Source organism: Acidobacteriota bacterium, assembly GCA_016703965.1.
GTDB lineage: Bacteria > Acidobacteriota > Blastocatellia > Pyrinomonadales > Pyrinomonadaceae > OLB17.
This window is the reverse complement of record JADJBB010000021.1, coordinates 1,211,103-1,268,773: the sequence shown is the minus strand read 5'-3', so window position 1 is coordinate 1,268,773 and position 57,671 is coordinate 1,211,103. Positions and strand designations below refer to the sequence as shown.

40 protein-coding genes (2 of these 40 cut by a window edge) are annotated in these 57,671 nt (G+C 53.6%); 4 read left to right on the top strand and 36 right to left on the bottom strand.

The annotated features are described in order from the left end of the window. The 6 genes from IPG22_12950 to IPG22_12925 form a co-directional block, all read right to left on the bottom strand. On the bottom strand, positions 1-2,447 hold the 5' portion of the coding sequence (locus IPG22_12950) for a glucosidase (protein ID MBK6589194.1). The gene continues 274 nt to the left of window position 1, outside the view; 2,447 of the gene's 2,721 nt are visible here — the first part of the coding sequence; it begins with the start codon at positions 2,445-2,447; the stop codon falls past the left edge of the window. A 96-nt stretch (positions 2,448-2,543) separates the two neighbouring features. Beyond that, positions 2,544-3,569 carry a glycosyltransferase family 2 protein gene (locus IPG22_12945; protein ID MBK6589193.1) on the bottom strand — a complete coding sequence of 342 codons (1,026 nt, stop codon included), beginning with the start codon at positions 3,567-3,569 and terminating at the stop codon, positions 2,544-2,546. A 30-nt stretch (positions 3,570-3,599) separates the two neighbouring features. Beyond that, entirely contained in the window at positions 3,600-4,649 is a 1,050-nt protein-coding gene (locus IPG22_12940) for a glycosyltransferase family 2 protein (GenBank protein MBK6589192.1), read from the bottom strand. Positions 4,650-4,756: 107 nt separating this feature from the next. Next, positions 4,757-6,310, bottom strand: a complete 1,554-nt coding sequence (locus IPG22_12935) for a hypothetical protein (GenBank protein ID MBK6589191.1) — start codon at positions 6,308-6,310, stop codon at positions 4,757-4,759. Between the two features lie 19 nt (positions 6,311-6,329). Then, complete coding sequence (locus IPG22_12930; protein MBK6589190.1) at positions 6,330-7,082, bottom strand: class I SAM-dependent methyltransferase; 753 nt, start codon at positions 7,080-7,082, stop codon at positions 6,330-6,332. 86 nt (positions 7,083-7,168) lie between these two features. Beyond that, positions 7,169-8,317, bottom strand: a complete 1,149-nt coding sequence (locus IPG22_12925; GenBank protein ID MBK6589189.1) for a hypothetical protein — start codon at positions 8,315-8,317, stop codon at positions 7,169-7,171. A gap of 508 nt (positions 8,318-8,825) precedes the next feature. On the opposite strand from IPG22_12925, the gene IPG22_12920 reads away from it, so the two are divergent. Beyond that, on the top strand, positions 8,826-9,149 hold the full coding sequence (locus IPG22_12920; GenBank protein ID MBK6589188.1) for a hypothetical protein: 324 nt from the start codon (positions 8,826-8,828) through the stop codon (positions 9,147-9,149). Positions 9,150-9,224: 75 nt separating this feature from the next. Here IPG22_12920 and IPG22_12915 read toward each other — a convergent pair whose 3' ends face one another. Next, complete coding sequence (locus IPG22_12915) at positions 9,225-14,441, bottom strand: hypothetical protein (protein MBK6589187.1); 5,217 nt, start codon at positions 14,439-14,441, stop codon at positions 9,225-9,227. A gap of 432 nt (positions 14,442-14,873) precedes the next feature. On the opposite strand from IPG22_12915, the gene IPG22_12910 reads away from it, so the two are divergent. Then, positions 14,874-15,260, top strand: a complete 387-nt coding sequence (locus tag IPG22_12910; GenBank protein ID MBK6589186.1) for a hypothetical protein — start codon at positions 14,874-14,876, stop codon at positions 15,258-15,260. Between the two features lie 310 nt (positions 15,261-15,570). Here the strand turns inward: IPG22_12910 and IPG22_12905 are convergent, their stop codons facing one another. The 24 genes from IPG22_12905 to IPG22_12790 all read right to left on the bottom strand — a co-directional run bounded on the left by IPG22_12905 (position 15,571) and on the right by IPG22_12790 (position 47,671). Beyond that, positions 15,571-17,400: a long-chain fatty acid--CoA ligase gene (locus tag IPG22_12905; protein ID MBK6589185.1), complete on the bottom strand. Its 1,830-nt coding sequence runs from the start codon at positions 17,398-17,400 to the stop codon at positions 15,571-15,573. Between the two features lie 149 nt (positions 17,401-17,549). Continuing rightward, entirely contained in the window at positions 17,550-18,791 is a 1,242-nt protein-coding gene (locus tag IPG22_12900) for an MFS transporter (GenBank protein ID MBK6589184.1), read from the bottom strand. A 4-nt stretch (positions 18,792-18,795) separates the two neighbouring features. Next, positions 18,796-19,188 carry a MaoC family dehydratase gene (locus IPG22_12895; protein MBK6589183.1) on the bottom strand — a complete coding sequence of 131 codons (393 nt, stop codon included), beginning with the start codon at positions 19,186-19,188 and terminating at the stop codon, positions 18,796-18,798. Between the two features lie 33 nt (positions 19,189-19,221). Beyond that, positions 19,222-20,091: an alpha/beta fold hydrolase gene (locus IPG22_12890; protein ID MBK6589182.1), complete on the bottom strand. Its 870-nt coding sequence runs from the start codon at positions 20,089-20,091 to the stop codon at positions 19,222-19,224. Then, complete coding sequence (locus IPG22_12885; protein MBK6589181.1) at positions 20,084-21,706, bottom strand: long-chain fatty acid--CoA ligase; 1,623 nt, start codon at positions 21,704-21,706, stop codon at positions 20,084-20,086. Before IPG22_12885 ends, IPG22_12890 begins: the two co-directional genes overlap by 8 nt. Before the next feature lie 6 nt (positions 21,707-21,712). Then, positions 21,713-22,702: a ketoacyl-ACP synthase III gene (locus tag IPG22_12880; GenBank protein MBK6589180.1), complete on the bottom strand. Its 990-nt coding sequence runs from the start codon at positions 22,700-22,702 to the stop codon at positions 21,713-21,715. A gap of 7 nt (positions 22,703-22,709) precedes the next feature. Beyond that, the gene (locus IPG22_12875; GenBank protein ID MBK6589179.1) at positions 22,710-23,519 is read right to left on the bottom strand and encodes an alpha/beta hydrolase; all 810 of its coding nucleotides are present in this window, start codon (positions 23,517-23,519) and stop codon (positions 22,710-22,712) included. A gap of 92 nt (positions 23,520-23,611) precedes the next feature. After that, positions 23,612-25,039, bottom strand: coding sequence for a hypothetical protein (locus IPG22_12870; GenBank protein ID MBK6589178.1), 1,428 nt, complete (start codon positions 25,037-25,039; stop codon positions 23,612-23,614). After that, positions 24,927-26,975, bottom strand: coding sequence for a TonB-dependent receptor (locus tag IPG22_12865; GenBank protein MBK6589177.1), 2,049 nt, complete (start codon positions 26,973-26,975; stop codon positions 24,927-24,929). Before IPG22_12865 ends, IPG22_12870 begins: the two co-directional genes overlap by 113 nt. Positions 26,976-27,051: 76 nt before the next feature. Continuing rightward, positions 27,052-27,720, bottom strand: a complete 669-nt coding sequence (locus IPG22_12860) for a TetR/AcrR family transcriptional regulator (protein ID MBK6589176.1) — start codon at positions 27,718-27,720, stop codon at positions 27,052-27,054. Between the two features lie 74 nt (positions 27,721-27,794). After that, entirely contained in the window at positions 27,795-29,309 is a 1,515-nt protein-coding gene (gene xylB, locus IPG22_12855) for a xylulokinase (protein ID MBK6589175.1), read from the bottom strand. An 8-nt stretch (positions 29,310-29,317) separates the two neighbouring features. Continuing rightward, the gene (locus tag IPG22_12850) at positions 29,318-30,325 is read right to left on the bottom strand and encodes a LacI family DNA-binding transcriptional regulator (GenBank protein ID MBK6589174.1); all 1,008 of its coding nucleotides are present in this window, start codon (positions 30,323-30,325) and stop codon (positions 29,318-29,320) included. A 61-nt stretch (positions 30,326-30,386) separates the two neighbouring features. Further along, positions 30,387-32,480, bottom strand: coding sequence for a substrate-binding domain-containing protein (locus IPG22_12845; protein MBK6589173.1), 2,094 nt, complete (start codon positions 32,478-32,480; stop codon positions 30,387-30,389). Next, positions 32,446-33,414: an ABC transporter permease gene (locus IPG22_12840; protein MBK6589172.1), complete on the bottom strand. Its 969-nt coding sequence runs from the start codon at positions 33,412-33,414 to the stop codon at positions 32,446-32,448. Before IPG22_12840 ends, IPG22_12845 begins: the two co-directional genes overlap by 35 nt. A 144-nt stretch (positions 33,415-33,558) precedes the next feature. After that, positions 33,559-35,040, bottom strand: a complete 1,482-nt coding sequence (locus IPG22_12835) for a sugar ABC transporter ATP-binding protein (protein ID MBK6589171.1) — start codon at positions 35,038-35,040, stop codon at positions 33,559-33,561. A gap of 1 nt (position 35,041) precedes the next feature. Beyond that, positions 35,042-35,713, bottom strand: coding sequence for a lactate utilization protein (locus IPG22_12830; protein ID MBK6589170.1), 672 nt, complete (start codon positions 35,711-35,713; stop codon positions 35,042-35,044). Between the two features lie 210 nt (positions 35,714-35,923). Continuing rightward, entirely contained in the window at positions 35,924-37,393 is a 1,470-nt protein-coding gene (locus IPG22_12825) for an iron-sulfur cluster-binding protein (protein ID MBK6589169.1), read from the bottom strand. Positions 37,394-37,439: 46 nt separating this feature from the next. After that, a complete protein-coding gene (locus IPG22_12820; protein MBK6589168.1) occupies positions 37,440-38,174 on the bottom strand; it encodes a (Fe-S)-binding protein in 735 nt (244 codons plus the stop codon). A gap of 104 nt (positions 38,175-38,278) precedes the next feature. Further along, positions 38,279-39,772, bottom strand: coding sequence for a rhamnulokinase (locus tag IPG22_12815; GenBank protein MBK6589167.1), 1,494 nt, complete (start codon positions 39,770-39,772; stop codon positions 38,279-38,281). A 122-nt stretch (positions 39,773-39,894) separates the two neighbouring features. Next, positions 39,895-41,193, bottom strand: coding sequence for an L-rhamnose catabolism isomerase (gene rhaI / locus IPG22_12810; protein ID MBK6589166.1), 1,299 nt, complete (start codon positions 41,191-41,193; stop codon positions 39,895-39,897). Positions 41,194-41,283: 90 nt separating this feature from the next. After that, positions 41,284-43,485 (bottom strand): bifunctional rhamnulose-1-phosphate aldolase/short-chain dehydrogenase, encoded by a 2,202-nt coding sequence (locus tag IPG22_12805; protein MBK6589165.1) that lies wholly within the window; start codon positions 43,483-43,485, stop codon positions 41,284-41,286. Between the two features lie 288 nt (positions 43,486-43,773). Beyond that, a complete protein-coding gene (locus IPG22_12800) occupies positions 43,774-44,913 on the bottom strand; it encodes a galactokinase (GenBank protein MBK6589164.1) in 1,140 nt (379 codons plus the stop codon). A gap of 99 nt (positions 44,914-45,012) precedes the next feature. Then, positions 45,013-46,047 carry a UDP-glucose--hexose-1-phosphate uridylyltransferase gene (locus tag IPG22_12795; GenBank protein MBK6589163.1) on the bottom strand — a complete coding sequence of 345 codons (1,035 nt, stop codon included), beginning with the start codon at positions 46,045-46,047 and terminating at the stop codon, positions 45,013-45,015. An 82-nt stretch (positions 46,048-46,129) separates the two neighbouring features. Beyond that, the gene (locus tag IPG22_12790; protein MBK6589162.1) at positions 46,130-47,671 is read right to left on the bottom strand and encodes a sialate O-acetylesterase; all 1,542 of its coding nucleotides are present in this window, start codon (positions 47,669-47,671) and stop codon (positions 46,130-46,132) included. Between the two features lie 106 nt (positions 47,672-47,777). On the opposite strand from IPG22_12790, the gene IPG22_12785 reads away from it, so the two are divergent. Beyond that, complete coding sequence (locus IPG22_12785) at positions 47,778-48,812, top strand: family 43 glycosylhydrolase (protein ID MBK6589161.1); 1,035 nt, start codon at positions 47,778-47,780, stop codon at positions 48,810-48,812. Between the two features lie 8 nt (positions 48,813-48,820). On the opposite strand, the gene IPG22_12780 is transcribed toward IPG22_12785, so the two are convergent. The 5 genes from IPG22_12780 to IPG22_12760 are packed head-to-tail and all read right to left on the bottom strand — an operon-like array spanning position 48,821 to position 57,023. Further along, positions 48,821-50,230 (bottom strand): hypothetical protein, encoded by a 1,410-nt coding sequence (locus IPG22_12780; GenBank protein ID MBK6589160.1) that lies wholly within the window; start codon positions 50,228-50,230, stop codon positions 48,821-48,823. 45 nt (positions 50,231-50,275) lie between these two features. Next, on the bottom strand, positions 50,276-52,654 hold the full coding sequence (locus IPG22_12775; GenBank protein ID MBK6589159.1) for a DUF4982 domain-containing protein: 2,379 nt from the start codon (positions 52,652-52,654) through the stop codon (positions 50,276-50,278). Between the two features lie 41 nt (positions 52,655-52,695). Beyond that, a complete protein-coding gene (locus tag IPG22_12770) occupies positions 52,696-54,330 on the bottom strand; it encodes a glycoside hydrolase family 28 protein (GenBank protein MBK6589158.1) in 1,635 nt (544 codons plus the stop codon). Between the two features lie 50 nt (positions 54,331-54,380). Beyond that, a complete protein-coding gene (locus tag IPG22_12765) occupies positions 54,381-55,898 on the bottom strand; it encodes a right-handed parallel beta-helix repeat-containing protein (GenBank protein ID MBK6589157.1) in 1,518 nt (505 codons plus the stop codon). Between the two features lie 30 nt (positions 55,899-55,928). After that, positions 55,929-57,023 (bottom strand): galactose mutarotase, encoded by a 1,095-nt coding sequence (locus tag IPG22_12760; GenBank protein ID MBK6589156.1) that lies wholly within the window; start codon positions 57,021-57,023, stop codon positions 55,929-55,931. A gap of 436 nt (positions 57,024-57,459) precedes the next feature. Here IPG22_12760 and IPG22_12755 point away from each other — a divergent pair, with 436 nt between their 5' ends. Beyond that, positions 57,460-57,671, top strand: partial view of a sugar-binding protein gene (locus IPG22_12755; GenBank protein MBK6589155.1) — the beginning only. 793 nt of this gene lie beyond the right edge of the window; only the first 212 of its 1,005 coding nucleotides appear in the window; its start codon is at positions 57,460-57,462; the stop codon falls past the right edge of the window.

The window sequence follows — 57,671 nt, the reverse complement described above, 5'->3', positions numbered from 1 at the left end:
TGGAAGGCGTCCCCGTAATAGTGATGAAATCTCTGGAGCGATTCGATCAGAAGATAATTTACCGGAAACCACACGGGTCCTCGCCAGTTCGAGTTTCCGCCAAAAAGGCCGCTGGTCGATTCCGCGGGTTCGTAATCGACCCGATGCTCGCGGCCGTCAACTTCGAGAAAAAATGGACAATCCTTATGAAAACGCGACAGAGCCCTGATACCGTGCGGAGAGAGGAATTCATCCTCGTCAAGCATAATTTTAAGTACGCGTTCCAGGCGTTCGCGATAAGCAACGGCGAGCAGCAGACGCTCACCTTGTCCTGGTGTACGTGCACAGTTGATCTGGTCGGTCAGTTCCGGCCGGTTGTCGATGAACCAGCGCATTCGCCGTTGGAAATCAGGCAGAGCACGCAAAACATCCGGCTCGATCGTAGCGACAGCAAACAACGGGATCAGGCCGACCATCGAACGTATCTTGAGCGGCAAGCTGTGGCCAATATTCGGCAGATGAAGAACATCGTAATAGAAACCGTCATCCTCGTCCCAGAGTGAAATGTTATCTTCGCCGAGATCATTCATGGCATCAGCGATGTAAACAAAATGCTCCCAGAATTTACTAGCCACATCCTCATAGGCATCGTCCTCGATGGAAAGTTCCAGAGCGATGGCGAGCATATTCAGACAGTACATTGCCATCCAGCTCGTGCAGTCCGATTGATCTAGCCGTCCGCCCGTAGGCAGCGGCTGCGAACGGTCGAAGACACCGATATTGTCGAGCCCCAGAAAGCCGCCTTCGAATACATTGCGCCCGTCGGCATCCTTGCGGTTGACCCACCAGGTGAAATTTATCAGGAGCTTTTGAAAGATGCGTGAAAGGAATTTTCGATCACCAACGCCCTTCGCCTTTTTCTCGATCTGATAAACGCGAAGCGCCGCCCACGCGTGAACCGGCGGATTGACATCGCCGAACGCCCATTCGTACGCCGGTATCTGGCCGTTCGGGTGCATGTACCACTCGCGGAGCATAAGGATCAGCTGCTCCTTGGCAAATTCCGCGTCGATCATCGCGAATGGAATGCAGTGGAATGCAAGATCCCACGCCGCGTACCAGGGATATTCCCATTTATCCGGCATCGAGATGATATCGGAGTTAAAGAGATGCCGCCATGATTTGTTGCGCCCATTTAGCCGCTCGAGCGGCGGCTTTGGCATCGCCTCATCGCCGTCGAGCCACTCCTCGATCACATAATGATAGAACTGCTTCGACCAAAGGAGTCCGGCGAACGCCTGTCGCTGAACACTCTTTGCGTCGTCCGAAAGGCCATCGGCAAACTGCTCGTAGAATTCATTCGCCTCGGCAATACGCTGGGCGAAGATGTCGTCAAAGTCAGAACCGCCGCTATTGTCAGAACCGCCTGCGTAAGCGGGCCGATCGACGCCCGATCCACGCTCATCCGGAGCCGGATCAAAAACTGAGCCTCTTCCTCCAGGTGACGCCGAGGGTTCTGACTCGGAGAGCCGCATCCTAAGTATTATTTCGCCTCCTGCCGGAATCGTGAGGCTGTAATTTGCGGCTGCCTTGGTTCCTCTTCGCTCCGGATTTACGGCGTGGACGGTTCCGTTTACTACGAACTCGTTTATGCCGTCTTTAACAAATGCAGTATTGTTCTTCGCACCAAACAGACGCTCGTTGTTCGTCTCGTTCTCGGTAAAAAGTAATTCCGGTTCGCCATCGAAAACGAGCGTGCGTTCACCCAATGTGCCGAGCGAAACACCGATGGTATTCAGGTCGAGAGCGGAAAGTTGGTCAGTCGGTTCCTGGCGCTTCCAGACCCACTCGTTGCGAAACCAGAGTGTCGGAAGCACATTTATCTTCGCCTCATCCGGGCCGCGGTTGATCACGGTTATCCTGATGAATATGTCCTCGACGTCAGCTTTGGCATACTCGACAAACACATCAAAATATCGGTCATCGTCGAAAATGCCGGTATCGATGAGTTCAAATTCCGGATCTTGCCGGGTTCGCCTGCGATTTTCCGTGATCAAGCGTTCGTATGGATATTCGGCCTGCGGGTACTTGTACAGGTATTTCATGTACGAGTGGGTCGGCGTCGAATCGAGGTAGTAATAGAGTTCTTTTACATCCTCTCCGTGATTCCCTTCGTTGCCCGTCAGGCCGAAAAGGCGCTCTTTCAAGATCGGGTCGCGGCCGTTCCAGAGAGCGACGGCAAAGCAAAGATTCTGTCGTCTGTTGCTGATCCCGGCGATGCCATCCTCGTTCCAGCGATAGGCACGCGAACGGGCATGGTCATGGGGAAAATACTCCCATGCCGAACCGTCAGCCGAGTAATCCTCGCGCACTGTTCCCCAGGCACGCTCGGCCAAATACGGCCCCCAGCGTTTCCAGTTCTTCGACCGGTCGTCCGATTCTACAAGGCGTTTTGCTTCGGCGTTCATAAGATCTGTACTTTTTGCTATTAGAACAGAAAAGTACAAACCTGACGAGGACTTTTCGTCGGCTTCAGCTCTTAGGTGAATTCCTGACAAAGAGGATCAAATGCGGGGAGTCGTGTATACCGAGCCGGCGGGGTGATTTGCCGCTGAAAATCTCATCGCAGTTTTTGGAGCAACGCGGGCAAGCCACGTCATGGCAGTCAGTTTCAAAGAGTGTTGGTGGCGGTTTGCAACGCGGAATGCCATGACCGCTTCGGTGTAATCGCCGCTCCTCAGGAATGAATGCCCTTGTTCGACGGCGATCTCAGCTTCTAGTTCGGCAATTCGACGGCGGACGATCTTCGTTTCTTCCTCGTTCAGTTCTATCGTGCGGCGAATATTTTCGAACACGTTCCTTTCGCACTCAAGGCGGGAAAGTGCATCCGGCTCCGCGCCGTCCCTCTCCGTCCGAAGTTTGACGAGCTGTTTGTTCTGATATCCGATCCGGGCTCCTGCCTTAGCCATTCTGAGCCACAGGTGAAGTGCCGGTCTATTAGCGTTTTCGTAAGCGAACATTCCGGCAGCAGCGATATGGCTTTTGCGTACCACAGTTCCCGACATCAGCACGTTGCAGCGGCGTTCGAGCAGGCTTAGGCTGTTGACCTCGCCAGCGGACGGAAATCTGTCCATGAAGTTGCGTCTATAAGCCGAATTCGTCCCGAAGATGGCCGCATCGCAATAGACCAGGTCGAGGCCGTTACGTTCGAGATAAACATTCTGCGAGGCAAGAAGATCGGGCTGCCATAGATCACCGGCATTCAGGAATGCAATGATGCTGCCGCGGGCATTTTCGATCCCGGTGTTGCGCGCCGCTCCTTCGCCGGCATGGCGTTGACGAATGTAGATGATGTCCTCCATCCGCATTTTCAGTTCGCGCTCAAGATAGTCGGTATCATCGGAACCGTCATTGACGACAATGATCTCGTGTTCGCGATATTTCTGGGCGAGAACCGAATCGACCGTTTCCTTGATGTATCGCGCCTTATTGTAAGCCGTGATAATGACAGATACGCGCGGCGGAGCGTCGAAGACATTCCGGCCTACGCGTTTGCGTATCTGTCTGGGTTTTTGAGTCGATTCCGGCATTGTCAGAAACTTGACGATCGTCGATCGAAACTATCGGGTTCCGCGGATCGGGTCCCATCTGGTGTAGATCTCGCCGCGCAGGAATTTATAAAAGGCGACGGCCGAAGCGAGATTGGCGAGCAAAAAATACAGCGGCATGGCGAGCACGCCCAGACGACGGCCAGCGCGCTCGAGCAGCCAGCCGATGGCTCCGAGGAGATAAAATGCCGTCTGTCCGGCAAATATAAGCGAATAGATGACCGACTCCGCAGCCAGAGCAAAACACGCAAAATAAGCCACAAGCAGGATCAGCGGCACGGCATATCGCATAACCTTATGCGAGATCAGTTCGATCGCAAAAAAACCGCTCTTGAACGGATTGAGCATATCGCGATTTCGCCAGAGGTCGGTAAATGTTTGCGAAATTACGCGGACACGCATCTTCATTTCATGATCCGCGTCACGGTTCGTTTCCTCTGTGCAAACGGCTTCGGGCTCAAAGACGCTTCGCAGCCCCTTGCGATATATGCTCGTGCAGATCAAGAAGTCCGAACAAGCCTCCGGATAGAGCGGCTCGTAGGCGGATTTGCGGACAGCATAGAGGCAGCCGGACGCACCGATCAGGGAGCAGGTCTGGCTTTCGGCGATCTTCATGAAGGTCTCATAGCCCCAGTAGCTCTGGGCTCCTTTGCCGACGTTGCTGCTCATTTCGTCGACATAAACTAACCGCCCGGCTACGCAGCCGACGCTCTCATCGGCAAAATTCGGCAGCAACGTCCTAAATACATCTGAACGATAGGCGGTCGTCGCGTCAGAAAAGAGAATTATCTCACCGCTAGCCAGTTCGACGGCTGCATTCTGCGTCGCCGTCTTGCCAACGCGGCCTTCCTTTCTGAAGAGTTTTACACCTCGATCCCCGAATTCTTTTACGATCTCATCGGTGCGGTCCGTTGAACCATCGGACGCAACGAGGATCTCGATCTTGTCTCTTGGATATTCGATCCTGAGAGTGTTTTCGATCTTTTCACGGATCGCATCTTCCTCGTTAAAAGCGGTGATAAGAACGGTCACGGTTGGCTCTATTTCACCCTTTTTAACCATCTTTGGCGAAATAATGCTCGCCAAATAGACGAGCACGGGGTACCCAATGTACACGTAGCCCAACAGGCCGACGCAAATCCAAAATACTATTTGCTCTAGAGAAAAGATCATGTACTCGGAACCGCCTGCCTATCCCAAAAAGGCGTCGCATTTATGTCCTCGGCCAGGCCGTTTTCTAAACTATAAATTCTCCTGAAGGCCACCGCATACGCGATCAGGTAGTAGATGAACCAATTGTACGCGACGGATGCAAAGAAACTCGTGATCATATAACCCACGATGCTTGCCTGCAGCCCGATCGCAACGTAATAGAACCAATTCAGATCGTTCGCCTTATAGAGCGTCCGCTCGATCGCTCCGAGTTTACGGAACGGGCTCACTATAAACACAAGATACGCAATAAGACCTAAAATCCCGAGTTCTGAAGAAACTTGTGTATAAGCATTGTGTGTCTGCAAATTTCGGGCTCCGAAGACCGGCGAGTTTCCGATACCGATGCCCCACGGATTGCGGGCTGTAACGATCAGAGAGGTGATCAAACCCTCACGTCTCGCTCCTGCCGATCCGACCGGATCGAGTGAGGGAAAGAAAATAGACAGCAGCCGGATCCCATAATTTCCCGGCGCGATCGCCAGAATGAGCACGCCCAAAACCAGCGATACGACAGATACATTCAACCGGCTCTTGCGGCCGAGTTTCCAGACCAGCACGCACGTGACACCGATCAGACCGAGAAATCCGCCGCGGGACTGCGTAAATAGATTTGCCGCAAGAAAAAGCCCCGCACTCGTAAAATACACAAGCCGCAGAAGCTTGTTCTTAGTAGCTATTCCCAGCGTTATGGCGATCGGGATCATCATTATGAAATGCATCGCCATTTCATTCGGATTACCGAAAATGCCCCTTACTTCCGTGATCGCTACACGATAGCCTTCAATAGAGAATTCCCCGGCCATGTACCTGCGGATCGTCTCGATCGCGAGATAAACGCCGATTCCCAATGATATCGTGATCAATCCCATCAGCCGTTTACGCGTTCGCACCACATTTACGATAACGATAAAGATCGCGACGGCCTTAATGTAAGTATCCGAAAATGTGTCCCACGCCATCGCGTGGTCCTTGGAGATCGGCATCGTTATCAAAGCGATCGCCGTCATCGCAAGTATCGCCTTGACCTCGGTCGAGAGCATCGTCAGATTGCTCTCCGTAATAATCTGGCTCGGAATATAGATCGCTATCGTCGTGAGAGCAAAATATATCGTCGTCGAAGCAAGGAACTGCGTGCCCGGAATGATCTCGTAAGGCCGCACGAGCGTCATAAAGGTAAACAAATAAAGGCCGATGTAGGTCATGAAATGCCCGTTGCGGACAAGCCAGTTATCCTGCTTCAGCAATTTGATGTCTTTCGCGTGCCGTTTTTCGTTAATGTCGTTAACCGGCGGCGGGGCAGCTTCGAAACGCGGTTCGGGCTGCGGCACGGCCGTCTCGGCAACAGGTTCGAACGCGGTCTCAGATCTCAGGTTCGGCTCGTTCACAGGTTCGGGCGCACGTTCCGAACGCGGCCCGGACATGGTCGAATAGCCGCCGCCGCCCGAAATTGTTTTCCCGGGCGGCCGCAGCGGATTGTAATCGAGGCTTGTAGATTTTCCTGATGGCATCGTAATAGCCGTCTTTTACCTAAGCTGTCTCCTTCTTTCTAAGGGTCACGATCAAGTTGGTTCTAAAACGCCGCAGCGATCGCCGCATGAGCAGCTTTATCCAAATAAGTTCCGCAACAGCGATCGGCGGTATCACCGCACAAACTGCATCAGAGCTGACAAACTTTATTTTCTCGATCTCGAAATTCGTCTTTTCCGCCAGAGCCAATATCTTGTCCTCGCGATTTGCCTTGTACTGGATCTCAAAAACATCGTCTTCGATCCTGCCATCCATCAGCGACGCGAGCTTTTTGACGATCTTTTCCGGAACCATTCGACGCAAAACAGCGAAATAGCCGGTCTCATTCGGCGTGTGAAAGATGAACTTTGCACCTGGCTTTAAAACACGATTGATCTCCGCAAACTGAACCTGCGGGTCATCGAGATGCTCAACGACCATATTTGCCGTCGCGGCATCGAAGAAATCATTCCTGAACGGCAGCCGGTCCGCCACGCCGCAGACCTTGCTCGAAACTGTCTTATGCTTTAGCAGCGACGGAAAATCGACGTCGATCCCCACGACCATTCCGGCTTTTCCAAAAAGTTCTTTTTCCTGCTCGAACCGCCACGGCGGCAGCAGATGATGCCCGCAGCCGACGTCCAGCCAGGTCGCCTGCTTTGGAATATCGGAAACAAGTACATCCTCGTAAACCGCTTGTGAATAACGCAATTTCGGAACGATCTTTCGTTTAAGGAATCCGTAGGTATTTTGAAGACGCTCTCTGATGCTCATAACTGCTGACAAGTGTTACCGAAACTTTCCGTGCACTCTTTAATACACCGAAATCGACTGAAATTTCAGATCACCAGCAGCGGGCTCTAGATCGCGAGTTCTTTTTCTACGGTTATCATTTCCCGTACTTTCTGCTTAAGGGCTTTCTCGAACTGCCGTGCTTCATTAACTCCGCTGAATGAAAGCTGCTGCAGGTTCGCTTCGATGCGTTTGCGATAGTCTGAGACAAGCGAATCCGAAACTCCCAACATCTCGGCAACCTCGAGCTGCGTGCCGCTGTCCGAGATAAGATAGCAGTGCCATAGTACGTTGATCATGCGGTCGTACTGTTTCGCCTTGCCGCGGACGGATTTGTTGAGCGTTTTTAAGAATCCGTCAACAAAATTAGCGGCTGCGGTCTCGGCTTCGTTTCTTAGCAGGTCTTGCTCCGGCGTTTCGCGGGTATCCGTAAATTCGAACGGCATCCGGTCGTCGTCATCGCTGTCGGTTCCACTGCCGACGGGCACGAGATGAATATCCATGATCGGCAGACGCGACATTACAAATGAGCGAAGCGACCGAACATCAACCGGCGAATCGATCGCCTTAAATACTCTGATAATGAGCTTCTCAAGTTCCGGATTGCTGATGACGATCTGTGCATCGCCTGTGCAGCCGACCATTCTCGTATCGCGGCCGTAGAAAGAGACTGCTTTCACGCGTTCGTCCATTTCCTGCACGTCGCGGCGGGTCTTCTTATATGTCCAGTCCGATAGTCCGTAGAGACGGTCGGCAAGCCGACGGTGAGCTTCCGGATGATCCAGATTGTCGAACCGCTTGAACGCATCGCTCGTCTGGATCAGGGTCGACACGCGTCTCGCAAGGCGGTAGCTTTCCGGGTATCGCTTACGCAGCTCGGCCGTAAGCATGTTGGTCAGCTCGATCTGGCTGATCTCGGCTTCGATCTCGGCATCCGACATTTCCGTGTCGATGTAGTGCTGAAATCGGTCTTTGCTCAGCAGGGCGACAAACAGCTCCTGCGTGAGATCGGTGTAGGCATTCTGCTTGCCCTCCTCGACGAGAAAGCCGGCACGTTTCGAAGCCCGCACCAGCGGGTGTGACGAAACTATGCGGTGTAACTCGATCCAGATCTGGTTAACGTCCGACGTCTTGAGACTGTCGTTCCATTTACCTACTTTGATCTGTCTGAGATGAGCGGGGCGTGGTTGCCGTTCCTTTGTTTTCACTTCATTCATAATCAGCCTGTCCGATCCAGTGTCCGGTTGCCGCGTTCAAAAAAATATCTTCCGCAAAAGGACCGTCGAGCAAACGATCCGGTTTTCGATGCGCACCCTGCCCATCCGGTTGCGGGTCTTTTCTGTCTGCGTGCGTTTTTTGGGTAGAAAGTTTGGCGAGAGCGGTTTCCGAGCTTTTGGAACCGTTCCGTAATTGGGGGTTTGTGAGATGTGATGCCCTCTCACTACCTACAGTTAAGATAGTAGCAATTATCTGTACTTAGTACAACCATTTTTTGTTATGTTGTATATTGTTTATACACTTTCGGTAAATGTTGTAATAATTAGACTTATGAACGCATTTTGCGGGATTTAAGTCGCAATTGAGCAATTTTCGTCATTTTTATCCGACAAGTTTTGGAAGCAATCGGCCATTACAGATTTACTTTTGATGTAACAATGAAAGGCTCACGCACAGCGGCTTGCTGGGAGTGCGTGTAATGATCCTAGCAGGTTTCGCACCTAATCTATGCACAACGGAAAGAATACAGGTTTTTGCAAGAACGAAGATTGCCCCACGTCGATCGAATTGCTCGAGTTCCAAAACGGCGATCTGGCACGATCTCGCAGCACCGAGATCAATAGACACCTTGCGTCATGCGAATTCTGCTCTGCCGAGGTAGAGTTCTATTCCCATTACCCGCAGGCCGAAGGGCCCGTCGAAGCAACCGCGATCCCGGCACCGCTCTACGAACTGGCTGAAGCTCTGCTCAAGAATCGACACTCCGATTCTCACTCGCTCAACGCTCTTCTGAAGGAAAATGAAGAATTGATCGTGGACGGCATTCGCTAGGCATTTAAGACACGTCTGATGAAAAAAGGCAGCCCGTCGAAGGCTGCCTTTTTTGCGCTTGCGATGAACCGGATATCACTCCAGCCCGATAAAGTTAACGTCGTCGAGCGAATCGGTCACGTTTACAACCCGCGAGCTAAATCGATAGCGACTTGAGCGGACGCCGATGACATAGCTCTGGCCGCCGATTACGTCCTCGAAGCGATAAACGCCGAATGAGCCCGTGACAAACGTCCTTCTGTTTCCGTTCGGATCGGTCATCGTCACCGTTGCTCCTCGCACGCCCTGGCCGGATGCGTTCAGGACGCGGCCCGAGACCGCCACACCGGCAGCGGTGGTTCCGATGACGACGTTCCCGCTTTGGTAGGTCGTAGCGAGCAAAGCTCCCTGGGCGTTCGAAACGCTCTGAGCGGTCGGCGTTGACGAGAAGGTGACCGGATAAGTCCCGGCCGCAGCGTTGGCAGGAACTGCGAACGTCACGGTGATCATCTGCCTTGCTCCTGCCGCGTACGTATTTGTCGAATCGACCAGCACGCCGAGGCGTCCGGCTGCCGTCTGGCTGGTGTTGGTTCCGAGATTCGAACCTGCCGGAACACCGCCTCCCAGAGCCGAACTGACATAGGTCAGGACCGAAGCCGGGTAGTTCACCGTGTAGCTTGCGGATGCCTCGTTACCGAGCGAATCAAGCATGAACGAAACCGTCACTTGCTGGCCGGCGATAGCCGAAGCATTCACCGCACGAATCACACGTCCGCCCGTGCCCTCGGCCGTCTCGCCGCGGGCCGCCGCCGGAGCGGTCGGGCCGCAGACCGGTTTGGTGGTGATCGGAACGCCGTTGAGCACTCCGAGGTTGTAGCCGCGGATGACGGTCACGTCGCCGGCCTCGATCTGAGCGTTGCCGCAGGCTCCCGGAACGTCGAGATTGACGTCCGCTGCCTGGAACTGAACGCCTGCCGGGATCGGCGGCAGGTTGCCGAGCACGACCTGGCGGATGTACGAAACGTCGTTCGACAGGACCTGATTATCGCCCAGCGGGCCGCCGCTGCCGTCGACCACGTCGCCTTCCGGCCGCGTTGGAAGCGGTGTCGGTGTCGGCGTCGGTGTTCCGGCCGGCGTTGGCGTCGGGGTCGGCCCGATCACGCCGTCGTCGTTGAGGATCGTTCCGGTTCCGGTCGCTCTGCCGATGACGCCGTTCGAAACGGTCGTCATGTCGACGAGGAACGTTTCATTCGGCTCGACCGCGGTGTCGCCGTTAACCAGAACGGTGACCGTCTTCGACGTCTCGGTCGGTAAGAATGTGACCGTGCCGTTCGAAACCGCGGTGTAATCGCCCGGTGCCACTGCGGTTCCGTTCGCCGTCGAATAGGTCACGAGCGAACTGAACGAAGTCGGGTTACCCGAACGCGTGATCGTGAACGTGAACGCTGTCGTTCCCGCATTACCTTCATTAGCCGAAACATCATTGATCGAGAACGAAGGCTCAACGTCGTCGTTAAAGATCGTTCCGATACCATCTGCTTCCTGAATGTTGGCGTTTACCGGGTTCGACAAACGAAGGAAGAACACCTCATTGGCTTCGAACGTTATGTCGCCGTTGACGGTGACGGTGACGATCTGAAGCGTCGGTGAATTCGGGCCGAAGGTTATCGTACCGGACGTCGGCAGATAGTCATTATTTGCGACGGTCGCGGATCCGTCGACCGTTGTGTAATTGACCGTCCTCGCAGCACCTCCCGGAGGCGGCAATTGCGAGATCGTTATCTCGAACGCGAAGTTCGTCGTACCGGCATTAGTCTCATTACGAGTAACCGAATTGACCCTTATCTGAGGCCCGACCGGTATCGGCGTAGGCGTCGGCGTAGGCGTCGGCGTTGGCGTCGGCGTTGGCGTCGGCGTTGGCGTCGGCGTAGGCGTCGGAGTAGGCGTCGCCGTTGGCGTCGGCGTCGGCGTCGGCGTAGGCGTCGGCGTTGGTGTCGGCGTAGGCGTCGGCGTCGGCGTAGGCGTTGGCGTTGGCGTAGGCGTTGGCGTTGGCGTCGGCGTTGGCGTCGGCGTTGGCGTTGGCGTTGGTGTCGGTGTCGGCGTCGGCGTCGGTGTTGGCGTCGGCGTTGGTGTTGGCGTCGGCGTTGGTGTCGGCGTCGGTGTTGGCGTCGGCGTCGGCGTCGGCGTTGGCGTCGGCGTCGGCGTAGGCGTAGGCGTAGGCGTAGGCGTCGGCGTCGGCGTCGGCGTCGGCGTCGGCGTCGGCGTCGGCGTCGGCGTCGGCGTTGGCGTTGGCGTCGGCGTCGGCGTCGGCGTTGGCGTCGGCGTTGGCGTCGGTGTCGGCGTCGGAGTCGGCGTTGGCGTCGGCGTTGGCGTCGGTGTCGGCGTCGGAGTCGGCGTTGGCGTCGGGGTAGGCGTCGGCGTTGGCGTTGGCGTTGGTGTTGGTGTTGGCGTCGGAGCACCCGTAACTATCGTGCGATATGCGCTCCGTCCGTGTGTGAATGCGAAAAGACTCGTTTGCGGACCAACTGTGTTTAAGGCCAGTGACTCGGTTGCTACATTTGGGAATCCGCTCTCTTTCAGCCAATTCGTTCCGCCGTCAATTGATACAAAAACGCCGAGATCGGTCGCGAGGAATAGTCTGGCGGTATTAGCCGGATCTATAACTATCGCATGAACCGGGATATCCGGGATAGTGTTTGGGCCGGTACCGTCGATATTGGTCCAGGTCGAACCGGAATCGACGGATTTGAAGACATGGCCAACGTTTGCACCATTATTAAAAGTTGAAACCGTAGCGTAAACCGTGGTCGGACTGACCGGATCTGCAGCCAGCCATGATACGACATTATCGTCAGCCCTAGGCTTGCTGCTGGTCCAGGTGGTCACCGCGGTTGATGTCGTGCCGATCCCGGTTGTAAATACCGAGCCGTTTATCCCTCCACCACCGGTACCGGTTCCTGCATAGACCCTATCGCTATTGACGGGCGAGATCGCCCATGCAGTGATCCGCGAGCCAAAAAAGGCTCCGGCCTGCGTCCAGTTGCCGGGGACACCAGCGGTGGCGTTTGAATGGCGCCAAGGAGTTGCTCCACCGATCCACATTCGGTTTGCATTCGACGGGTCCTGAGCAAATGGAGTTATGAATTCGAAGTTATTGGAGGTTTCCGTAATGCCGCCGGTAAAAGCAGAAAAACTTGCTCCGCCGTTAACAGAGCGTTGGATGGAAAGGCGAGTAAATTCGGTCCATATCTGGCTGGTATTACCCGGATTGACCGCGACATAGCCGCCGTCACCGCCGCTAACCGAGGCCCAGGCATTTGCTCCACCGCCGTCTGTCCCTCGATTTGTACCGTTGTCCTGAAAACCGCCAAAATACGTTATGCCGTCAGGATACGGAAGTCCGTGATAGAACTGCGAAACCTGATAACCATTATTAAGCTCGGTCCATGCCACAACTCCAGCTGCGGTGTTGCCGCAGATTGGTGAGGTGCCGGAGATCGGAGTCGGGGAAAACGATACCGGGGCTCGCGCGTCGGTCGTCTTAAAAAGACCGCCGTCGCTGCCGTTGAACATTATTTTGTTTGAGGTACCGTTGTATTGCGGGTGGAATACTATGGCGTGATTATCCGCATGAGCATATTCAGGATCGGCCCCCCTTGCAAACCACCAATGGGAGGCTTGTCCCCAATTCTGGCCGCCGTCGTTAGATCGGAAAAGGTCAATGCCGCCCGACCATACAATGTCGGGATCTAAGGGGTCAACTGCCAGCACATTATCATACCAACCTTGACCGAGAACAGTGTTGCTGCCTCCAAAGCCGCACGTGGCTTGAACTGCAATTACTGGATTCGATAAAAGCAGCCCGTTGAGTGTTCCACTCGGTGCCGCGGTATTTACCCGGGCTGTCCAGTTGTCTCCGCCATCGGTCGAACGATATACCTGAAGCAATGCACCAGTGCTAAGATGGGCAGACATTGCGTACATGGTCCCCTGGCTGGATGGGGCTATCGCGAGCGACGTTCGGCCCATATTTGCGGGCGCGAATTCGTCCGTCCACGTTCCCGCTCCGCCAGCATCAGTATTTCGCCAGATGTGAGCCTGAACGAAAGTTCCCAGAGTTGCCACGACCCAATCGGTCGCCTGATCATTACGGATCACCAGATCCATCGCCCCGTTATTACCGTTTGCAGCATTTGACGCGAGAACCAGGCTCCAGGTCGTACCGCTATCAAGGCTGCGGTGCACGCCGGTTCTTGTCGCCGCGTATATGTGCGTCGAATTTGCCGGACTTACGACCACTTTATTTACAAAGAAAAAATCTGCGGTATTGGTGGCAGCGAGACGAGTCCACGTCGTTCCGCCGTTGGTTGTCTTAAAGATACCGGCACCGCGGACGCCATCCGCATTGAAAAACCCTTCGCCGGTACCCGCATATAGGATCTGACTGTTAGTCGGGTCCATAGAGATCGATGTCACGGCAAGGTTTGCCATAAAATCATCAAGCGGAGTCCAGTTGGTACCGGCATTAGTTGTTTTCCAGATGCCTCCGGCGACTCCGGCCGCAAACATCACGTTTGCATCGGTCGGATCGATCACTAACGCTCGTGTTCGGCCGCCGACATTGCCGGGCCCGATATTCGACCAGGTAAAATCAGGAGCGTTTGGAGAATCTGCTGACCCAATACCGCGCTCCTCGTCTGACGGCAGGACTTTTCCTTCCGCAGTCGAGTACTGGCCCATCTGGCGTATCTTTTCCCGAGCCTCGAAGTAACGTTCGACCGGCAACTGCGTCTCACCCGCCGGAAGCCGTTGCTGCAGGTAGTACTCCATCGCCTCATCCGGCTTATCAAAGCGTTCGCCGATCTCGTTTTTTATGCGATATTCTTTCCCTTTCCGGGTAACGACCAGATCACTCTCCTCATCCTCGTCCCCCTTCGCACCGTCCTCTTTTTCACCGAGCTCTTCTGTTCGCCTGTTGCTGGTCTCATTTTCGATCCGGCTTGTTCTGGCGTTTTCCGAAAGTCGTCTCGGTTGTATGGGCAGTCCGTTATACGCATTTTCACTGAGAAAAATATTCCCGTTAGGATCGATCGCCGGCGGCACGATAGGCTCGCTCGGCTGAGCAACTGCCGAATTAAGCGAACCGGGCAATACCTCGGGCTGTTCGGTAGCTACGCGGGCAGTCTGGTCGCCGGGCGTTCCGATCTTCGCCTGCCAGATCAGAAGGCCGACCAATGAGAAAACGCCGATCGAAGCGAAAGCGAGCAATAAGTTACGATGAGAAGACGCGAAGAATGGAAAGAGCTTTTTCATAGACTACCCCTGGGCACTGTTGCCCGATCATGCATGAAGAAAAGGACCTCGGAAATTTAAAAAGCGAAATGCGCTCAGGTAATAGAGAAGGTCGTCGCAAGGCCTTTGCTGACATGAGGAGGCCTCTGAAACGAAAACTAACTCTGCGTGCTACTATTTAGAATCGTTGCTAGGATACACCGAGTTAGCTAAAAAACAAACCCTTTTTTTTGACAAGTTCATAATTAATAAGCCGTTCCTAAAACGCCTGACAACGGCATCGCATCCGGCTTTCATCCTAATATTGGTATGGTTCGTTCGATCACAAACAAATTCAGCCTGATGCCATTGATTGCCTTATTCTCCATGATGCTGATATCCTCGTGTGCGTTTTCGCAGCCTTCTCTGCCAGTTGAGAACGCTAATTATCGAGTCGAAGCCCCATCTAACTCTATGGAAAATACGCCCGAAGCTCCGAAATATTTGGCACTGGGAATTTGGGGGGCGACGGGAATAGTCTTAACCGTCCATGAAAGTTCAGTAAGCATCGATCTGCCGTGTGCAAATGCGAATTTCACGGGCCGTCCGAAACTGAACAAGAAAGGAGAGTTCGACGCTGCCGGCCGATACAATCCCGAAGGCCCGGGAGCTCTCGCGATCGAGCCCGGTAAACCGGAACCCAGTCCCCGCAAAGATGCCCGGGCAAGCCAAAACGCCCGGTTTCACGGCAAAGTCACAGGCAAAAAGCTTGAACTCACCATAACGCTCGTAGAATCGAACGAAAAGCTGGTATTTTCGCTCGAACACGGCAGAGCCGGCCGAATCTTTAAGTGCATGTAGTGTTGGCAACGAGAAGAATGGTCCGTGGCTGGAATCCGGATCGCGCACTATCGGTTCGGCAAAGTGAAAAAGCTGCCCGACGCGGAGTGATCGAAGCCGTATCGAGGCGGAATATTAGCCGTTTTTAAGTTTGACCAATCTGGCAAAGTCCTTTGACCAATCTTAGGTTTTCGTGTGACCAAATTGGCAAACTACTTCGACCAATCCCAATAAAAATGGGCGTTTTGCTCAGATCGGCGGCTTTTTTGAAAAATCTGCCGTCGAAAAGTTTTTTCACAAAATTCCGACGCCAGATCTTCGGTTTTTAGTGCTAGCTTCCGCAGATCTCGTCGATCGCCTCGGAGTACTTTTCGTCGATGACCGAGCGCTTGATCTTGAGGGTCGGGGTCATTTCACCCTTGTCGATGGAGAACTCCCGAGGGAGCAGATAGACGCGTTTCACACGCTCGTAATCTGAGAGTTCGCGGGTCAGGTCAACGGCGTCTTTTTGGATGCGCTTTACGAAATGCGGATCCTCGCAAAGCTCCTCGCGGGAACGCTTAACATCATACCCTTCGGCTGCCATTTCTTCCTTCAGGGCATCCCAATCAGGCACCACTAGAGCACCTACCTGCTTGCGCCCGGAGCCCACCACCAGGGGCTGCGAGATGAGCGGGCTCTGCTTTAACAGGCTCTCAACCTGCAGTGGAGCGACGTATTTGCCGTTCGACAATTTGAACAGATCCTTCAATCGGTCAGTGATGTAAAAATGCCCGTCATGGTCAACGTAACCTACATCCCCAGTATGGTAAAAGCCTTCCTCATCGATCGCAGCGACCGTCGCTTCTTCGTTTTGATAGTAGCCCTTCATCACGTTTTTACCGCGGATCAGGACCTCACCATCTTTCTCGGCGATCTTCATCTCGACGCCTTCAAATGGAGTTCCGATCGAGCCGACTTTGCTGTCCTCAGGCCGATTGGCACAGGTCACGCAGGCCTCTGTCATACCATAGCCTTGAAGGATCGGAATGCCCGCGGCCCAAAACGCGTAGCTCAATTTCTTGGAGAGCGGTGCCCCACCGGAAACGAAAAACCGCAGACTGCCGCCAACGCCGTCACGCCATTTAGAGAAGACCAGACGGTCCGCCAGAGCATGCCGTGCAGCCAGTATCGGCGAGACCGATCTGTGCATATCTTTGGCTTCCCAATACTCCTGACCGACCACCAAAGCCCAGTTAAAAAGCTTGGTTTTCCACCCGCCAGCCGCCTTACCCTTCTTAACGATCTTATGGTAAACCTGCTCAAAAAGCCGCGGCACGGCGGTCATGATCGTCGGTTTCACTTCCTGTAAATGCGAGGCGAGTTGATCGAAAGCGGCACAGTAATGGATAGAAACGCCGTTCGAGCAAAGGACGTAGAAGACGGTTCGTTCGAAAATATGCGAGAGCGGAAGAACCGCAAGACTCCGATCGGTTGACTTGATCGGCAAGCCCTTCGAAATAGCGACGATGTTCGAGACAAAATTCTCGTGCGTCAGCATCACGCCCTTCGGTTCGCCGGTCGTTCCGGAAGTGTAGATTATGGTCGCAAGGTCCGATGCCCGGATCTCGGCGAGGGAATTCTCGACCGCATCGGAGTCGATCTTCGCATGCTCGACTCCTCGGTTCTCCAGTTCACTAAGCGAGGTCGCCCGGCTGTTCCCTTCCGGCATTCCGTCAGCGTCGAAAAAGACCAGTTTTTCAAGCTGCTCAACACTCTGGATCGCGTTTTCGGCATGCTTCCATAGCTTCTTGCCCGAGATGAAAAGCATCTTGGCGCCCGAGTTTTCAAGGATATAGCGGATCTGCTCGACCGCCTGAGTCGTATATATCGGAACGTTTACCGCACGCAGGCTCAAGATGGCGAGATCGACGAAAGACCACTCAGGCCGATTTTCGGAGATGATCGCAACACGATCGCCAGCCTTCACGCCAAGAGCAGCCAAACCCATCGCGATCCGTTTTACGCGCTCGACCACCTCGTTACCGTTGAGATATGTCCAGACGTCATTGACCTTGAACGCGAGAGCATCGCGCTTATTGTGGCGGGCGAACGATTCAAAGCAATAATGCGGAATCGTCTGCGGAATATTTTCGAACCCGATGAGGTTTTCAGCGATCATTTGGCGCATCTCAGCGAGCCGGTCCAAACCATTTTCTCGCGTAATTTTACATTCTTGCAAATACGCGATTGCAAGTCCAATAGTTACGGTGCTTCGCCGTAGTTGGGATGTCGACGGAAGGGCTAGAATTGAGATGCATGAACAGGAGTCTACTGTGAGATTCTGGTTTTACGGGTCGCGACCCAGAGGCAAACGGCTCCGGCGAGGCAAGCGGCCGGACAGGCAAGCAATGCATAACGCATCATTGCCGGATCCACGGTCGAGCCGAAACGATCGCTTAGGATCCCGATAAGGTTAGAACCGATTAGGTATGAAGCAATGTTGACGGTGAAGAAGAATATCGCGATACCAAGCCCCCGAAGGTTGATCCCAGCGATCTCGGTAACATCCGCCGCTGCCGCTCCAACCCAGCCAAGGGCGGTTGCAAGCAGCAAAAATCCGGCAGGTATTATCAGCGAAAAACTATCCGAAAAGAGTACGACCAGCCACAAAGGAACCGAAACGAGACAAAGAATGATGCCAAACATCATTCTTCCATACCCTTTTGTTTTGAACCAATCGGCCGTAGCTCCGGCAAACAATGTCGCAGGGATTCCCGCTGCCAGCGTCATCACCCCTGCCCAGAATCCGTAGGTCGGGATATCAACCGTATGAACGCGGGATATAAAAACAGCTCCCCAGATCGACATGCTGTTCGTCGCAAGGCCAAAGAGCGAGTAGCCAACACAGAGCAAAATAAAGACGGGATTGGTTAGCAGCCGTTTCCAGTCCGTGCTCGAGTAATTGACGTCATTTGACCCAACCGGAGAGCTTCGAGCGGGCTCACGAAGAAACAACGCCAAGACGCCAAAGATCGCTCCGGGAAATCCGACCAGCATGAATGCAGTACGCCAACCAAATTGGCTCAAACTGCCCCCAAGAAGGGCCGCCGAGCCCGCTCCGATCGCGATACCCATTGAATAAATGCTGGTAACTGTCGCTCGGCGGGCGGGCGGAAAATAGTCAGCGAGCAGCGAGATCGCCGCCGGGCCAAGCGTCGCCTCTCCGACACCCACCATAACGCGGCAAGCAAAAAGCGTCCAGAAATCGTTGGCAAACGCTGTCAATCCCGAGAAAACGCTCCAAATTATGACGCCGATCGCGATGATCTTGCTCCGCGAACCGCGATCAGCAAATCGCCCGAACGGAATCCCAAGGATCGTGTAAAAGATCACGAATGACGTTGTTCCCAGCAGAGCAAGCTGCGTATCACTAAACGCCATTTCTTTCTTTATCAGAGGAAAGAGAATGTAAATTATCGTTCGGTCGAGGAAGTTGAGAACATAGATAACCATTAGCAACGCCAGGGCGTACCAGGAGTAGAGCGGTGTTTTCTCGGTCTTCTCGTCCATTTATTTAGTTTAGGATCATGATCTTGGACTCGCCCTGGACAAGCGTTTCGCCGTTTTGATTAGTGCAGATGTTCTCAAGCGTGACGATATTTTTATCCTCACGAATATTCGTGACAGTGGACGTCGTCGTGACCATATCGCCGATAAAGACAGGCGCTGTGAATTTCAGCGTCTGTGACAGATAGATCACCGTGCTTCCCGCGTATTCGTTGCCGAGGATCGCTGAAATGAAGGCCCCGCTCAGCATCCCGTGAGCGATCCGCTTGCCAAATCGCGTCTTTGACGCAAACTCCTCATCAAGGTGAATAGGATTGTAATCACCCGAAACATCAGCAAATTTTTCTATCAATTCAGCAGTGACCTCGCGGGAGTTTGATAGACTGTCTCCGATTTTCATTTCCATATGCATTTCCTGGTTCAGCCTCGGCAGCTATTTCTTTCCTAAAAATTCAAGCACCGCTTTGTTAAAATCTGCCGCTTTTTCGAATTGCGGTGCGTGTCCGCAAGCGTCAAAGATCAAGATCTCAGAACCCGCGATCCCTTTATTAAAGGTGTAGGCGTCCGCAACGGGTAGCAAACCATCCTGTTTACCCCAGATGATCAGTGTTGGTTTTCTGATCTCGCCAAGCCGGCCGTTGAGGAAATCTTCTTTTCGTTTAATTGATTCGATGATGCTGTTGATCGTGCCGCCGTCATTTGAAGTGACGCGAGCGGTCATAAATTGATCCACCAAAGCCTCGTTATTCTGCAGTGCAGGGTTCGCGAAGATCAGCTTCATATTCGCCCGGATCTCATCACGGGTCGAGTTATTCAGTTGGTAGACCTGAGACTCGCCAAAGTTTGGCGGCACGATGCCGGCTGCGTCAGCGAGGACTATTTTATTGACGCGATTTGGGTACTTTATCGCTGTCAGCGCCGCTACCCAGCCGCCCATCGAGTTACCGACTAGCGAAGCACTCTCGATCTTCAACTCGGACATGAATTTATCGAGAAAATCTACGTAAGTCCCAACCCGGTATTTCAGAAACGGTTTGTCCGATTTTCCGAAGCCAACCTGATCAAGCGCGATCACGTGATAATTCTGTGAAAGGGCCGCGACGTTCATCGACCAGTTCGCCGTGGAGCCCCCAAGGCCGTGCAGCAGAATTACGGTTGGTTTCGCCGGGTCACCGGCCTCGAGATAATTGATCTTGGCTCCGAAAACAGTTGCTGTTTTTTCGGGCGTTTGCGCGAAAACAGCTGCCGATAGCAAAACGATAAACAGGGCTAATATATTTATCCGACCGATCTTCCTATTCATACAAATTCTCCAAAATAGCCTTATAGTTGCGGGCGACGACAGCTCGTTTGAGCTTCATCGTCGGAGTTATCTCATCACGTTCAGCAGAAAAATCATGGTCCAGGACGACGTAATTCTTGATCCGCTCAGAACTCGATACACGTGCGTTTGCTCTGGCCACAGCTTCTTCAATTGACACATTAAGATCAGTGGCGAAAGCTGCTTCCGCCAGATTAACCGTAATCAGTGCCACGCAATAACTTCGCCCGTCGCCGTAGAGAAAACAGTGGCTGATCAGGTGCGATTCCTTGACGTAGTTTTCGACGAGTGCAGGCGCAACATTCTTTCCGCTCGACAGTACTATGATCTCTTTTTTGCGTCCGGTTATCTGCAGAAAACCGTCTTCGTCTACGCCCCCTAAGTCTCCGGTTCTTAGCCATCTATTAGCGTCGAACATCTCGGACGTTCGTTCGGGCTCTTTATAATACCCCGAAAACATCATCTCGCTTTTCACCAGTATCTCGCGGTCTGCTGCGATCTTAACCTCGCACATCGGCATCGGCCGGCCCACAGTGCCAAATTTATTGGCATCGACCGTGTTGAATGCGACGCAGATATTTTCGGTAAGTCCATACGCCTGCAGGATCGGAAGCCCGCGGCTGCGGTAAAATTCCGCGATCTCGGGCGGCAGCGGAGCCCCGCCGGACGTAAGCAACCGCACGCGTCCGCCGAAGGCATCCTTCAGATCCTGTTCACTGACGTCCGCCTCACCCTTCTTCGCAATAACACTAGCGTGAATTTTCTCGAAAAACCTCGGCAGCGAAGCAAAAACCGTCGGCTTCACATCGAGCATTTGCTCGTAGAGCTTACTCAGATCGTTGATAAAATACGCCGGAGTTCCGTTATACAAACGATTGTAGATGCCAGAAATTCTCTCAGCCACGTGGCAGCCGGGAAGGTATGAAAGCGCGATATCGGTCTCAAATATCGGAACCGCACGCCGAAGCGATTCGACGCTGTTCAGAATATATTTATGCGAAAGCATCGCACCTTTGGGCTTGCCCGTCGTTCCAGACGTATAGACCATTATCGCCGTCTCGTCCGCGTCGGCATTTCCGCCGATCTCTTTAATCTGCGGCAGAAATTCCCGTCGCCGAGCGCTACCAAAAGCTAGAGCATCGGAAAACGCCGAAACACGACCGGTAGGGAGTGTGCCCTCTAAACCTGCAGCATTTACAACAAATATCTCGCGAACCGTCGGCAATTCGAGGCCTGCAAGCTTCTTAAGTTGCTCAGCCGAATCGACCACAACAAATTCCGCGTCGGAATGATCGATCACATATTCACACTGTTCAGCCGAACTTGTCGGATAGATCCCAACGCCAACTCCACCCGCCGCAATCGTTGCAATATCGCAGATCGTCCACTCAGGAATATTCCCCGCGAGAATCGCAACGCTTGCACCTTTTGTCAACTCTTTCGCGAGTAAAGCACAGGCGAGATCGTGAACTTTATCCTCAAATTCTTCCCAGGTCTGCGATTCCCAGCCTTTTTCAACGTGCGTGAAAAACACGGGTCTATCACCGTATTTTGCGGTTTGTGCACGGAATAGGCTGTAGATATTCTTAAAATCCATGAGCCGCTAGTATCGCATTGCCAAACAGGCCATATTCAGCCCACCGCCTGAGGCACAAAGAACGACAGTGTCGCCGCGTTTTATATTACCTGCCGCGAGAGCGTCGTTAAAGACCATAGGAATGCAGGCCGAGCCCGTGTAGCCCCATTTGTCCATGATCGTGTGCGTTTTTTCCCAGGGGATATTCATCTCGTCCATGACAAGCTTGATCGTGGAAAGATTGACCTGAGTCCAAAGAAAAACATCAACCTCGTCACGCTTTAGGCTGGCTTTGGCGAGAACCTCATCAACGATCTTTGGCCATCCTATAATGTTGACCTCGGGCGGATATTTTTTAGCGAAGCGGAGACGGTTAAAGTTATTTTCGGCGAGAACCCCCTCGGTAATGGGCTCCTTTGTCCCGCCAGCAAAGATTCCCATAAAGTTGTGATAGCTACCGTCGGCGACAAGTTTTGATGCGAGAAAATGCTGCTCGCCGTCGACCGCTTTCAAAACAAAAGCTCCCGCCCCATCGGCAAAAAGCGTTGAGGTTTTCTTATCCTTCCAGTCGATGAATTTGCTCATCGCATAGCAGCCGATCACGAGAATATTTTTGTAGGTCGCATCGGCAATGATGTACTTAAACGCTGCATCGAGTGTGGTTACAAATCCCGCACACGCACAGTTAATGTCGAATGTCCCTGCGTTTACAGCTCCGATGCGTTCTTGCACGACAACCGAGGTCGCCGGCGAAATATACTCCGGTGTATCTGTCGCAAGTAATATTAGATCGACATCAGCAGCCAAGATGCCCGCGTCCTGCAGTGCGGCTTCAGCGGCCATGGTCGCGAGATCGGCCGCACTCTCATCGTCCGCTGCAATATGCCGCTCGCGAATGCCGACGACGTTCGTTACAAACTCATCGATATCAACACCGAGATTCAAACTCAGATCGGCGTTGGTCAATATTCTCTCGGGAACGTATATCCCAGTTCCGATTATTCGAGCGTCGCGCATAGATCAGTTATAGGTTGTCAGTCGTCACCAAAAAATCGACGACTAGTTTGTTGAATTCCATGGCATTTTCGACAAAGATCATGTGGCTTCCGTCTTTAATGACTCTCAACGTCGCATTCGGCAATTTTGCAGCCAGATTCTGGGAGTTCTGCATCGGGACCAGATTATCGCGGTCACCCGTTATCACAAGTGCCTCGTGATTTATATGACCGAGCTGTGCGGAGACATCGAACGCAAACGCAGTGCGAAGCTGAGCGACGTAGGTTTCTTCGTCTACCTCATTCTCCTCGCGAAGGCGGCATACCTTTTCAACGATCTCGGCTTGTTCCCTATTGAATTCCTCGGTAAATGCAGGGCGAAAAAATCGCCTGATCTGCTCACCGACAGTGTATTCCGGATTTCGTGTGAACGACCGTAGGATCTCGATATCCGGGCTCACATGCTCGCGCCCGCCCGCCGTGGTGCAGGCGAGGATCAGCTTATCGACGCGCTCGGGAAACCGCAATGCGAAAGCCAAAGCAACAAAACCACCGAAGCTTGTACCCAGAACACTTGCCTTTTCGATCGCCAGTTCGTCTAAAATATGCAGAACATCGCCAGCAAAGGAATCAAGAGAAAGATCCGGTGCGTTTTTTTCCGATCTTGACCTCCCGATACCGCGTGGATCGTAACTAATTACCTGTAGATCTTTTTCGAGATCTTTCTGCCCGAACCAACTCCAAAGACCCGAGGCAAATCCCGGGATCAGAACGAGGGGAGCTCCCGAACCAGCGGTCTCATAATATATTTCCGCACCGGCGGCATTGAAAATAGGCATCGTACGAGGTTTGTCTGAGAGCCAATAAAGTAGGGGCGATTTCCGCGGTTTCGGCTGAAGAACCGAAACCGCGGATACCCGCGAGCCACCGCCTAGAAACTTAGCTTAAACGCCAGCTGAACAACACGAGGGCCGGTGGCAGCTCGCTCGATCTTGCCGAAGTTAGCACCGATCATGTTGTTGTTCGGATTAGCATAGTTTACAAAGTTAAAGAGATTGAACATCTCAGCCCTCAACTCGCCGCGGATGCGTTCCGAGAACGGAATGACCTTGATGAACGAGAGGTCGACGTTCTTCTGTCCGGGGCCTGTAAGGAAGTTACGCTGTGTGTTGCCGAATGGAGCGTTCGGATCGAAAGACGGATTTGTTACCGTCCCGACCGCAGCGGAACAGGCAGCGTTCAGGCAGGACGTCGAGAAAGCTGCGGTATTGAAATACCCGTTGAGACGCGAACCAACGCTGCCCGATGTATAGATATCACCAGTGTACGAGCGGTTGTAGTTGGCACGGCTGATGATCGTCGTGTCATTCGAATTGACGATCGAGAACGGCAGACCTGATTGAATGACAATTATCGAAGCGATCTGCCAGTTGTTCAGCAAGCCGCGGACGAAAGCCGACCCATATTCGCGTTTCGGAATAGAATAAACGCCGCTCAGCACAAAACGGTTCTCGCGATTGAAATCCGAACGACCCTTGTTCGTTTTCCAGTTCGCTTGATCGCCTGGGATGTTAGTTAGTTCGTTCAAAGCCGCACCTGAGTAGTAGTCCGTGGATTTGCCGTGAGTAAATGCGGCAAGGAACTGAAGGCCGCTGCTAAAGCGTTTGCTCAGCGACATTTGCAGCGAGTTGTAGCTCGACAGCGAGGTCGTCTGAACCTGCTGGACGCCGCCCGTCGCATTCTTGTTTCCCGAAATGATCGCAGTCGGGAAACGTGTTGCGAAGGCATTCGTCGACGAGTTGTATGTCGGCTGATTCAGCGTTACGATCTGCAGAAGGTGTGAGCCTTCGTTGCCGACATAGCCAACATCGATCACGAAATTTCCTTTCGTCTGCCACTGCATTCCAACGTTGTACTGCTGAACGTAAGGCGTTTGCAGATTTGGATCGACGTAAACGCCGGCTATCGGAACTCCAACGATCGGAGCAAGCCCTGAAATAGGCGATGGAATCGTCGCTGCCGTCGGGAAGCTGCCCGGAACCGGCATTGGAACGAATGGATTTGCGAATGTCGCCGTAAAGCCTGGAAGTCCAACGCCGAGAGCAAAATATGGATAATTAAACAGCTGCGTGTTCGCGTACCGTGTTGAGATACGGTCAAAATACATTCCGTATCCGGCACGAAGCACGACGTTGTGTTTCTCACTTACGAGATACGCGAGGCCGATCCGGGGTGCGACATTGTTCTTATCTGTATCGACAAGAGTTTTCGAAACCTGCGGAACACCAGCAAGCGGGCCACCTGCAGCCTGAACAAAACCGTTCGGAGGCTGCGACGGCGAAGTTGCAGTGCCGACCACCGCTATCCGGAAGGAAATTAACGAGGCGTCCGAATTCTTCTGACGGCAAGCCATAATAGTCGTAGCGTAAGCCCGCATTTACGGTCAGACGGCTATTTACCTTCCAATCGTCCTGAACAAATCCGCTTAGATCTTTGACCCTGAAAGAGCGATCGAATACGCCGGATCCGAGCAGCGAGACCGTCGTCCCCAAACTGCCGCCCGCAAGAAATGCATTAAAGCTCGGGAACAGGATCTGGCCACGTGAGAAGGCATTGAAGTAGAACTTCACGCTCGACGCTCGATATTCGCCGCCGATCCTGATGCGATGATTGCCTTTCGTGATCGAGAGCGTGTCACCGAAGGTGTGTGCACTTATTCGCGAAGACTGATCTGCCAGCGTTCCCGAACCAAAGAAGAACGCTGAATCCGTACCTTGGACACGAATCGTCGGAGCACCCGGAAACAGGCTGCTCAGCGAGCTCGAAATTCCAAGTTGAGCTGCGGTGAACGGCTCTTCGGGAACGCTGGTCACAACCAGGCGGTTAAATCCATAACGTGCCTGATTTACTACATTTGGCGAGAAGACGTACGTGTCGGTTATCGAATAGAGCTTCTGTTTGATCGTCAAGTCTCCGCCAAATCCGATCAGCTGCCGTTCGCCGTTCCCCGAACCTGCAAAGTTGTAGTTGGCGTGCGTCGTTGGATTGTCAGCGTAGAAGAATTTAGCCGAGAGGTTGTGCCGGCTTGTAAAGATAAAATCACCATTTGCGTTGAACTGATTCTCGCGAAACTCCGAAACACCCGACTGCGGAACAGTCACCGCCGCTGACGGCGTGGTTGTTGACGTCAAGCCCGACGAAGGAATGGCGAACTGGCCGTTCGGCAGACGAAGGTTAAGGATCGTTAGAGCCACCGGATTGATCGTCGCCACGCCGAAAGTCGCCGCGAGGCCAGCAGCCGTTCGGTTATCATCGCGAAGTCCCGCGGGCACCGCCGGCGATGTCAGGCTGTTCGTAAGCGAAACGCCGTTCTTTTCGCGGGTTCCCTGATACGAACCGAAAAAGAAAACGCGGTCTTTCACAACCGGGCCGCCAAGCGTGCCGCCAAACTGGTTGCGGGTCGCTTCGGGACGTTCGAGGCCGCGGGCCTTGATGAACGGCTCGTTAGCATTGAGCGATTTGTTACGGAGAAAATAGTATGCGTTTCCGTGAACTTCATTGGAACCACTGCGTGTCACCGCTTCGATGCTGCCGCCAGAGTTACGGCCGTTCGACGCGTCATAGAGCGAGGTCTGGACAATGAACTCCTGCAGGCTGTCCGTCGCCGGAACCGCTATGTTCGGCGTCGAATTAGTCCCGATCGAGTTTGCATCGATACCGTTGATCTTTACGCTATTGCTAGTTGTTCGCTGGCCGTTCACGCTAATGGTCGCGTCGCCGCGGCCGAGATCCGTGCTATTCGTTACGGACGTCTGGGCACCGGGCGAAAGTGCTAGAAGCTGCTGGAAGTTGCGCGACGGCAGGGGCAATTGGCGGATCGTTTCGCCTGACACGGTACGTCCGTTCTGTGTCGTTTCAACCTGCAGCGTCGGCGCCGCGACGTCGACAGTTATGTTATCTGCCCCGGCGACAGAAAGCTGGGCATCGACGGTCGTCGACTGACTGATGTTGACGACGGCTCGTGCCGTGTAGCTTTTAAATCCCTGAGACGCCACTTCGACAGTATAGCTGCCGGCCGGAAGAAGCGAGACCGAGAAAACTCCGTCACCGCTCGTCGTCGTCGTACGCTGAAAATTCGTTCCTGCGTTCGTTACTTTGACTGACGCACCGCTGACGACCGCACCATTCGGGTCCGTCACCGTGCCGCTTATCTGGCCGGTTCCGCCCTGGCCGAACATGGTCGTTGCCGCCAGGAGCAGAAAACCTACTACCGCAATAATTCTCTTTTGAAACATCTACTTGCCTCCGTTAATAAAAATGAACGTCCGTTTTTTATTCTTGTAAACTTCTACGCAAACTGAGTGCCCGAGCCTATCCGCTCAACGCCTTATTCGCTGTTTTTTTGAATCTCGATAAACTGTCTTCGCTGAGCGTGCCATACGCAAATATCTTGGTAATACAATTCAGAGCCTGGTCATCGGTCAGCCCGAGGTGCTGATTGCCCCCGAAAAGTTTCTCGACCAGAAAATAATTAAAAAATTGCATATACGCTGCCGTAAAAGCCGGTGCGGCGTCGACGCCTAATCTCAGATCGCCGCGGCTTTCGGCCTCTTTGAACTTTTCACCGAAGATCTTTCGGAACCGGTCCGTTATTCCATCGAACATCTTTCGGAAGTGGCGATTCTGAAATTCCAGGACGTCAATATACATCAGCAGCCAGAAATCAGAGTGTTCGTTTACCAGCCTTCCAACGCTCTCCCCCATTTTTCGAAGGTTCACGGGTTCCATCGGCTCGTCTATATCAAATAGGATCGCCTTGAGATTTTCGTCAATGACGGTTTGATACCGGTCGATTATTGATTCGAAGATCGAATCCTTGGTCTCGTAATAATTGTAAAGATTCCCAAGCGAAACTTCGGCCCGTTTGGCAATGTCACGCATCGATGTGGCGTGAAATCCCTGCTTTATGAACAACTCGCGTGCGGCATCCTCGATGGTATCTTTTTTACCGCGGATCGCTGCTTCGCTAAGTTTTGGCATAAAGAAAAACGAACGTATGTATTTTTATAATTTATTTTTGAGGTTGTCAACCGGAAAATTGGGTAAACCAATTCTTATGGAACGCAGGCAGGATGCCGGGGTTCCACAGGCGGTTCTGACAGTGCTTTGAGAGCCGGATACAAACGCTTGTAAATCTCGTAGTTCTGGTCGAGGGCTTTGGCAGATTCGGCATTAACATCTATCTTTTCGGCGACCCGGATCGTCCTTTCGCAAGCCTCATCGACCGAATTCCACGTTCCAACGCCAACACCCGCAAGTATCGCCGCACCAAGGGCTGCCCCTTCATCAGCCTCGATCGTTTGGACCGCCTGGCCGTAAACATCGGCTTGTATCTGCCGCCAAACCGGCGAGTGGGAACCGCCGCCGCCAAGCCGTATCGCGTTTACCTCGGCTCCGAGTGACTTAAATATCTCAAACGCATCGCGGAGGCTGAATGCAACGCCTTCCATGACCGCCCGGACCAAATGCCCTCGTGTATGGCTCGCCGTTAGGCCGATAAATGCCGCTCGGGCGTGAGGGTCGAGGTGAGGCGTGCGTTCGCCCATCAGGTACGGCAGCCAGATAGCTCCGTCAGAACCGGCGGAAACCTTCGCCGCCTCGTCACCAAGCGTCGCAAAATCAGCACCGCCGCCGAAGTTATCGCGAAACCACTTCAAACTCAATCCCGCCCCAAGCGTAACGCCGGTCATGTGCCAGCGGTTAGGGATCGCATGGCAAAGTGTGTGGGTGCGGCCTTTGAGATCGAGTGTGGGCTTTTCGGTGACGACAAAAACCACACCGGACGTTCCGATCGTTGCGCTGACCGTTCCAGGCTGGACGATTCCCATACCGATCGCTCCGGCCGCGTTGTCGCCTGCTCCGGCAATCACCGGCGTTCCGGCGATCAATCCGGTGGCTTCGGCCCCCGCAGCTGAGACCTTTCCTGTTACTTCGATAGATTCGTAAACCGGGGGCATCAAATCTTTGTCGATCTCCATGGCGTCGAGTATTTCCTGCGACCAGCGGCGATTAACGACATCGAAAAGCAGCGTTCCGGACGAATCTGCGACGTCACTCGCCTTGTCCCCGGTTAGACGTAGGCGAACGTAATCCTTCGGCAGCAAAATACACCGAACACGCTCCCAATTTTGCAGTTCATTCTCACGAAGCCACAGTATTTTGGGCAAAGTAAACCCCGTTATCGCGGGGTTTGAGACGAGTTCGATCAGACGAGTCGCTCCGATCTTTTTGGTGATCTCGCCACACTGTTTTTCGGTTCGCTGATCACACCAGAGAAGAGCGGGACGTATGACTTCGTCCTTTTCGTCGAGAAAGACCGAGCCATGCATCTGGCCTGAGAAACTAACTGCTCCGATCGCATCCGCACCGAAGGCAACGGACGACAAAACCTTGCGAATCGCCGCAACGGACGCCCGCCACCAGTCACGCGGATCCTGCTCTGCCCAACCGATCTGCGGCGAAGCAAAAGCGGCGTGTTCCTTGGTCGCCGACGCGACGACCTTGCCGTTTACGTCAATGACGACCGCACGCGAACCGCCGGTACCGATGTCGATGCCAAGAAAGTACATTTGTAGAATTATCGCCCGGTCCGAGGCGGGGCAGTAGAATCTCGCTTGAGAAGCGACGTCGGAATACGAATTTCGATGCCCTGTTGATTCGGCTTGTCGACCGTTAACATCAATGCTTCGACCGCGCGGCGGCCGATCTCGACCCGCGGCGAATTCACCGTCGTCAAAGCCGGTTCCGAAAGGCTTGAAAATGAGATGTCGTCAAAACCGATGATCGAAATATCCTGGGGAACCCGCAAACCAGCGGCCTTGAATTCCTGCATCGCTCCGAGAGCCATCAGGTCATTCGCCACGACGACGGCGGTCGGTAGGTCTTTCTCGGCAAGTATCTGACTTGCTGCAAGACGGCCTCCCTCAAAACGGAAATCGCCCTCGTAGATCTTTGGCTCCGGCTCGTCCGGCAAATGTTTCTTCACGGCTTCAACAAAGGCTTCCCAACGAACTCCGGCAGAATAGATCTCGTGTGCGCCGCCGATATGCACGATTCTCTTATGCCCTAGGGAGACTAGATGCTGTACCGCTTCGTCAATGCCAGCGGCATAATCGAGAATAATATTGCTGACCTTTTCACCGACAAATCCCAGGTCCTGAAACACAAAGCTCGTCTTCTTGCGTTTCGCTTCCTTGATCAGAGCTTCATCAAATTCGGCGATCATCAAAATGATGCCGGCAACTTTCATCTGGATAAGACGCTGAACATACTCGAGCGTCCGCGCTGTATCGTAATTTGTATTTAAAAGAAAAAGGTTATATCCCGCTGCGATCACCGCCGCCTCAACGCTTTTAATGATTTCGGGGAAAAATGGATTGGAAATATCAGACACCAAAAGACCGATGATCTTACTCTTGCCGAGAGCGAGCATCTGGGCATGGGCATTCGGATGGTAGCCGAATTTCTTTATGGCCGCCTCCACCTTGTCGCGGGTAGGATCTGAGACGTATTTTGTCTTATTTATGACATGCGAGACGGTCGCAGTCGAAACGCCCGCCTCGCGTGCAATGTCTTTAATTCGCATCAGATAGACGGTAGTTCAAATTGCTGTAAAAATCAAAAATGCTCGCGGCTTGCGGCAAGGATCAGAAATCGAATTTATCTACATTTTCCTTATTGAAAATAAACGGCTTACCGAGCCTGACCTCGTCATCCACAACCTCGATGTCACCGAGCCGTCCCGCCTTTAGCGATTTGTCTCCCTTTTTGAAGAAGCCGTTATTCAGAGCGTTCGACACAAAGACGGTGAGATAACCCAGATCGCCCGTATTCCATAAGACTATACTGTCGACGATCCCATCTTTGATATAAGGCTTGCACATATTCGGCAGCGAAAGGCCCGTGACTTTCACATCTTTGCGGTTCGATTGTTTAACCGCTTCGGCGATCCCCGGAACTGCCGGAGCTGCGATTCCCATAACAACTTTTACGTTCGGATAGACCTTGAGAACATTCTGAGTTTCCTGAAAGGCTCGGTCGCGGTCGCCGTCACTCGGCTGGATCGTGACCAGCTTCATCTCAGGATATTTCGACTCAAGCCGCTGCTTTATGTATTTGATCCATTCGTTCTGATTTGCCGCGCTAAGCGAAGCAGTGATGATCGCAAATTCACCTTTTCCGCCCATGATGCGGGCTGTTTCGTCCATTAGAGTTTCGCCGATCCCTTGCGGAGTCGCTTGATTTATAAGGTAATCGCGAGCGTCTTTTTCGGCGTCAGCGTCCCACGTAACGACCTTAATTCCCTTTTCGCGAGCCTTTCTCAGAACCGTCGAGATCCCCTCTTTGTTCTCAACGCTGACCGCGATCACATCGACTCCACGCGTGATCCATGCCTCGACGACCTCGTTCTGCTTTGCCGGATCGAGATCGGTCGGGCCATCCCAGAGAAGTTCGGCTCCGAGCTCTTTTGCGGCTTCTTCAGCACCTTTTTTACAGCTGATGAAGTACGGGTCGCCCTTTGCCTTCGGCATCATGGCAATAACGCTCTTTTTGCCTGCGGTTGGAGCGTTCGTGTTTGCGGAAGTCGACTGAGCCGACGTTCCCTTTTCATCCTTGATCGATCGAACAAGCAGCCAATTGCTGCCTGCGACGATCAACGCTGCGGCGACGATCACGCCGCTCAAAACTCCGACTTGCCAATTTTTCACTTCAAATTCCTCCTCTGAAACCCCTTGTATCTTGGGTTTCGCATCGCTGGCTCTCGACAGACGGTCGAGCAAAATTGTGACTACGAGCAAAACACCGGTCAAGATCCCGGCAAGCTCCGCCGGCTGGCCGCTAAGCCGCAGACCGTTTTGCAAAATAACGATCGCGAACAGCCCGAGAACCGTTCCCAACACAGTCCCGCGTCCGCCAAATATCGACGCTCCGCCGAGTACAACGGCGGTAATTGCGGTCAATTCATATCCCGTTCCCGCATCCGATTTCGCCTGCCCGAGATGGGCAACATAGATCACGGCGGCGAGAGCCGCGGTCAATCCCGACAGGCAATAAACAAAATTCAGTCGCCGCCGGACCTTAATACCTGCGTATCGCGAACCTTCCTGTGAGAATCCGACCGCGTAAAAACTACGCCCGAACGCAGTGCGGTGCAGCCACCACCAAACCGCAATTATCACCGGAACAAAGATAAAAAGCTGCGTCGGAATAAACCCAAAAACATAGCCCTGACCGAGAAACAGATACGATGGCGAAAAGCCCGAATAGTTCTCGATCCCACGCGTCAAGCCTTCGGCAATGCCGCGAAAAAGCGAGAAAGTTCCAAGCGTGACGATCAACGGCGGGGCCTTTAATTTAGTGATCATCGCCGCATTCAGCGATCCGCCAACTAAACCAACCAAAAGGGTTATCGCGATAGCAATCGGCATCGAAACGCCGCCGTCACGCCACAGAGAGCCCATGAACACAGCCGAAAGTCCCATCATCGATCCGACTGACAGATCGATCCCTCCGGTAATAATTATCGGAGTCATGACGAGGGCAAGCAGGCCAATTTCGACCGCGAGCCGCGTGATCTCAAAGGCATTTCCGGACGTCGCAAAATTGCTGCCCGTGACCGTAAAGATCAGGCATTCCGCGATAAGGACGATCAGTAAGATCCATTCGTTATTAGGAAAAAGCCGCTCGCGAAGCGACTGCTCCGTATTAAGCGGCCGCTCCGGCGATATTACTTCTTCCATTTTTCTCCAACTGCCCGAGTGCTACGTCGGACACCAGAGCGATCAAAATGATCGCCCCTTGAATAGCTTTTTCCCAGAAAGGATTGATACCCAAAAACGTGAGTGCCGTCCCGATAGTTCCAAGCAGAGCAACTCCGATCAGAGTTCCAACCAAAGTTCCACGGCCGCCGGTGATCGCGGCTCCGCCAACGACAACAGCAGCGATGGCCTTCAATTCCAAGCCAACGCCGGAATTTCCGGGAATCTCAGAAAATCTAACGGCATTTAGCAACGCTGCAATTCCCGTAAGTGCCCCCATCAGAGCAAATACGCTCAAAACAACGGTCGGGCCGCTAATACCCGCGAGCCTCGCCGCCTCAGCGTCAGAGCCGACTGCGTAGATCTTTCGACCCGCGACAACGTTTCGCAAAGTCCACGCAAATGCGACAAAAATTATGAGTGTTATGACAACGATCGTCAGTTCGCCGCCCCGCTGCGAGAGACCGAACCATTGGAAATTCTCTGGCAAATTCTGAACCCACGCCCCTTCCGTAAGCCATCGCAGAGCGTCCCGCCAAAGAACAAGCATCGCCAGCGTGACAATGATCGACGGCAAACGCAGCCAGCCAACCAAAACGCCATTCAGTGAGCCCATAGCCGCTCCGACCAGCAAAATTGAGGCAAAAAGCACGGGCATCGGCATTCCGGTTTTCGCCAAAAATCCCGCCGCAATGCTGCAGACCGCGAACTGCGACCCTACCGAAATATCGATCTCGCCAACCAAAATGACCATCGTCATTCCGATCGCGATAAGCAAAGTCGGAGCGTTATTTATCAGCAGATCGCGAAGATTTCCTGCACTAAAAAAAGACGGCGCAACGATGGCCAGGACGATCAGAATCGCCACAAATGCCCCCGCGGCTGAGATCTCTCTTTTGTATCGACTAAAGTTCATACGACGACTGGAGCGGCGAGCATCCCTGCTTGCCACGCCGAGGCTTCCTCGGCGTTAAAAACTCAAATATCACCCAACTTGATTCAAAGCTAGCGCAAAATAAGCTTTCTTCGACCGCCGGCAAGCGAGACGCTTTCGCTCCAGTCAATGTCCTAGCGCGACCGCCAGGATCTTATCCTGCGTCGCCTCTTCCCTATCAAAAACTTTAACGATCGTCCCGCCGTGCATGACAGCAATTCTGTCGCTCATACCCAGTATTTCCGGGAGTTCTGACGAGATCATAAGGATCGCAACGCCCTGTTCAGCGATCTCCATCATCAGAGAATGGATCTCGGATTTTGCCCCGACGTCGATGCCTTGGGTTGGTTCATCGAGGATCAAAACCGACGGTTTTGTCATCAGCCAGCGGCTCAGGGCGACCTTCTGCTGGTTGCCGCCTGAGAGCGTCGAGACGGCATTGTGAATGCCCGGCGTTTTAACGCCAAGGCGCCGCGTATAGTCCGCCGCGATCTCATTTTCCTTGCCAAAATTCATACCCTTAAAGCCGGAAAGTTTTTTGAGCGAAGCGAGCGTTATATTAGCGCTGATCGAGAAATCCAGCACGACTCCGTGTTTTCGGCGATCCTCAGGTAAATACGCGATACCAACGTCGATCGCCTCGGACGGATGGCCGAAATGCATCGGTTTGCCGCGAAGCAATATCTCGCCTTGGTCGGATTCGACGATGCCAAAAATTGCTTTTGCCAGCTCAGTCCGCCCCGCTCCGATCAAACCGGCCACACCGACGATCTCACCGGCTCGAACGGAAAGATTGATATTCTTGATCCCAACCGCCCGCGAAGCGAGATCTTTCAGCTCAAAAATGACTTCGCCGATCTCAACCGCTCGTTTCGGAAAGACGGCTGAAAGCTCGCGGCCGACCATTAGTTTGATCAGCTCCTCGCTGCTAACTTCATCCATTACTTTAGTTCCGATCGTTAGGCCGTCCCGCAAAACTGTGACGCGGTCGGCAATTACTGGCAATTCTTCGAGGCGGTGCGAGATATAGATCATCCCGACACCCTGCGAGCGGAGTTCGCGGATGACGCGAAAGAGGTTCTGCGTATCTTCTTCAGAAAGCGAAGCTGTAGGCTCGTCAAAAATGAGAATTTTTGCATTTGCCCCGAGAGCCCGAGCGATCTCTACGAGCTGCTGCTGCGGCATTGAAAGCTCACCAGCGGGCGTTTCCGGATCGATCTTGGCCCCGACGCGATCGAGCAGTTCTTTCGCTGCCCGGCGGCGTTCGTTCCAATTTACGAATCCGAAAAACCCTTTGCGTTCGAGGCCGATCGCGATGTTCTCGGCGACCGTAAGTTCTGGAAACAGAGCAGGTTGCTGATAGATGGCCGCAATGCCGAGCGTTTTGGATATCGCTGGTGAGTTCTCGCGAACCGGTTCGCCGTTGACGGTCAATTCACCGCTATCAGGTGTTACGGCTCCGGTCACGATCTTGATAAAAGTCGATTTTCCCGCGCCGTTTTCGCCGACAAGCGCATGCACCTCGCCCGGCTCAAGCTCGAACGAAGCGTCTCGCAGGGCCTGAACGCCTGAGTATGCTTTTGCGATTTTGTCAGCTTTTAGCAGCATTTTATCGGTCAGCCAAAACAATAACGTGCAATTCTCCAGGCCCGTGGACGCCAATTGCCAGCGTTAACTCAATATCCGAGGTCCGCGAAGCTCCGGTTACAAAAGTCATCGCATGCCCCAAATTTCCTTGTGTCAGGGTCAAAACTTCACCCAGTGTCTGCCGAATTTTACTCGCCTCGAGCAGGCAAAGATGCACCGGCGGCACGAGGGATATGAGCCGATGGTTTTCGCTCTCGGCCTCGAGTACCAGCGTTCCGGTCTCAGCGATCGCCCACTGAGCGGACGTTATTCCGAGGTCGGAGCCGAATAGGAATTCGGTCGACGCGTCGCGTGTAAACTCAACAGTTTCAATAGTTTCAATGCTCTCCGCGACCAGCTCAGAGTCTGAAATAGCGATATCTTTTGCTCCGATCCGGTTTATCACAGATTCGACAAGAGCCGCCGCCTCTCTCACGTTCGCCGCAACCTCAAAGTGAATTCCAAGTAACGAGGCACTCGAACCGAAATTGTCTAAAGGCGTCCCGACATCAGCCAGGTTCTCAGCCGGAAGTGCTGTATTTACAACGGCTTCGGCCTGGCCGCCCGCATGCTCGCGGTGGACCGCGTCGAACGGCTTGCTCGCCGCCAGATGCCGGCGGATCGATCCAATTATGTCTTCGCGAGCGGTCGTCATACAATTCCGACAAGAAAATTCGGGTACGTTGGTAGAGTTGTTTACCCTACAATTAGACTCAGTACCACCACTTTGGTAGAGGAGAATGGCAGATTGGTAGAGTACTTTTTCTGCTTGTTCTCAAAATTCCGATACCGACCATCAAGCTTTCCGCGCACCCTGCTCATCCAAAGCTATACATCGCTTATCAAGCCCACCTTTATGCGCGGATCAACCTTGCTTATCAAGCCCGTCTTTCCACTGCTCACGAAACGACCTGGGAGCAACCGCCGGAGCGTCGCGCCAAGCGGTCCAGGCTCCGAGCGGCGGCAGCAGTTTTGCGATCAGGCCGCTCGCCTTTCCTATTTTGCCGTCGCGAACGACCAATTTTTGCATTATCCGCGCGGCTTTGGTGCCAAGTCCGTAAGAAAATTGACCCGACCAGGCCTTGCCGTACATTTTAAATGCGAGGCTCTCGGCAAATCTTCGTTTTCGCTCCGGATTATTTGCCGAGCCACCAGCCGTTCCGTCCGTAATTTCTGCTCGCAGGTGCAGCAGCAGTTCCGGAATATCGATCTTTACAGGACAAACTTCCTTACAAGCGCCGCACAGGCTCGAGGCGTAAGGAAGCTGCTTCGCCTTTGAAATTCCGATCAACTGCGGGGTGATCACAGCTCCGATCGGTCCGGGGTAAACCGAACCATACGCGTGGCCGCCGACCTGCTGGTACACCGGACAGGCGTTCAGACACGCTCCGCAGCGGATGCACGCGAGGCTCTGGCGCGTGACGGGATGGCCGAGCATTCGCGAGCGCCCGTTGTCCATCAGGACGATGTGAACGTCCTCGGGCCCCGCATCTGCCGCGTTTTTCTTTACTCCGGTGATCAGCGATTGGTAGGCCGTTAACCGCTGGCCCGTTCCGGAACGCGGTAAAAGCTTAAGAAAAACATCGAGATCGGCAAATTTCGGGATGACTTTTTCGATCCCCATGACCGCGATGTGCGTTTTAGTCAGGCTCGTCGTCAGCCGGATGTTGCCTTCATTTTCAAGGATCAAGATGGTACCCGTCTCGGCAACTCCGAAATTTACACCGCTGATGCCAACCTCAGCCTCGGCAAAGCGTTCGCGAAGTATCCGCCGCGTCGTTTTCGTCAGCACATCGACGTTGTCGGTCTTCTCGATCCCGACTTTTTCAACAAAAATATCAGCTATCTGTTCCTTTGTTTTATGGATCGCCGGAACGACGATGTGCGAGGGCGTCTCGCCGGCGAGCTGAATTATCCATTCCCCGAGGTCAGTTTCCACCGGCTCGATGCCCGATCTTTCGAGAGCCTCGTTCAGATGGATCTCTTCGCCGGCCATACTTTTTGCCTTAACGACCATCCTGGCATCGCGATTTTTTACGAGGTCGATAACGATCTGACACGCCTCTTTTCCATCGCGTGCCCAGTGAATTTTTGCACCGGCTTTTTCAGCATTCTCGACAAATTGTGAAAGGTATTCGTCAAGATGAAGCAGCGTCTCTTCCTTTATCGCCCGGGCCTTTTCACGAAGTCCTTCCCAGTCATCAACGGACGCGATCGCGTTTTGGCGACGGGTCACGAAATTGTCAGCCAGATTCCGCAGCGCACCGTGCAGCACCGGGTCATTAAGGGCCGCCCGGGCATTCTGGTCAAAAGTTTCTGCGGTTAGCTGCTGCATTTTCGTAAGGCTCGCGTCGTCATATCCCCGCGTTCGTCCCGCCCGCTTACGCAGGCGGTTCTGACCCGGCGAGCACCTCGGCTAGGTGCTTTGTTCGCACCTTCGACTCGATCCGCGACAGCCGTCCGTTGATCTGCATCAAGCAGCTAGCGTCGCAGGCGACGACCGTATCGGCTCCGGACTTTTCTATCATTTCGATCTTGTTATCGAGCATTCCGGCTGAAATTTCAGGGTATTTGACCGAGAATGTCCCGCCAAAACCACAGCAAACATCGGCATTCTCCATCTCGACGAATTCGACGCCCTTTATGTTTTTCAAAAGCTTCCGCGGCTCGCTTCGAATACCGAGGTCACGCAATCCGTGACACGCATCGTGCCAGGTTATCTTACCCGTGGACGCGGCTCCGATGTCTTCAACCTTCAAAACATTGACCAAAAAGCTGCCGAATTCATGCGTCTTCGCCGCGATCTTTTCCGCTCGCTGCCGCCATTCCGGCTCGTCAGGAAAAAGCTCGTGAAAATGTTTGACCATCGCCGTACACGAGCCCGAAGGGCTGACGATCGCCTCCGCGTCCGAACTTTCAAAGATCTCGATAAACCGCTTTGCAAATTTGCTCGCCTCTTTACGATAACCGGTGTTAAATGCAGGCTGGCCGCAGCATGTCTGGCGTTCGTCGAAGACCACCTCGCATCCCGCCCGCCGCAAAACCTCGACCGTGGCGACGCCGACGTTCGGGCAGAGCTGGTCGACGAGACATGTTACAAAAAGCGAGACTTTCATTAATAACCGTGTATCAGCTAACAGCTTTCAGTTATCAGCTATTTCGAACATCTACAGGGCGTTCAGTTTCTGCGTATTTACACTCAATAGCTGATAACTGATAGCTACAAACTGATAGATTCGGCGGTATATCTATCTTCTATCGCCGCATATCGCTCGCCGGCCTTTTCAATCTGCGGTGACGGCTGCGGTTCAAAGCTTTTCAAATCAAAATTCGCCGCAACGTGCTCCCTTGCTTCGGCGATCGATGAAAACCGTTTCGCCGTGATCGCCTGCACCAACACATTTCCGACGACTGTCGCCTCGGTCAAACCAGCCTCTACTGGTAATCGACTGGCGTTCGCCGTCATCTGATTCAAATAGGTATTTCGGCCTCCGCCGCCAAGAATTTGTATGCTCGAAACTCTCTTTCCGGTCAGCGTTTCGATCGACCGAAGCACCGATGCGTACCGAAATGCGAGCGAATCAAAAATAACTTTCGAGATCGCCGCCGGCCTGTTATCAAGTTGCTGTCCCGTTTCCGCAAGTTGCTGGGTGATCGCCTCGAGCATGCTTGGCGGATTCAAAAATCTCGGGTCGTCGGGAAAAATGAACGCCTTAAACTCTTTCTCTGCTGCGACTTCCGCGAGGAGCGTGTCGTATTCTACATCCAGTCCAGCGGCTTTCCATTCGCGGCGGCACGATTCGAGCAGCCACAGTCCCATAACGTTTTTCAGGAAACGAACAGTGCCGTAAACGCCGCCTTCGTTCGTGAAATTCTGTTTGGCAACATCTTCACTGATCAGCGCTTTTTCGAGCTCGACACCGATCAGCGACCACGTTCCTGACGAAATGTAGGCTGAGTTCACATCGAGCGGTGCTCCCGCGACCGCGCTTCCCGTGTCATGGGTTGCCGGTGCGACGACATGAACACCTTCGAGGCCGAGTTCCTCTGCGGTTTCCGGTTTCAACGGCCCCAGATCCGTTCCGGCTGGAACGATCTGCGGCAGAATTCCTGACGGCAGTTCGAGCCGCTTAATCAGATCGTGATCCCAATTACCGGTCGAGGCGTTAAGAAACTGCGTTGTAGTGGCGTTCGTGTATTCTGCCGCTTTTTTGTCGGTCAGGAAATAATTCAGCAGGTCGGGCAGCAGCAGCAGGTCTGCTGCCTCACCTCGCCGCTTTTCCGAAAATAGCTGATAGAGCGTGTTGAAATTCTGAAACTGTATCCCGGTTTTTTCAAAGATCTCGGATCGCGGCACGCGGGCAAAAACCTGCTCCATGGCGTCTTTTGTGCGGTCGTCACGGTAGCAAACCGGATCGGCGATCAGATTCCCGCTGGCGTCGAGCAGACCGTAATCGACCGCCCAACTATCGATGCCGAGGCTCTTTATCTCGCGTCCCAGGCTTCTCGCCCGCTCGCCCGCCGCTTTCAACCCTGACCTGATCTCGGCAAAAATGTGGCTCAGATCCCAACGCAGATTCCCGTCTTTTTCAATTGGCGGATATTGAAACCTGTGTATCTCTTCGAGCAAAAACTCACCCCGATCGACACCCGCCAAGAAAACTCTACCGCTGCCCGCACCCAGATCTACCGCGATAAAAAGTGAACCCGCCATCGTGAAGAATCAGGAAAATATTTGCCCGCGAAACACGCGAAAGGACGCGAAACTAGAAAAATGCGTCGCCGGCAACAAAAAATATTCTTTTCGCGTAATTTCGCGTATTTCGCGGGCAAATCTTAAACGATTCCCGCTGAGATCCCGATCTGTGCCGGACGTTCTTTCGCTTTTTGAGTGCGATAGCCGCTCGCACGATAGACGGCGATCGGGTCGATGGCGCCGCCGCTTCGCTCCCGTGCGGCGGCAAGGATCGGCGAAACATCGGTCGTAAATGCCTCTTTCAAAGTTCCGAGAGCCGTGATCGCATCGCCCGCTTTCTGAGCTTCGCGCAATTTCGCACGATCGACCATGTGAGCTTGGACGAATGCTCGTGAGATCTCGATCGAACTGGCAACAAGCGATTCGATCGGGTCGGTGACGTTGTGTGACTGGTCGAGCATGTAGCAAGGATCAAAACCTTCTACCCTGCTCAACTCCGCATCGACAAGCTCGTTGAAAATAAGGAAAAGCTGAAACGGCTTAACCGAACCGGCGTCGAGATCGTCGTCGCCGTATTTGCTATCGTTAAAATGAAATCCACCGAGCTTTTTGAACTGGATCAGCCGCGAAACGATCTGCTCAATGTTCACGTTCGGTGCGTGATGCCCGAGATCAACGAGGCACGCAGCCTTCGGCCCGAGTTCGGTCGCACAGATGTAGCTCGTCCCCCAATCGTTGATGACCGACGAATAAAATGCCGGTTCGAAAAATTTGTGCTCGATGAAGAGTTTCCAGTCGTCCGGAACAGCCGCGTAGATCTCCCGCATCGAGTCGAGATAGCGTTCGAGAGCTCCGCGAAAGTTCGACTGTCCGGCAAAGTTGCTGCCGTCGCCGACCCAAACGGTCAAAGCTTTGGAACCGATCTTTTTACCGATCTCGATACACTCAATATTATGCTCGACGGACTGTTTTCTAGTGGCGGCGTCTTCATGGGAAAGGCTGCCGTATTTGTATGACTGCTTCTGGCCAACCTGATCCTGAAACGTGTTCGAATTCATCGCGTCGAATTCGAGTCCGTGCTGAGCTGCGGCGGAAACGAGTTGCTCGGTCTGCTCAGGCTTATCCCACGGAATATGAAGCGAAACTGCGGGAGTCGTACGAACGAGTTTGTTGATGGTCGAGCAATCTTCGAGCTTTTCGAATATACCACGCGGCTCGCCTTGCCCGGGAAAACGTGCGAAACGCGTGCCGCCCGTGCCGACGCCCCAGGATGGAACAGCAACCTTAAGAGCACGAGCCTTTTCGATCAGCGTCTCAACATCGACGCCGCGGCGGCCAAGTTTTTTGCCGAGATATTCGAGGTCTTCGGCAAGCCAAGCACTGTTCGCCCTATTTTGCTCAGCGATAAAATCCTGTTCGATCTCAAAGTTTGCCGCCATATTTTCTCCGACTGGAGGGTGAGCATCTCTGCTCACCCTGACTATTTTGCTGTAGGGAGGGATAGGCGAGCAAGATGCTCGCCCTCCAGTCTAACGCATAAATCCGTCTGCCAAACCGCCGTCTACGGGAATGATGTGGCCGGTGGTTTTGCTCAGACGTTTCGAAAGCAAGAGGAAGATCGCTTCAGCCTGATCCGAAGGTTCGATCGGCGTCTGCGTGAGTGAACGTTTCGCGTAGAAATTGGACAATTTCTCGGTCAAAACATCTGTGTCTTCCGAATCCTCGAAGGGAATATTGTACTTTGCCAGAGACGCAATTACGCGGTCACGCGGGAACATCGTACTGCCTTTAACAACCGTCGCCGGAGCAACAGCGTTGACGCGAAGCATCGGTGAATACTCGATCGCAAGCTCGCGAACCAGGTGGTTTGCAGCCGCTTTGCTGGTGTCGTAGGCGAGGCTTCCCTTTTTCGCAACTACTGCATTCGCACTCGTCGTCAAAATAACATTGCCCGTAAGCCCCTGTTTTTTGAATACTTTGTGAGCTTCGTCGGCGACGATATAGGCTCCTTTGACGTTGATGCCAAAGGTGAAATCCCACATTTTGTCTTCGATATAGCCGGTCTTGTCGGGCGGAACAAAAACTCCGGCCGTGACGATCACGGCATCGATGCCGCCGTAGGCGAGCATCACCTGATCGAGCATTTTTGCGACCGATTCGCGGTCCGTCATGTCGCAGCCGAGGCCGATCGCGACGCCGCAATTTGAGATGCCCGTTCCCGAAACGCCAATTCCGGTGCCGTATTTGGCGATGATCTCGTCGGCAGTTTCCTGTGCCGAAGCCGCGTCCTTATCGACGCAGACGACGTGGGCACCTTCTTTGACGATGCGGTGAGCCGTCTCTTTTCCGATGCCGGCACCGGCTCCGATGATAACGTGGATCTGGCGGTCAAGCTCTTTTTCCGGCGGCATACGCTGGAGCTTTGCTTCCTCGAGCAGCCAGTATTCGATGTCGAACGCCTCCTGCTGGTCCATCGCCTCGTACTCGTCCATCGCCTCAGCACCACGCATGACCTCGATCGCGCAGTTGTAAAACTCGCCAGTAACACGCGATTCGCTCTTGTTCTTGCCCCAGGCGATCATTCCAAGTCCGGGGATCAAACAAACCGTCGGATTCGGGTCACGCATTGCTGGCGAATCAGGATGCTTGCAGCGTTCGTAATATTCGGCGTAGTCTTTTCGGTACTGAACGAGGCCTTCTGAGATCGCGGTTTTCAACGACTCGATATCACCCGTTTCCGGATTCCAATTCACGAATAAAGGCTTGATCTTCGTACGCAGGAAGTGATCCGGGCACGACGTTCCAAGTGCCGCCAGACGCGGGCCGTCGACGCTGTTAACAAACCGCAGCATCTTCGGGTCGTCCTGCACGGTTCCGATAAACCGGCGATAAACCGAAACCTGTCCGCGGATGAACGGGATGATCTCGATCTGCAGCTTCTGACGCGTTTCGTCGTCGAGAGCCTTGTATTTCGGCCCGCCAAAGGTCGCTTCGCCCTTATCGCGTTCCTCGATGTACTGGGCCGCACGGTCGATGATCTCAAGAGCGGTCTCGTAGCAGGTTTTATCGTTATTGTCCCACGAAGACATTCCGTGATGGCCGAGCAGGATGCCCTTTGCCTGCGGATTGTCCTTGATCAACTGCTCGATCTTCAGCCCGATGTCGAAACCGGGACGCTGCCAGGGAATATAGATCACGTCCTCGCCGTAAACTTCTTTAGTTAATCTTTCCTGATTGACGCAAGCGGCGATCGCGATGACAGCGTTCGGGTGCAAATGATCGACATGCTTGAACGGCACCAGCGTGTGAAGCGGCGTGTCGATCGAACAGGCACGCGGGTTCAGGTTGAACGTGCAGTGCGAATAGATCGGGTACATCGAATCTTCGATCGGCGTTTTCGCTCCGTTGTTTGGATCGTTCTCATAGATCGCCCGCATGTCGCGAACCTTATTAAGATAGAGCGAAGCAAAACCATCGCGTTTCGCAGTACGCAGGTCGCCGCCCGAGCCTTTGAGCCAGAGGACTTCGACTTCTTCGCCGGTGAGCGGATCAGTTTCAGGCAGTTTTGACGAAGTGTTGCCGCCGCCGGTGTTGGTCAGCGTCAGGTCGTCGCCAAGGCGGTTCGAGCGGTAAACGAGACGATCGACGCCCTCGAGTTTCGCTGCCTCTTCCTCGTTCCAAAGGTATTTAACGTGTTTATATTTCGATTCTTGTGTTGCTTGATTACTCATGATCTTAGAGGTGAAGGAAAAATTAAAATATTAAAAAAGACAGCATTTAGCGGGCGCGATCGTTAGATTCGCAACCGCTTATCCGAAAGCGCATGCTGCGGAAAACCGCTTAACCATCGTGAAAACAGAAGAATATCAACTTTTCCGATATTAGGCAACCATTTATGAAAATAAAATGGTATTACCAATTAATTTCCACTTCAAGCTAAGAATGAGGAATAAGTTTGTAACCACGAAAGGACACGAAAAGTCACTAAAAAGAATTCTATTATTTTGTGCTTTTTCGTGTTATCTCGTGGTTACTTCTTCGACACCGTCGCCGATCTCGCAACCGTAAATCTCGGGCACGATCCCCGTTTCAAGAGTGTATGCCGCGGACAAATTGCGAATAAAATCAGTGTGGTCACCGTCTTTCATCATATTGATCGTGCATCCGCCAAATCCGCCGCCGGTCATTCGGGCGCCGAGAACTTCGCCGCTCGAGTGGGCGAGTTCAACCATCAGATCGAGTTCCGCACAGCTGATCTCAAAATCATCCCGCATACTCTTATGCGATTCGTTCATCAGCTGGCCAAATTCCGCGAGGTCGCCGCTTTTCAATGCCGCGACCGATGATTCTACTCGAGAGTTCTCCGTGACAATGTGCCGTGCCCGTTTCTTTGGAATTTCGGGCATTCCGTCGGAACGCTCATTCAGATCTTCGATCGTAACGTCTCGCAGCGAGGGTTTGCCGAAAAAGGCGGCAGCAGCCTCGCATTCGGCCCGGCGTTTATTGTATTCACCGTCAGCGAGCTCGTGTTTCGTTTTGGTGTTGCAGATCAGAAATTGTGCGGACGAGGTCGGGATCGCGGACCATTCCATCGAGCGGCAGTCGAGGAATAACGCGTGATCCTTCTTGCCAAAAACCGAAACAAATTGATCCATTATCCCGCTGCGAACGCCGGCGAATTCATGCTCCGCCGCTTGCCCGATCCTCGCGAGTTTCATCCCATCTACCTGGTGTCCCGATAGTGTCGCGAGAGCAAACGCCGTCGAGATCTCGAGCGCCGCCGATGAACTCAGACCCGCACCGACCGGCACATCGCTGTCAATCAGCAGGTCGGCCCCGCAAAGCGCAAAGCCTTCACGCTCCAATATCAATCCGACGCCCTGGACATATTTTGCCCAAGTCTTTTCATTTTCCTGCAGCGGCTGATCGAGGTCGAATTCCAGCTCACGGTCAAAATTCAGCGACGCCACCCGAATACGCCGGTCATCCCGAACCGACGCCGCAACATAGGTCGCAAAATCGAGAGCTGCGGGCAACACGAAACCGTCATTGTAATCGGTGTGTTCCCCGATCAGATTCACACGTCCGGGCGCGCGAAAAATCCGGGGCTGACCGCCGTACTTTTCGCTGAAACCTGCTTTTAATAAATGTAGATCCACGTTTATCTTCTTTGCGTTCTCTGCATCAAACACCGCGTTCTACGCGTTAAAAACTTTCTCAACGCAGAGATCGCTGAGGAAGACGCAGAGTACGCTACGTCAGAACTGATGAACTTCGCTCAAGGCTCGAAGCCTCGCGGCGGCTGATTCCGGAGTAATATCTCGCTGCGGGCTGCCGAGGATCTCGAATCCGACGAGAAATTTCCTGATCGTCGCTGAACGCAGCAGCGGTGGGTAAAAATGGGCGTGAAAATGGACTGATGTATGCTCGTTGCCATCGGTCGGCTTTTGATGAAAACCCATAGAATACGGGAACGGCGTTAGAAACAGGTTGTCGTAACGCGTCGTTATTCGTTTCAGAATATCGGCAAATGCACTCCTTTCCTCGTCGCCGAATTGAGCTATCGAACCGTGATGATCGCTGCCTAGTATCATCACTTCAAATGGATAAACGGCCCAAAACGGCACGACCGCTGAGAAAAACTCATTCTCACAAACGATCCGCTCGCCGCTAGCCTTTTCAATTCGCAGATAATCGCACAACAAGCAACTGCCTTTCTCTTCGAAATAGGCAAATTGTCGAGCGAACTCCTTTGCCGGCTCATTTGGAACGCTCTCGCTTGCCCAGATCTGGCAATGCGGGTGCGGATTGCTTGCCCCCATCATCTCACCGCGATTTTCAAAGATCTGGACGTGGCTGATAAAGTCGCGGCCGCCGAGTTCCAGATATTCGTCGGCCCATGTATCAACGACGCGGCGAAGCGACGAAACATCCATTCTAGCGATAGTCAGGCTGTGATCGGGCGAGAAACAAACGACGCGTGAGACCCCGCGTTCCGGCTCCGCGAGGAGCAAGCCGCCTTCGTTCGAACCGCCATCAGGAACGTCCGGCATGAGTGCCGCAAAATCGTTATCAAAGACAAAAACGCCATCGTATTCGGGATTGACCTTGTCGCCCGCGCGTCTATTACCCGGACAGAGATAGCACTCCGAATCGTATTTGGATCGAACTTCGACTTTCGGTTTTTCGGTCTGCCCCTGCCACGGCCGCTTCGTGCGGTGCGGAGACACGATTATCCACTCGCCCGTGAGCGGGTTGAATCGGCGGTGGGAATGTTCATTCAGATCAAACATAGATTGGAGTGCAAGCACCCTTGCTTGCACGAATAACCATCGCGAAACTGAAAACATGCAAGCAAGGGTGCTTGCACTCCAGTCATCGTTTACCCGCCGTCGGATCCGGCCAGTTGTCGGTGCGAAACGGCGAAGCCGGGAGGCCGGAATCGTTGGTTAGGTTTGGATTTTTCGGATTGCTGTTAAACGCATACCTTACCGCGACGGGCGACGCAACAGCGGTCGACCAAACCTCGACCTTGTTCTTGCCAATTATCCTGGCATCAGCCCAGATCCACTTCTTGTCGGCTCCGGCAATCGCAAACTCTTCCAGTTTATCGCCTTTCTTGATCTTCAGGCCGTTTCCCACATCATCCAACGTCAGGATAATTTTGCCGCCTTTGATCTCCGTTTTTTTCAATACCGGCGAGGTGGCGATCTTTCGTCCGTAAACATCCTTTAGCGCCCAAGCGAGCATTCGCTTGCCGACATCGACCTTGTTTTTAGGGTGAATGTCATTCGCCTCGCCAATATCTATGGTAACGATCAGTCCAGTATTTGGAGTATTTATCGCCGTCTGGCGTTGGGCTTCGCGGATGAAACTCCATGGTGCTTCTTCAGGTTCAGCCTTGGCCGCACGGTAATTCGGGAGCTGAATTATCCCGAACGGAAAATCCCCCTCGCCCCAACGCTCACGCCATGCTCTGATCATCGTCGGCATTAATAAACCGTACTGCTCGGCTCGAGCCTCGTTCGATTCACCCTGATACCAGATCGCTCCTTTTATGCCGAACGGCATCAGCGGCTCGATCATTCCGTCGTAAATTGAGGACGCGATGCGATAGTCGCGAAGTGCGTCCGGCACACCCGGCGATGGCGAAGGCCTTGCTCCTGTCGCCTTTGCTTTATCCTGATCCTCGCGCCATTTTGCGATCGCGGCGGCGTAATCGACGCGGACCTTTTCACGCTCGGCCGCCCAAACCTGAGTGCGATCGACCGTCGGTTTGAGATCGGGCGAGGCGTTGAGGTAAGCAACTGGCGTCCAGGCCTCGGCCTGCGAACCGCCGTATGACGAATTGAGAAGACCGACTGGAACGTTCAATTCCTTTTGCAGATCGACACCGAAATAATACCCGGCGGCCGAAAATTCCTTTACCGATTCGGGCGTACATGCCCGCCATTCGCCGAGTTTTCCCTGCTTTTTCTTGAACGCCACCTCGCGGCTCGCGTTAAATAGTCTGATATTAGGATGATTCGCCGCCGCCTGTACGGCTTCGCCGTTGTCGGTCTCGCGGAGCAAACGCTGCATGTTCGACTGGCCGGAAACCAACCAGACCTCACCGACGAGGATGTCCTTAAGCTCGATCGTATTTTTGCCCGCGATCGTCATCGTCTGCGGTGTGAAGCTGGCCGCGAGCTTTCCGAGATCAACCCGCCATTTGCCGTCTTGGCCGGCGATGTCGGTCTTCTTTTGCCCGGCAAACGAGACCGTCACGGCTTCGCCCGGTTCCGCTGTTCCCCAGATCGGTACGGTCATCTTCTGCTGAAGAACCATCGAACTGCCGATCACATCCGGCAGCCGCACCTCGGCATGGACGGCGATAGCCACGAATGCAATTAAAAATAAGACCTGAAGACTTTTCATATCGCCACTCTTTGGACTACTTTATTACATAAGATTTAACCGTTTAACCTACGAATCGCAAGGCAGCATTCCCTCTTTTTCCCCTCGGCATTCGCGAGGATACAGTATGAACATCCAAAAGCTCACAATTGCCGGCCTGTTGTTATTAGCCACGATCGCCGCAGCTTATTCTCAGCCGTACGCCGTTCAGCCGCGGGCATTCGGCAAGTACAAGCTGGAAGACGTCAGAATGCGCGACACCTGCATTCTGGTCGATGAGAAAACACAGACTTACTACGCGATCTCATCGACGCAGGCTCCGCCGAAGGCAGGTTTTCGCCGGGCGTCCGTTCAGGCGTACACGAGCAAGGATCTGATCACGTGGAAGGGGCCAACGACGATCTTTCAGGCTCCAGCGGATCTGTGGGGCGATACCAACATTCTAAGCGTCTGGGCGCCCGAGATGCACCTTTACAAAGGCAAATACTATCTCTTCCTAACCTTCGATACCGACGAAAAACTCGGCGAACAGTGGCGGGATTGGCTGCCGCGGGTAAAACGCGGTTCCCAGATCTTGGTTGCCGATTCACCGCTCGGGCCTTTCAAGCCATTTGAGAACAGATCCACGCTGCCGCCCGATATGATGACGCTCGACGCCACCCTCTGGGTCGAAGACGGCGTGCCGTACACGGTTTTTGCTCACGAATGGGTTCAGATCAAGGACGGTACGATCGAATACGTGCGGCTAAAGGACGACCTTTCCGGCATCGTCGGCGAACCCAAACGGCTCTTTAACGCCAGCGACGCCGTTTGGAGCGTTAAAAATCCCGATTACGGCTGCCACGTCACCGATGGCCCGTGGCTTTACCGCTCAAAAACGGGCAAGCTGCTCATGGTTTGGTCGAGCTTTTCGACCACGGGCTACACCGTGGGTATCGCAAGATCCGAATCGGGCAAACTAGCCGGCCCCTGGATACAGCAAGCCGAACCGATCTACTCAAAAGACGGCGGCCACCCAATGCTGTTCAAACGCCTGGACGGCCAGCTAATGATGTCGTTCCACTCACCCAACAAAGGCGGGCTGGAGCGTACAAAACTATTTGAAATGGACGACCTGGGCGATACGCTGCGAATTAAAGGTCCGTTCCTGGCGTCGAAATAAACGGGGTACTATTTCCGCTTCAGCCATTCCTCTGGAACCGGAATGATGCAGATATTCATCGAGCGATTATCTGCAGATAACATTGCCGATTGAATTTGTATCTTTGTACCATCCGGACTCATAGTTGGATGCGGGTGATCGGCGGCGGTTGCTTTGTGGCCCGTCGAAAGGAGCATCATTTCGCTGTTTCGGCGGTCGATAAGATAGATGCTACGTGAAAAATCATCGCCGACCACAAAACGTCCGTCGGGCGAGCCGCTCACATGCCACAGGCCGCTGCCTTCTTTTGTTTGACCGACGATCAGAACTTCGCGGGTTCGTAGGTTGGCAATTCCGAGGCCGGTCGGGCGTTCGCGGGTACCTGACGGGCCCCATTCAGGTTCCTGACCGGGATTGACGCCGCCCACACCCGTCGCTTCACCGAGATCCTTTACGCCGCCGGGAATTTTCCGGTGGCCCATTATGGCAAAGGCAACCTCGTCCTTGCCGATCACGGCCTCGTGAGTCACCCAGTCGCGATCGCCCTCGGGGAATACAGGCCGCAGGCCGGTGCCGTCGCTCTTGACCGTCCACATTCGCTGCGGTGATTTGCCGCCAGTTTCCCAGCAAAAAACCAGTTCGCCTGGAACCCAGCCGTTCGTCTGAATGTGGCCGACCTGGAACGGGACCGAAATAACATGCTTAAATTTCCCGGTGGCGAGTTCCATCGCTCCGATGCCTGACGGCCCGGCTCCCATGTTTCGCGGGCCAAAGTTTTTTTCGATCTTTGCATCAGGTGCGAGATGACGAGCCGCTTCGTCGCGGCCGACGCGGAAATAGACCCACTTCTCATCGCCGTCGAGAGCCATGTCGCCGCCAGCTTGTATCTCGGGCGGCGTCGTGCCCATGACCTTTTGATAAAAGTCGGGTGACTGCATCTTACCGGCTTTGCTATCGGCAAACAGCTTTTCGAGATCGACCTCGATTATCTGCAGAGACTGAGGCTGCTGCGGCGGACGCTGTGCTGGTGTCGCACCGGCGATCGGTGCCGGCGGTTGTGTGTTCGGAACTGCCGGTCGATTTGGATTTCGCATGAAATAAAGCTTCATCGAATAGCGTGCGATGCTCAGCATGCCGGTGTAGCCGCCCTCGGTCACCTGGACCATTTCGCCGGTCTTTTCATTGACCGCCATCGCCTCGCCGCGGACCCGCCCGGAGCGGAAGATCAGCCATTGGCCGTCCGACGTCCACTGGTTATGCGTTTGATAGATCTTTGAATCGCCGGTCGGTGTGCTGGTCAAAAAGGTCAGCATCGTTCCAGTAACCGGATCTTTGACGACCTTCTTCTCCGAGGGAAAACGCTTTCCGATCTGCGCGTCCGCGGTTCCCCATAGCAAAAACAAAAGTGCAAATACCGCAATGTTTGTATACCGCTTCATGTTCTTTCCTTTACTTTAAGGGCGAGCAGGATGCTCACCCTCCAATCATTTGACCGCAATGTTGATCTTTGCACCGACGAGGCCCGGAGCACCCGCGGTCAATACTATCTGACCTGCCTTCTTTCCCTTGATCAAAGCGAAACACGTCCCCTGAAACGCCCTCCGCTGCTTCGCTTGAAATGGATCGTGATCCGAGTTATCCGCGCTATCGACCGCAGCCAAAAATCCTGAACCCGATGTCTCAAAACTGATCATGCCGCTCGCCGTCGGTATCTTCACGCCGTTCGCATCGACCACGGTCGCCGAGACGAATGCGACATCGTCCCAGTCGTTCGCGATCCGCATTTTGTCGGTTGCGAGCACGATCTTTGCGGGTTTTCCGGCAGTTTTCAGTTCAAATTCGGCAACCGCCTTGCCGCCGTTTTTGCCGACGGCTTTGACCGTCCCGGCTTCGAAATTCACCTTCCAGTTGCGAGGGCTGTCATTCGCATTCTTGGGCTTCGAACCAAGCGACTTGCCGTTTAAAAACAGTTCAACCTCTTCGCAGTTGCTGTAAACCTCGACGTTCTCCTCATGTGGGCTGAGATTCTTTGGCGTCCAATCCTCGAAGACGACCTGCGTTCTTCGCTGCTCGTCCGGATCCCAGCCCGGATCGGTCGGTGATGCAGTGTTCGGAGCAATGCGGCGGGCGAGATAGACCATCGGCTTAGAGCTCCACCAACTCTGACGCTGCCACCCAAGTGGGCGCTTTGTAGCCGTGCGGTCGAGCAGGCCGAATGAAAACCCGTAATTCGGCCATGCCCGCGATTCGCCAAGATAATCGACACCGGCCCACACGAACTGCCCCGACATCTGCGGATTATCGCGAAGAGCCAGCCACTGCGACAGGCTCTGGCGGTCATTCTCGGTGCCGATTATCTTGCGTGTCGGATTCTGCTTGTAAGCGGCGAGGAGTTCGTTCTCGCGATAGTTTTGCCCGACGACGTCAAGCATGTCGGCGAGCCCGTTGTTGTAGTCGTTCGCTCCCTCGATATTTGGCCGGAAAAGTGCCTGCGTCACAGGCCGCGTAGGGTCATTCGCGTGGAAAACATCGATCAGCCCGCGAAGCGTCTCTTTGGCCTTTTCCTGGTCGGCGTGGTTGTCACGGATCTCGTTGCCTGTACTGTACATCATCACGCTCGGGTGATTCCGATCGCGGAGCACCATGTCGCGCGTGTCTATCTTCGACCATTCGTCGAAATAAAGGTGATAGTCGTATGGATTTTTCGCTTTCGTCCATTGGTCGAAGGTCTCATCCATAACGAAAAATCCCATGCGGTCGGTCAGATCGAGGAATTCCGGCGAAGGCGGATTGTGCGCCGTTCGTATCGCGTTAACGCCGAGCTCGCGGAGCTTATTCAACCGCCGCTCCCAAACCGCCAACGGAACCGCAGCCCCAAAGGCACTGCCGTCGTGATGCAAGCAAGCACCTAGAAGCTTATAATTCTGGCCGTTTAGCCAAAAACCGGTCGCGGGAACAAACTCAAATGAACGTATGCCGAATGTAACGGTCTCGCTATCGATCGGTTTTCCATTTGAAAGTATCGTGACGACGGCCGTATATAGACTGGGCTTCTCAAAATTCCAGAGCTCCGGTTTTGCGATCTTCAACTCCGCGTATGCAGCACCGCCCTTGCCTGCATCGATAGTCAAGCCTCGGTTACCTGTCCTGGAAACGAGCTTGCCCCTCGGATCAAAGACCTTCCACTCGGTCGCGATCGGCACACCTTTTTCCGACCCATTATTAATGCTCGCCTCGATCTTTACGACAGCCTCGCTCTCACTGACCTCAGGCGTTGTAACGAAAACAGACCATCTTTCCAGGTGGACCGAATTTGTCACCACCAGCCGGACATGCCGGAAGATACCCGCGCCTGTATACCATCGCGAAGCCGGCTGCTGCGATGTGTCGGCCCGAACGGCGATGACGTTGTCCTTACCAAAATTGATGTGATCGGTAAGTTCGTATTTGAAACTGATGTAGCCGTAAGGCCGTTTGCCAAGATGAACGCCGTTGATCCACACGTCGCTGTTTGCCATCACGCCGTCGAATTCGATAAACAAGCGCCGCGATGCCTGAGCTGCCGGAACAGTAAAATGCTTGCGATACCATCCAATTCCCGATGGCAAAAATCCGCCGGCACCGCCAGTCAGAGCCTTCGCGTCAAACGGCCCTTCGATGCTCCAATCGTGCGGAACGTTAAGCTTTCTCCATTCTTTGTCGTTGAATCCCTGATCTTTAGCACTCGCAGCATCGCCTTTATAAAAGAGCCAGCCGGCATCGAAATTTCGTATCTCGCGTCCGCCCGAAGCTGCCGTGACAGTTGCGGTGAATATCATCACCGCGATTAACATGAACGAAAAAGATCTGATCGCACTTTTCATAAATCAACCGCCTGACTGGACGAACGGGCTTCAATATCGTCCTAAAATTGCTTCTGCTCGACCCGTTCGATCCGCTGATCCTTGATATTTTTGCTCTGCTGAACGCTGAAGGTCTCGACATTCTTCAGCACAAAGAACGCCGATGTCGGCTGCGCGTCGATGCGGAAAAGGTCGATGTCCTTTACATCATCCAGCACGAAAGCCGGCCGCTCCTCTGGTTTATCGAAAGTCACTTTCACGTTGTCGAAGGTAATACCTTTCGCATGTCGCACGTAGAATCCGTAGGCTGGCAGTACGCCGAACATACTCGGTTCCGGATAGCTTTTTTCGTTTTCAGGGACGACGCGCGCGGCGTCCTGTTTCGTTCCGCCGCCTTTGTAATGTATGCGGATATTGCTCAGGCGAACGTCCTCGACCGGACTTTCGGCAAGACCGGCGATGATCGAAGCGTATTCGTGATGAGCGTCTGAGACGACAACATTGTCGATAGTGACTCGCCGAATTTTCGCAACCGGCGTTCCGTCCGGCGCGCGCTGACGCTTACCGAGGCGGATAAAGATCGGTGCGGTCGTGATATCGCGCATCGTGATGTTCGAGATGGAAATATCCTCGATATAACCGCCGTCTACCGTCTCGAGAGCAAGCCCGCGGCAATGGACGAAGTTTATGTTCGAGATCGTAATATTCTTAAATCCGCCGTTCGATTCCGTGCCGAATTTCAGCCTTCCGGTCACGCGGTCTTTATCGGGAGCGAATTCTTGGGTGGTTTTGAAGGTCCCATCCAGAAACGTTCCCAGATCGAAGCCGGAGACCTGTGAATTCGTGATCGTCACATTCTCGGTCGCACGGTTAAATCCAAGTGCGTAGCTACTCTTGAGCACGATCGCATCGTCATTCGGCGAATTAACGTAAACATTGGAAATACGCACGTTACGACACGCATCAATATCAAAACCGTCGCGGTTAGTGTCGACGCGAAGGCCGTCAACGGTCAGGTTATCAACGCCGGTCGCGAGCAACGCAAAATGGCCGCCCTGAAAGATCGTGAAATCCTTGAGCGTGATGTTTTTTGAAAGCTTCAGTGCGATGGCCTTGGTTCCAAGTCCGTTCATCTCAGTGATCGGTGCCAATTCGCCCAGCGGCGACGGATTATTCGCCATGCTGGCCGGGGTCTCGCCCGCAGTTCGTGGCCGACGGGGGCCGGGACTGCGTTTTGAAAGGCCTTTGCCGTCGATCTTGCCTTGGCCGATGATCGCAAAATTCTCGATCCCGATCCCCCACATCAGCGAATTCTGCCAATGCGAATGCCCGAAATCCTGATACATATCGAACTCATTCGGTTCCGGCATGTCGTATTTGCCCTTATGAACCGCCGGATCCGCTGCAAATAGAGTGGCTCCGTTGTCGAGAAAGAGCGTGATATTGCTTTTCAGGCGAATAGAAAAACTCAGGTATGTACCAGCCGGGAAATAGACTGTTCCACCGCCTTTCGAGGCCGCCGTTTCGATCGCTTTGTTGATCGCCGCGGTGTCGAGCGTCGTGCCATCGCCTTTTGCCCCGTAGTCGCGGATGTTGAAAAAGACCTTATTATCCGCAGCATCAACCGTAGAGCGGCTATCCGACAGGGCAAAAAAACACGTCGCGATCGTCAGGAGTATGAGTATCTTTTGTTTCATAGATCAGTTACCTGCCGGCTCGAAGAAAGCGTCAAGCCGACTCTCTGTCCTCATCGTTTCACAGCCGTCGGCAGATCGACATTTTCGCTATTAGTAACTTTCACATTTTCACCGGAAACCGTTTTGATCGTCACGTTCTTGAGTTTCCAGTCCTTCGCATATTCGATCGTTCCGGCCTCGTTGCCTTCGGCCGTTATGTTTGTGAACGTCACATTTCGCATCACCTTGTCCGGCAAGCCCGATGCGGTGAATATCCGGTTCGCTCCAACGACCTCGATATTCTCGATGCGAATATTTTCGAACCGGCAATAGCCACGCTCAACCGGCAAAACAGGCGTGTTCAAAACGGTCCAATACGCGGGAACATTGGTCATCCCGGCGGGTATTGTGGCGTAGCTGTAGCTTGGGTTCCAATTGAGCGTGAAACTGAATGGCAGCCGCACATTCTCCATTTTCAACCCGCGAATCAGCACGTCCTCGACGTAGCCGCCGCGTGTCTTCGCAGATTTGAATCGAATCCCCTCGTTCGTGCCGATGCCGCGATTATCGAGAGCGACAACGTGCCTGATACCGCCCGAGGTCTCGCTGCCAAACGACACAATGCCGCCGCCGCGTCGGATCAGATTGTTACGGATAAAAATGTATTCGGTCGGTCGGTTTACCCGCAGGCCATCACTGTCGCGGCCCGCTTTGAGACAAATATCGTCGTCGTTATTGTCGATATCGCAATTCTGCACCAAAACGTACGAAGAAGAATCAATATCAACGCCGTCGGTGCTGGGCCCGCCGTTGTCGCTGATCTTAACGCCGTCGACCGTCACGTGATCGGAATAAACGACCTGAACCGTCCAGAATCCAGAGCGTTTAAGGCTCAGGTTTTCGATCGTCACGTCCGTCGATCGCCAGATCACCATCAGCCGCACGCGTTCGGCATCGTAGTCCGAGGCCCAGCGCAATCCTTTCGGTTCGTATATTTTTCGCAAATCCCAATATTTGTCCCACCACAGCTTGCCGCGGCCATCGATCGTACCACCACCTGAGATCTTGACGTTTTTGGCGTCGTTAACGTTTATTAGAGCGGCGGGCCAAGGCATCTCGATCCCGGCAACGCGGGTCGCGATCTTGGGATATTCGCTCTCGTCCTGACTGCCAAGCAGCGTCACGCCCGCGTCGATGCGAAGGTTTACGTTGGTTTTCAAAAACAATGCGCCGGTAACGTACTCACCCTTTTCAAACGAAACCACGCCACCACCCGATCTGGCACACGCATCGATCGCCGCCTGGATTGCCCTGGTCGAGTTAGACACGCCGTCGACTTTTGCCCCGTAGCTATTGGCCGAAAATACTTTTTTGCCCTTCGGCGAAGTCCGAGCCCCTGCTTTTTTCGTCCACCCGGGAATTGTCGAATCCGCCGGAACGCAGGCTGCCAGCCTGCGTGTATTTCCCGATCCGCACGCCGCCGTTTCGGGCGCATGCGGCATTGCCTCGATCGAAATCACGGCCAGGAAAAATAATATCGCTAAGCTAAAATTTACTTTCATTTCTGTGACCAGAGTGTTTTTGATCATTCACACGCCGGCTGGCAGCCTGCGTTCCGGTTATCTCACGGAAAACTGATACACCGTCGTCTGCGAATATTTCTTGCCCGGTTTCAAAACGGCCGACGGGAATTTCGGCTCGTTCGGCGAATCGGGATAGTGTTGAGCCTCAAGACAGAAGCCGGATCGCAGCGGATAATCCTGGCCGCTTTTGCCCTTGAGCGAGCCGTCGAGGAAATTGCCCGAATAAAACTGTATTCCCGGTTCGGTCGTGAGAACCTTCATCACGCGACCGGTCGATCTCTCGAAAACTGTCGCACCGAGCATCAGAGACTTACCTGTCTTGTTCAGTGCCCAATTGTGATCGTAGCCTTTACCAAATTTTAGCTGCTCGTCGGCCTGCACGATCCGTTTGCCGATCGCGGTCGCTTTCGTGAAATCAAAGGGTGTGCCTTTCACGTTCCGCAATTCGCCCGTTGGAATCGAACCGGCGTCCGTCGGCGTGAATTTCGAGCCGGCGATCGTTAGTTCATGGTCGAGAATGGTCGGGGCTCCCGCACCGGCGAGATTGAAATACGAGTGATGCGTCAGGTTCACAACGGTTGCTTTGTCAGTCGTCGCAGAATAGACGATCTTCAGCTCGTTCTTTTCGGTGAGCGTGTAAACAACTGTGATATTTAGATTTCCGGGATAACCTTCCTCGCCGTCTTTACTCAGGTATTTGAGTTCGAGGTTTGCTCCGGCCGCACTCGTGAAAGGCTTCGCGGTCCAGACGACGCGGTCGTAGCCTTTGACGCCGCCGTGCAGATGGTTTTCGCCGTTGTTGGTCGCGAGCGTGTATTCCTTGCCACCGATCGAGAATTTCCCTTTCGCGATGCGATTGCCGTAACGGCCGATCAACGCACCGAAAAACGAAGTGTGCTTCTCATAATCCGCGACGGAGTCGAACCCGAGCACGACATCGCCAAGTTTCCCGCTCTTGTCGGGCACTTTTAGCGAAACGACCGTTCCGCCGTACGTCATGATGCGAGCCTCAGAACCACGACTGTTGGTGAGCGTGTAGATCTCGACCGCTTTGCCGTCGGCGGTTTGGCCGAAATTGTCTTTGGTAATTTTAGGTTTAGCTGAGATGTTCATCGAGAATCCCAGAGCCATCAAAAAAACGAAAGCCGTGGGCCAGATCCGTCGGCATACAATGCTTTTATTCATACTTTTACAGACAAGTGAGCTGTTAGAAGAGAATCAGGCGTTGCCGTCACTGATAAACCAAGCTCGGCTCGCGGACAGGCAGCAAATTAATTGGTCAAACCAAATTTTCTAAACGATAGCATAGATCCCTTCCGATTTTAAAGCATCATTTAAGCGATTAACTCGCGTCGCGACCTGAATGCGATTTTAGCTAATATAACTTGCCGAACATTCGGTTTACGGGTATATTTCTCTTATTGATCCCCAATACGTTCAAGCGAATTTTGACTTTCTGGACATAACAATATTAATTGTTTCCGAGACGCCGGACAAGCGGTTAACCAAAGTCATTTCGCCGGGAGTGTAAAATTAATCGACCAAAATAGATCTAGTTGGAGAAATTATGAATAACAGAATCCTGACAGTATGTTCATTTCTGCTCGGAGCCTCGCTGCTCGCATCATGCGGCGGCGGAGCCAACACGACATCGAACGCCGGAGCCAATGCCGCGAACGCGACGGCCGCGGGCAAAGAGATAAAGCTGGCATTTGTAACAAATAACGCCTCAGATTACTGGACGATCGCCCGGAAAGGCGTCGAAAAGGCCGATGGCGA

What these genes read in the sequence shown, in the direction of transcription:
- IPG22_12940 (MBK6589192.1), bottom strand. Translation starts at nt 4,649, where the DNA reads ATGGTTAAAAAGGGTGAAATAGAGCCAACCGTGACCGTTCTTATCACC.
- IPG22_12840 (MBK6589172.1), bottom strand. Translation starts at nt 33,414, where the DNA reads ATGAACTTTAGTCGATACAAAAGAGAGATCTCAGCCGCGGGGGCATTT.
- IPG22_12850 (MBK6589174.1), bottom strand. Translation starts at nt 30,325, where the DNA reads ATGCGAATTAAAGACATTGCACGCGAGGCGGGCGTTTCGACTGCGACC.
- IPG22_12780 (MBK6589160.1), bottom strand. Translation starts at nt 50,230, where the DNA reads ATGAAGCGGTATACAAACATTGCGGTATTTGCACTTTTGTTTTTGCTA.
- IPG22_12935 (MBK6589191.1), bottom strand. Translation starts at nt 6,310, where the DNA reads ATGCCATCAGGAAAATCTACAAGCCTCGATTACAATCCGCTGCGGCCG.
- IPG22_12910 (MBK6589186.1), top strand. Translation starts at nt 14,874, where the DNA reads ATGGAAAATACGCCCGAAGCTCCGAAATATTTGGCACTGGGAATTTGG.
- IPG22_12815 (MBK6589167.1), bottom strand. Translation starts at nt 39,772, where the DNA reads ATGGCGGGTTCACTTTTTATCGCGGTAGATCTGGGTGCGGGCAGCGGT.
- IPG22_12835 (MBK6589171.1), bottom strand. Translation starts at nt 35,040, where the DNA reads ATGCTGCTAAAAGCTGACAAAATCGCAAAAGCATACTCAGGCGTTCAG.
- IPG22_12875 (MBK6589179.1), bottom strand. Translation starts at nt 23,519, where the DNA reads ATGCCTATTTTCAATGCCGCCGGTGCGGAAATATATTATGAGACCGCT.
- IPG22_12865 (MBK6589177.1), bottom strand. Translation starts at nt 26,975, where the DNA reads ATGTTTCAAAAGAGAATTATTGCGGTAGTAGGTTTTCTGCTCCTGGCG.
- IPG22_12785 (MBK6589161.1), top strand. Translation starts at nt 47,778, where the DNA reads ATGAACATCCAAAAGCTCACAATTGCCGGCCTGTTGTTATTAGCCACG.
- IPG22_12770 (MBK6589158.1), bottom strand. Translation starts at nt 54,330, where the DNA reads ATGAAACAAAAGATACTCATACTCCTGACGATCGCGACGTGTTTTTTT.
- IPG22_12805 (MBK6589165.1), bottom strand. Translation starts at nt 43,485, where the DNA reads ATGAGTAATCAAGCAACACAAGAATCGAAATATAAACACGTTAAATAC.
- IPG22_12885 (MBK6589181.1), bottom strand. Translation starts at nt 21,706, where the DNA reads ATGGATTTTAAGAATATCTACAGCCTATTCCGTGCACAAACCGCAAAA.
- rhaI (MBK6589166.1), bottom strand. Translation starts at nt 41,193, where the DNA reads ATGGCGGCAAACTTTGAGATCGAACAGGATTTTATCGCTGAGCAAAAT.
- IPG22_12915 (MBK6589187.1), bottom strand. Translation starts at nt 14,441, where the DNA reads ATGAAAAAGCTCTTTCCATTCTTCGCGTCTTCTCATCGTAACTTATTG.
- IPG22_12860 (MBK6589176.1), bottom strand. Translation starts at nt 27,720, where the DNA reads ATGCCAAAACTTAGCGAAGCAGCGATCCGCGGTAAAAAAGATACCATC.
- IPG22_12925 (MBK6589189.1), bottom strand. Translation starts at nt 8,317, where the DNA reads ATGAATGAAGTGAAAACAAAGGAACGGCAACCACGCCCCGCTCATCTC.
- IPG22_12795 (MBK6589163.1), bottom strand. Translation starts at nt 46,047, where the DNA reads ATGTTTGATCTGAATGAACATTCCCACCGCCGATTCAACCCGCTCACG.
- IPG22_12825 (MBK6589169.1), bottom strand. Translation starts at nt 37,393, where the DNA reads ATGCAGCAGCTAACCGCAGAAACTTTTGACCAGAATGCCCGGGCGGCC.
- IPG22_12765 (MBK6589157.1), bottom strand. Translation starts at nt 55,898, where the DNA reads ATGATCAAAAACACTCTGGTCACAGAAATGAAAGTAAATTTTAGCTTA.
- IPG22_12830 (MBK6589170.1), bottom strand. Translation starts at nt 35,713, where the DNA reads ATGACGACCGCTCGCGAAGACATAATTGGATCGATCCGCCGGCATCTG.
- IPG22_12895 (MBK6589183.1), bottom strand. Translation starts at nt 19,188, where the DNA reads ATGAAAATCGGAGACAGTCTATCAAACTCCCGCGAGGTCACTGCTGAA.
- IPG22_12930 (MBK6589190.1), bottom strand. Translation starts at nt 7,082, where the DNA reads ATGAGCATCAGAGAGCGTCTTCAAAATACCTACGGATTCCTTAAACGA.
- IPG22_12760 (MBK6589156.1), bottom strand. Translation starts at nt 57,023, where the DNA reads ATGGCTCTGGGATTCTCGATGAACATCTCAGCTAAACCTAAAATTACC.
- IPG22_12880 (MBK6589180.1), bottom strand. Translation starts at nt 22,702, where the DNA reads ATGCGCGACGCTCGAATAATCGGAACTGGGATATACGTTCCCGAGAGA.
- IPG22_12905 (MBK6589185.1), bottom strand. Translation starts at nt 17,400, where the DNA reads ATGATCGCTGAAAACCTCATCGGGTTCGAAAATATTCCGCAGACGATT.
- IPG22_12890 (MBK6589182.1), bottom strand. Translation starts at nt 20,091, where the DNA reads ATGAATAGGAAGATCGGTCGGATAAATATATTAGCCCTGTTTATCGTT.
- IPG22_12900 (MBK6589184.1), bottom strand. Translation starts at nt 18,791, where the DNA reads ATGGACGAGAAGACCGAGAAAACACCGCTCTACTCCTGGTACGCCCTG.
- IPG22_12920 (MBK6589188.1), top strand. Translation starts at nt 8,826, where the DNA reads ATGCACAACGGAAAGAATACAGGTTTTTGCAAGAACGAAGATTGCCCC.
- IPG22_12775 (MBK6589159.1), bottom strand. Translation starts at nt 52,654, where the DNA reads ATGAAAAGTGCGATCAGATCTTTTTCGTTCATGTTAATCGCGGTGATG.
- IPG22_12820 (MBK6589168.1), bottom strand. Translation starts at nt 38,174, where the DNA reads ATGAAAGTCTCGCTTTTTGTAACATGTCTCGTCGACCAGCTCTGCCCG.
- xylB (MBK6589175.1), bottom strand. Translation starts at nt 29,309, where the DNA reads ATGTACTTTCTTGGCATCGACATCGGTACCGGCGGTTCGCGTGCGGTC.
- IPG22_12845 (MBK6589173.1), bottom strand. Translation starts at nt 32,480, where the DNA reads ATGGAAGAAGTAATATCGCCGGAGCGGCCGCTTAATACGGAGCAGTCG.
- IPG22_12945 (MBK6589193.1), bottom strand. Translation starts at nt 3,569, where the DNA reads ATGCCGGAATCGACTCAAAAACCCAGACAGATACGCAAACGCGTAGGC.
- IPG22_12790 (MBK6589162.1), bottom strand. Translation starts at nt 47,671, where the DNA reads ATGAAAAGTCTTCAGGTCTTATTTTTAATTGCATTCGTGGCTATCGCC.